Origin of the sequence: Streptomyces sp. NPDC005263, assembly GCF_042872365.1 — a bacterium.
Taxonomy (GTDB): domain Bacteria; phylum Actinomycetota; class Actinomycetes; order Streptomycetales; family Streptomycetaceae; genus Streptomyces.
The window spans coordinates 801,629-857,979 of the sequence record NZ_JBIAKJ010000002.1; the positions used below are offsets into that span (position 1 = coordinate 801,629).

Annotated in this window: 50 protein-coding genes and 1 tRNA gene (1 of these 51 cut by a window edge); 26 read left to right on the forward strand and 25 right to left on the reverse strand. The window is 71.1% G+C overall.

Annotation, left to right across the window (positions count from 1 at the left end; translation table 11 throughout):
- Both ACFYRY_RS10870 and ACFYRY_RS10875 read right to left on the reverse strand, forming a co-directional pair.
- Window positions 1-610, reverse strand: partial view of a serine hydrolase domain-containing protein gene (locus tag ACFYRY_RS10870; protein ID WP_389142384.1) — the 5' portion only. The gene continues 224 nt to the left of window position 1, outside the view; the window shows 610 of its 834 coding nt (coding positions 1-610); its start codon is at window positions 608-610; the stop codon falls past the left edge of the window.
- Window positions 611-629: 19 nt separating this feature from the next.
- Entirely contained in the window at window positions 630-1,103 is a 474-nt protein-coding gene (locus tag ACFYRY_RS10875; RefSeq protein ID WP_389142386.1) for a GNAT family N-acetyltransferase, read from the reverse strand.
- Between the two features lie 97 nt (window positions 1,104-1,200).
- Here ACFYRY_RS10875 and ACFYRY_RS10880 point away from each other — a divergent pair, with 97 nt between their 5' ends.
- The gene (locus ACFYRY_RS10880) at window positions 1,201-1,662 is read left to right on the forward strand and encodes a MerR family transcriptional regulator (protein WP_389142388.1); all 462 of its coding nucleotides are present in this window, start codon (window positions 1,201-1,203) and stop codon (window positions 1,660-1,662) included.
- Window positions 1,662-2,678 carry an aldo/keto reductase gene (locus tag ACFYRY_RS10885; protein WP_389142390.1) on the forward strand — a complete coding sequence of 339 codons (1,017 nt, stop codon included), beginning with the start codon at window positions 1,662-1,664 and terminating at the stop codon, window positions 2,676-2,678. Before ACFYRY_RS10880 ends, ACFYRY_RS10885 begins: the two co-directional genes overlap by 1 nt.
- Window positions 2,679-2,756: 78 nt before the next feature.
- Here ACFYRY_RS10885 and ACFYRY_RS10890 read toward each other — a convergent pair whose 3' ends face one another.
- The 3 genes from ACFYRY_RS10890 to ACFYRY_RS10900 form a co-directional block, all read right to left on the reverse strand.
- Window positions 2,757-3,608 (reverse strand): DUF4429 domain-containing protein, encoded by an 852-nt coding sequence (locus ACFYRY_RS10890; RefSeq protein ID WP_389142392.1) that lies wholly within the window; start codon window positions 3,606-3,608, stop codon window positions 2,757-2,759.
- Between the two features lie 66 nt (window positions 3,609-3,674).
- A complete protein-coding gene (locus ACFYRY_RS10895) occupies window positions 3,675-4,892 on the reverse strand; it encodes an alpha/beta hydrolase (RefSeq protein WP_389142394.1) in 1,218 nt (405 codons plus the stop codon).
- An 89-nt stretch (window positions 4,893-4,981) separates the two neighbouring features.
- Window positions 4,982-5,623: a TetR family transcriptional regulator gene (locus tag ACFYRY_RS10900; RefSeq protein ID WP_389142396.1), complete on the reverse strand. Its 642-nt coding sequence runs from the start codon at window positions 5,621-5,623 to the stop codon at window positions 4,982-4,984.
- Window positions 5,624-5,760: 137 nt separating this feature from the next.
- Here ACFYRY_RS10900 and ACFYRY_RS10905 point away from each other — a divergent pair, with 137 nt between their 5' ends.
- The gene (locus ACFYRY_RS10905; RefSeq protein WP_389142398.1) at window positions 5,761-7,380 is read left to right on the forward strand and encodes an MFS transporter; all 1,620 of its coding nucleotides are present in this window, start codon (window positions 5,761-5,763) and stop codon (window positions 7,378-7,380) included.
- A gap of 318 nt (window positions 7,381-7,698) precedes the next feature.
- Window positions 7,699-8,004 (forward strand): small hydrophobic protein, encoded by a 306-nt coding sequence (locus ACFYRY_RS10910; protein ID WP_389142400.1) that lies wholly within the window; start codon window positions 7,699-7,701, stop codon window positions 8,002-8,004.
- 70 nt (window positions 8,005-8,074) lie between these two features.
- Here ACFYRY_RS10910 and ACFYRY_RS10915 read toward each other — a convergent pair whose 3' ends face one another.
- Window positions 8,075-8,881: an ion channel gene (locus ACFYRY_RS10915; RefSeq protein WP_389142402.1), complete on the reverse strand. Its 807-nt coding sequence runs from the start codon at window positions 8,879-8,881 to the stop codon at window positions 8,075-8,077.
- Between the two features lie 107 nt (window positions 8,882-8,988).
- Window positions 8,989-11,736 carry a pyruvate dehydrogenase (acetyl-transferring), homodimeric type gene (gene aceE, locus ACFYRY_RS10920; RefSeq protein ID WP_389142404.1) on the reverse strand — a complete coding sequence of 916 codons (2,748 nt, stop codon included), beginning with the start codon at window positions 11,734-11,736 and terminating at the stop codon, window positions 8,989-8,991.
- A 432-nt stretch (window positions 11,737-12,168) separates the two neighbouring features.
- Here aceE and ACFYRY_RS10925 point away from each other — a divergent pair, with 432 nt between their 5' ends.
- From ACFYRY_RS10925 to ACFYRY_RS10950, 6 genes are all read left to right on the forward strand, one after another.
- A complete protein-coding gene (locus tag ACFYRY_RS10925; protein WP_356766479.1) occupies window positions 12,169-12,606 on the forward strand; it encodes a DUF3052 domain-containing protein in 438 nt (145 codons plus the stop codon).
- Window positions 12,607-12,812: 206 nt separating this feature from the next.
- Entirely contained in the window at window positions 12,813-13,271 is a 459-nt protein-coding gene (locus tag ACFYRY_RS10930) for a peroxiredoxin (RefSeq protein ID WP_389142406.1), read from the forward strand.
- Window positions 13,272-13,384: 113 nt separating this feature from the next.
- A complete protein-coding gene (locus tag ACFYRY_RS10935; protein ID WP_389142408.1) occupies window positions 13,385-13,960 on the forward strand; it encodes a calcium homeostasis/redox stress adaptation protein in 576 nt (191 codons plus the stop codon).
- A 99-nt stretch (window positions 13,961-14,059) separates the two neighbouring features.
- Window positions 14,060-14,635: a TerD family protein gene (locus ACFYRY_RS10940; RefSeq protein ID WP_356766485.1), complete on the forward strand. Its 576-nt coding sequence runs from the start codon at window positions 14,060-14,062 to the stop codon at window positions 14,633-14,635.
- A gap of 49 nt (window positions 14,636-14,684) precedes the next feature.
- The gene (locus tag ACFYRY_RS10945) at window positions 14,685-15,833 is read left to right on the forward strand and encodes a DUF475 domain-containing protein (protein WP_389142410.1); all 1,149 of its coding nucleotides are present in this window, start codon (window positions 14,685-14,687) and stop codon (window positions 15,831-15,833) included.
- 132 nt (window positions 15,834-15,965) lie between these two features.
- Window positions 15,966-16,703, forward strand: coding sequence for a Tellurium resistance (locus ACFYRY_RS10950; RefSeq protein WP_389142412.1), 738 nt, complete (start codon window positions 15,966-15,968; stop codon window positions 16,701-16,703).
- Window positions 16,704-16,778: 75 nt separating this feature from the next.
- On the opposite strand, the gene ACFYRY_RS10955 is transcribed toward ACFYRY_RS10950, so the two are convergent.
- The gene (locus tag ACFYRY_RS10955; protein WP_389142414.1) at window positions 16,779-17,636 is read right to left on the reverse strand and encodes a TerD family protein; all 858 of its coding nucleotides are present in this window, start codon (window positions 17,634-17,636) and stop codon (window positions 16,779-16,781) included.
- A 208-nt stretch (window positions 17,637-17,844) separates the two neighbouring features.
- Here ACFYRY_RS10955 and ACFYRY_RS10960 point away from each other — a divergent pair, with 208 nt between their 5' ends.
- From ACFYRY_RS10960 to ACFYRY_RS10970, 3 genes are all read left to right on the forward strand, one after another.
- Window positions 17,845-19,011: an HpcH/HpaI aldolase/citrate lyase family protein gene (locus ACFYRY_RS10960; RefSeq protein ID WP_389142416.1), complete on the forward strand. Its 1,167-nt coding sequence runs from the start codon at window positions 17,845-17,847 to the stop codon at window positions 19,009-19,011.
- Window positions 19,012-19,100: 89 nt separating this feature from the next.
- Window positions 19,101-21,647 carry a phosphoribosyltransferase gene (locus ACFYRY_RS10965; RefSeq protein ID WP_389142418.1) on the forward strand — a complete coding sequence of 849 codons (2,547 nt, stop codon included), beginning with the start codon at window positions 19,101-19,103 and terminating at the stop codon, window positions 21,645-21,647.
- On the forward strand, window positions 21,647-22,462 hold the full coding sequence (locus ACFYRY_RS10970; protein WP_389142420.1) for an HAD family hydrolase: 816 nt from the start codon (window positions 21,647-21,649) through the stop codon (window positions 22,460-22,462). The genes ACFYRY_RS10965 and ACFYRY_RS10970 overlap by 1 nt, the downstream gene beginning before the upstream one ends.
- Before the next feature lie 82 nt (window positions 22,463-22,544).
- Here ACFYRY_RS10970 and ACFYRY_RS10975 read toward each other — a convergent pair whose 3' ends face one another.
- Entirely contained in the window at window positions 22,545-23,219 is a 675-nt protein-coding gene (locus ACFYRY_RS10975; RefSeq protein ID WP_389142422.1) for a DedA family protein, read from the reverse strand.
- 60 nt (window positions 23,220-23,279) lie between these two features.
- A complete protein-coding gene (locus tag ACFYRY_RS10980; RefSeq protein ID WP_389142424.1) occupies window positions 23,280-23,501 on the reverse strand; it encodes a zinc ribbon domain-containing protein in 222 nt (73 codons plus the stop codon).
- 339 nt (window positions 23,502-23,840) lie between these two features.
- Here ACFYRY_RS10980 and ACFYRY_RS10985 point away from each other — a divergent pair, with 339 nt between their 5' ends.
- From ACFYRY_RS10985 to ACFYRY_RS10995, 3 genes are read left to right on the forward strand one after another with little or no spacing between them, the layout of a single operon-like run.
- Window positions 23,841-25,661 (forward strand): transglycosylase domain-containing protein, encoded by a 1,821-nt coding sequence (locus ACFYRY_RS10985; RefSeq protein ID WP_389142426.1) that lies wholly within the window; start codon window positions 23,841-23,843, stop codon window positions 25,659-25,661.
- 60 nt (window positions 25,662-25,721) lie between these two features.
- Window positions 25,722-27,002 carry a hypothetical protein gene (locus ACFYRY_RS10990; RefSeq protein ID WP_389143721.1) on the forward strand — a complete coding sequence of 427 codons (1,281 nt, stop codon included), beginning with the start codon at window positions 25,722-25,724 and terminating at the stop codon, window positions 27,000-27,002.
- Window positions 27,003-27,030: 28 nt separating this feature from the next.
- On the forward strand, window positions 27,031-28,179 hold the full coding sequence (locus ACFYRY_RS10995; RefSeq protein WP_389142428.1) for an amidase domain-containing protein: 1,149 nt from the start codon (window positions 27,031-27,033) through the stop codon (window positions 28,177-28,179).
- Between the two features lie 206 nt (window positions 28,180-28,385).
- Here the strand turns inward: ACFYRY_RS10995 and ACFYRY_RS11000 are convergent, their stop codons facing one another.
- On the reverse strand, window positions 28,386-29,771 hold the full coding sequence (locus tag ACFYRY_RS11000; protein WP_389142430.1) for a hypothetical protein: 1,386 nt from the start codon (window positions 29,769-29,771) through the stop codon (window positions 28,386-28,388).
- A 74-nt stretch (window positions 29,772-29,845) separates the two neighbouring features.
- Window positions 29,846-30,616: a DUF4097 family beta strand repeat-containing protein gene (locus ACFYRY_RS11005; RefSeq protein WP_389142432.1), complete on the reverse strand. Its 771-nt coding sequence runs from the start codon at window positions 30,614-30,616 to the stop codon at window positions 29,846-29,848.
- Between the two features lie 224 nt (window positions 30,617-30,840).
- Here ACFYRY_RS11005 and ACFYRY_RS11010 point away from each other — a divergent pair.
- Window positions 30,841-30,912: transfer RNA gene (locus tag ACFYRY_RS11010), tRNA-Val, on the forward strand.
- A 45-nt stretch (window positions 30,913-30,957) separates the two neighbouring features.
- Here the strand turns inward: ACFYRY_RS11010 and ACFYRY_RS11015 are convergent.
- The 3 genes from ACFYRY_RS11015 to ACFYRY_RS11025 all read right to left on the reverse strand — a co-directional run bounded on the left by ACFYRY_RS11015 (window position 30,958) and on the right by ACFYRY_RS11025 (window position 33,515).
- Entirely contained in the window at window positions 30,958-31,311 is a 354-nt protein-coding gene (locus ACFYRY_RS11015) for a hypothetical protein (protein WP_389142434.1), read from the reverse strand.
- Between the two features lie 114 nt (window positions 31,312-31,425).
- Window positions 31,426-32,415 (reverse strand): alpha/beta fold hydrolase, encoded by a 990-nt coding sequence (locus ACFYRY_RS11020; protein WP_389142436.1) that lies wholly within the window; start codon window positions 32,413-32,415, stop codon window positions 31,426-31,428.
- A gap of 152 nt (window positions 32,416-32,567) precedes the next feature.
- The gene (locus ACFYRY_RS11025) at window positions 32,568-33,515 is read right to left on the reverse strand and encodes a ketopantoate reductase family protein (protein ID WP_389143724.1); all 948 of its coding nucleotides are present in this window, start codon (window positions 33,513-33,515) and stop codon (window positions 32,568-32,570) included.
- 134 nt (window positions 33,516-33,649) lie between these two features.
- On the opposite strand from ACFYRY_RS11025, the gene ACFYRY_RS11030 reads away from it, so the two are divergent.
- Window positions 33,650-33,880, forward strand: a complete 231-nt coding sequence (locus tag ACFYRY_RS11030; protein WP_030678302.1) for a DUF2277 domain-containing protein — start codon at window positions 33,650-33,652, stop codon at window positions 33,878-33,880.
- 122 nt (window positions 33,881-34,002) lie between these two features.
- Here the strand turns inward: ACFYRY_RS11030 and ACFYRY_RS11035 are convergent, their stop codons facing one another.
- From ACFYRY_RS11035 to ACFYRY_RS11055, 5 genes are all read right to left on the reverse strand, one after another.
- Window positions 34,003-34,629, reverse strand: a complete 627-nt coding sequence (locus ACFYRY_RS11035; protein ID WP_389142438.1) for a DedA family protein — start codon at window positions 34,627-34,629, stop codon at window positions 34,003-34,005.
- A 271-nt stretch (window positions 34,630-34,900) separates the two neighbouring features.
- Window positions 34,901-35,353: a DoxX family protein gene (locus ACFYRY_RS11040; protein WP_389142440.1), complete on the reverse strand. Its 453-nt coding sequence runs from the start codon at window positions 35,351-35,353 to the stop codon at window positions 34,901-34,903.
- Window positions 35,354-35,439: 86 nt separating this feature from the next.
- Window positions 35,440-37,374, reverse strand: a complete 1,935-nt coding sequence (locus ACFYRY_RS11045; protein ID WP_389142442.1) for an FAD/NAD(P)-binding protein — start codon at window positions 37,372-37,374, stop codon at window positions 35,440-35,442.
- Between the two features lie 260 nt (window positions 37,375-37,634).
- Window positions 37,635-39,296, reverse strand: coding sequence for an alkaline phosphatase D family protein (locus ACFYRY_RS11050; protein WP_389142444.1), 1,662 nt, complete (start codon window positions 39,294-39,296; stop codon window positions 37,635-37,637).
- A gap of 168 nt (window positions 39,297-39,464) precedes the next feature.
- On the reverse strand, window positions 39,465-40,109 hold the full coding sequence (locus tag ACFYRY_RS11055) for an HNH endonuclease family protein (RefSeq protein ID WP_389142446.1): 645 nt from the start codon (window positions 40,107-40,109) through the stop codon (window positions 39,465-39,467).
- 430 nt (window positions 40,110-40,539) lie between these two features.
- On the opposite strand from ACFYRY_RS11055, the gene ACFYRY_RS11060 reads away from it, so the two are divergent.
- Window positions 40,540-41,127: a TMEM165/GDT1 family protein gene (locus ACFYRY_RS11060; RefSeq protein WP_389142448.1), complete on the forward strand. Its 588-nt coding sequence runs from the start codon at window positions 40,540-40,542 to the stop codon at window positions 41,125-41,127.
- Window positions 41,128-41,329: 202 nt separating this feature from the next.
- Window positions 41,330-41,998, forward strand: coding sequence for an HAD family hydrolase (locus ACFYRY_RS11065; RefSeq protein ID WP_389142450.1), 669 nt, complete (start codon window positions 41,330-41,332; stop codon window positions 41,996-41,998).
- 53 nt (window positions 41,999-42,051) lie between these two features.
- Here the strand turns inward: ACFYRY_RS11065 and ACFYRY_RS11070 are convergent, their stop codons facing one another.
- The gene (locus ACFYRY_RS11070) at window positions 42,052-43,677 is read right to left on the reverse strand and encodes a peptidoglycan-binding protein (protein ID WP_389142452.1); all 1,626 of its coding nucleotides are present in this window, start codon (window positions 43,675-43,677) and stop codon (window positions 42,052-42,054) included.
- A 159-nt stretch (window positions 43,678-43,836) separates the two neighbouring features.
- Here ACFYRY_RS11070 and ACFYRY_RS11075 point away from each other — a divergent pair, with 159 nt between their 5' ends.
- From ACFYRY_RS11075 to ACFYRY_RS11085, 3 genes are all read left to right on the forward strand, one after another.
- On the forward strand, window positions 43,837-45,966 hold the full coding sequence (locus ACFYRY_RS11075; RefSeq protein WP_389142454.1) for a DHA2 family efflux MFS transporter permease subunit: 2,130 nt from the start codon (window positions 43,837-43,839) through the stop codon (window positions 45,964-45,966).
- Between the two features lie 248 nt (window positions 45,967-46,214).
- Window positions 46,215-46,922 carry a hypothetical protein gene (locus tag ACFYRY_RS11080; protein ID WP_389142456.1) on the forward strand — a complete coding sequence of 236 codons (708 nt, stop codon included), beginning with the start codon at window positions 46,215-46,217 and terminating at the stop codon, window positions 46,920-46,922.
- Between the two features lie 5 nt (window positions 46,923-46,927).
- A complete protein-coding gene (locus tag ACFYRY_RS11085; protein ID WP_389142458.1) occupies window positions 46,928-47,734 on the forward strand; it encodes a hypothetical protein in 807 nt (268 codons plus the stop codon).
- An 89-nt stretch (window positions 47,735-47,823) separates the two neighbouring features.
- Here ACFYRY_RS11085 and ACFYRY_RS11090 read toward each other — a convergent pair whose 3' ends face one another.
- Window positions 47,824-48,234 carry a DUF1992 domain-containing protein gene (locus ACFYRY_RS11090; RefSeq protein WP_389142460.1) on the reverse strand — a complete coding sequence of 137 codons (411 nt, stop codon included), beginning with the start codon at window positions 48,232-48,234 and terminating at the stop codon, window positions 47,824-47,826.
- Between the two features lie 89 nt (window positions 48,235-48,323).
- Between ACFYRY_RS11090 and ACFYRY_RS11095 the strand changes: the two genes are divergently transcribed.
- Entirely contained in the window at window positions 48,324-48,716 is a 393-nt protein-coding gene (locus ACFYRY_RS11095; protein WP_389142462.1) for a hypothetical protein, read from the forward strand.
- 15 nt (window positions 48,717-48,731) lie between these two features.
- On the opposite strand, the gene ACFYRY_RS11100 is transcribed toward ACFYRY_RS11095, so the two are convergent.
- Both ACFYRY_RS11100 and proP read right to left on the reverse strand, forming a co-directional pair.
- Window positions 48,732-49,403, reverse strand: coding sequence for an O-methyltransferase (locus tag ACFYRY_RS11100; RefSeq protein WP_389142464.1), 672 nt, complete (start codon window positions 49,401-49,403; stop codon window positions 48,732-48,734).
- 129 nt (window positions 49,404-49,532) lie between these two features.
- Window positions 49,533-50,906 (reverse strand): glycine betaine/L-proline transporter ProP, encoded by a 1,374-nt coding sequence (gene proP, locus ACFYRY_RS11105; protein ID WP_389142466.1) that lies wholly within the window; start codon window positions 50,904-50,906, stop codon window positions 49,533-49,535.
- Between the two features lie 327 nt (window positions 50,907-51,233).
- On the opposite strand from proP, the gene ACFYRY_RS11110 reads away from it, so the two are divergent.
- Both ACFYRY_RS11110 and ACFYRY_RS11115 read left to right on the forward strand, forming a co-directional pair.
- Window positions 51,234-53,291 carry a bifunctional glycosyltransferase 87/phosphatase PAP2 family protein gene (locus ACFYRY_RS11110; protein ID WP_389142468.1) on the forward strand — a complete coding sequence of 686 codons (2,058 nt, stop codon included), beginning with the start codon at window positions 51,234-51,236 and terminating at the stop codon, window positions 53,289-53,291.
- Window positions 53,292-53,312: 21 nt separating this feature from the next.
- Entirely contained in the window at window positions 53,313-54,902 is a 1,590-nt protein-coding gene (locus ACFYRY_RS11115) for a glycosyltransferase family 39 protein (protein ID WP_389142470.1), read from the forward strand.
- Window positions 54,903-54,956: 54 nt separating this feature from the next.
- Here ACFYRY_RS11115 and ACFYRY_RS11120 read toward each other — a convergent pair whose 3' ends face one another.
- Complete coding sequence (locus ACFYRY_RS11120) at window positions 54,957-56,192, reverse strand: cytochrome P450 (RefSeq protein WP_389142472.1); 1,236 nt, start codon at window positions 56,190-56,192, stop codon at window positions 54,957-54,959.
- Window positions 56,193-56,351: the final 159 nt, after the last annotated feature.

The following is a 56,351-nucleotide window of genomic DNA, read 5'->3' on the forward strand; positions in this document are numbered from 1 at the left end:
AGCCGAGCCCCCAGTCGTTCGGGTTCTGGTGTCCGTACCCCGGCAGTACACCCTTCGTGCCCGCGTACTGGACGGTCATCGCCTCGGCGACGGTGCGCGGGTCGAGCAGGCGGGGGGCCTGGATCTCGGCCGCGAACCGTACGAGGTCGTCCACCGTGGACACGCCGTCCTTCGCGGGAGAGCCCTGCAGGGCCGTGGACGTCATCCCGAGCGGCTCCAGCACCGCCTGGCGCAGATACTCGGCGAAGGGGATGTCGGTGGCCTTCGCGAGGTGCTCCCCGAGTTGCTCGAACCCGGCGTTGGAGTACAGCCGTCGCTCCCCGGGCGGGGCCGTCACCCGGTGCTCGTCGAAGGCCAGCCCCGAGGTGTGCGCGAGCAGATGCCGCACCGTGGCCCCGGGCGGCCCGGCCGGCTCGTCGAGTTCGACGGCACCCTCCTCGTACGCGACGAGGGCGGCGTAGGCAGCGAGCGGCTTGGTGACCGAGGCCAGCGGGAAGCGGTGCCCGGCCGGGCCGTGGGAGCCCAGCAGCGTCCCGTCGGCACGTACGACGGCCGCCGCGGCGGTGGGAACCGGCCACTTCTCGATCAACGCGAGGCTCTGCAAGGACATGCGGACGAGCCTAGGCGGCTCAGAGCCGCAGGCCCATCGCGGGGTCCGGCTTGCGCACGAAGCCGAGGGCGGCGTACAACGGCTCGGCCTCCTTGGACGCGGTCAGCAGCACCTGCCCGGCGCCGCGCTCGCGGAACCAGGCGAGCAGCTCCTCCATGCACGCGCGCGCGTACCCGCGACGGCGCGCGTCCGGGTCGGTGGCGACGCTGAACACGTACCCGCCGACCCCGCGCGGGTTGCCCGCCTTTCCGATCCGGTAGTCGAGCGTCCCGGCGACCAGCGCAGCCAGCGCCCCCGGCCGCTCCGGGTGGTCGACGACGAAGGCGGCGAAGTCCCCCTCCGGCTCCGCCAGTCGCGCGCGCAGGGCAGGCAGGCCCTCCGCGTGCCACTCGGTGTCCCCGGCATCCGGACCGGACATCGAATCGATCATCACCTGACGCAGGCGGAGCACTTCCCCCGCGTCCTCCACCGTGGCACGACGTACGAGACTCATGCCCCGCACGCTAGTCACCGTGCCCCTGTCGCGTCCTGCCGATTTCTTACCGGTTCCGCTTGCTTCGAGTGCACTCCAAGGCCATAGCGTTGAGGCCATGACGGTGATGGAAACCAGGGGTACCACGACCGACAGCTGCGCCGCTCCGCCACATGCCCGCAGGCGTCCGGCAGGCCAGGACAGCTACACGATCAGCGAGGTCGTCGCGATCACCGGCCTGACCGCGCACACCCTGCGCTGGTACGAGCGGATCGGCCTGATGCCGCACATCGACCGTTCGCACACCGGTCAGCGCCGCTACAGCAACCGCGACCTCGACTGGCTCGACCTCGTCGGCAAGCTGCGCCTGACCGGCATGCCGGTGGCGGACATGGTGCGGTACGCGGAACTGGTGCGGGAGGGCGACCACACCTATGGGGACCGCTTCGAGCTGCTGAAGGCGACCCGCGAGGACGTCCTCGCCCGGATCGCGGAACTTCAGGACACGCTCGCGGTCCTCGACCGGAAGATCGGTTTCTACGCGGACGCCGGGCGAGCCCTGGCGTCGGAGAGGTCCTGATGACCAACGGCAAGATCCCCGCGGCACGGCTCGGCGACGACGGCCCCGAGGTGGGCGTGCAGGGCCTGGGCTGCATGGGCATGAGTTTCGGGTACGGCCCCACCGACGCGGGGGAGGCCCGGGCCACCCTGGAGCGGGCCCTGGAACTCGGCGTGACCCTGTACGACACGGCGGACGCCTACGGCGCGGGCGAGAACGAACGATTCCTCTCCCCGTTCTTCAAGGCGCACCGCGACGAGGTCGTGATAGCCACCAAGTTCGCCCTGGCGATCCCCCCGGACGACCCGACCCGCCGCATCATCCGCAACGACGCGCCCTACATCCGCGAGGCAGTCGAGGCGAGCCTCCAGCGCCTGGACGTCGATGTCATCGACCTCTACTACATGCACCGGCGCGATGTGAACGTGCCCATCGAGGAGACCGTCGGTGTCATGGCGGAGCTGGTGCGCGAGGGCAAGGTCAAGCACCTGGGCCTGAGCGAGGTCACGGCCGCGGAGCTGCGGACCGCGCACGCCGTCCACCCGATCGCCGCGGTCCAGTCGGAGTGGTCGCTGTTCAGCCGGGACATCGAGGCGCAGGTCGTGCCGGCCACCCGGGAGCTGGGCGTGGCCCTGGTGCCGTACTCGCCGCTGGGCCGGGGTTTCCTCACGGGGTCCTTCGGCAACGCCGACCAGGACCTCACCACCGGCGACTTCCGCCGCCAGCAGCCACGCTTCACCGGTGAGAACGCGGCCGCCAACCAGGCCCTCCTGGAGCCGCTGCGCGCCGTGGCCGAGGCCCGGGGCGCCTCCCTGGGCCAGATCGCCCTGGCCTGGGTCCAGCAGCAGGCGGCGGTGCACGACCTGCCGGTGATCCCGATCCCGGGCACCCGCAAGGTCAGCCGGATCGAGGAGAACGTGACGGCGGTGGACATCAGGCTCACCGAGGAGGAGCTGGCGCTCCTCGAGCCGATCGCGGCCAAGGTGGCGGGCAACCGCTACGCGGACATGTCGTTCACTTCCGCGGGCCGGGAGTAGCCATCCCCTGAAGGGGGCGGAGCCGCGCCGTGGGCGCCCGGGTGGTCCGAACGGCAGGCGGGACTTTCGCAACACGCCCTAAAGCTCCGCCAGCAGTTCCGCCTTCTTCACGGAGAACTCCTCGTCCGTCACCAGACCCGCCTGGTGCAGTTCCCCGAGGTGACGAATCCGCTCGGCGATGTCGGCGGGGTCCTTGCGCGGCGCGGCCACGGCCGGGACCGCCACCCCCGCCGAGCGGCTGCGCACGGCCGCCAGCACCGCCGCGGCGAACGGCAACGACTCGTGCACCGGCCCGTATCCGAGCCCGAAGACGACGGCCGCCGGGTCCTGGTCGGCCTGCGCCGGCGAGGCCTCACCGCGCAGCAGCCGAAGGTGCCCCTCGAACACCTCGGGGGAGCGCCACTCGACGTCCGTCAGCTCGGCGACCGGGAAACTCTGGTCCCCGGCCTTCCACTTGGCCGACGACGCGCCCGTCCAGAACCAGCGGAAACGCACGGTCCGGCCGTCGAAGGACGCCTTCGCGTCGTACGCCTTGAACTGCAACGGCGCCTCGGGCGCCGGCACCAGGAACCGCTCGGTCGGCCCGTCGTCCGCTCCGGTCAGCCGCGCCCGCAACTCGTCGGCGTAGTACTCGGCGAGTGTCTCGCGCTGGACCGGGAGCACCAGCCGGTACGGATCGCAGCCCTCCTTGAGCTGTCCCGCGGCCGCCTCCATCAACGGGTCGGCGCCGGGGCGTGGTTCGGCCCGCAGGACGACCGTGCCGCGTCTGCCGGGGGTGAGCGTCACCCCGGCGAGCGCCGCCAGCGGGATCCGCCGTTCCCCCAACGCCTGGAACAGCTTGGGTGTGCGTATCCCCCGTTCGTAGCGGATGAGCACGGAGTCGGACTCGAACTCCCAGGCGGCATGAAATCCGGCCAGTACGTCACCCATGCGGCTCATCGTATGCGGCACGAGCTCTTCCGTCCTCTCTCCGCGCAGACCGCGATTCCTGCGCCGCTACGCGCGTCCGGCCGTCGTGGTACCGGACAAATGCGTGCGGCATGCTTCCGTATCGCCCGCGCAGTGCACCGTGCGGTACGCGCCAATGCCGATCTCGGCGAAGTTCGCGAGGCTCTCCGTGCCGGGCACGAAGTACCCGCTGTGTCCGTCGGCGCCACGTGCCGACAGCACCCGGGCGCCGAACGCGGAGGACATCGGGTCGGCCCCGTGACCGAACCCGCCGACCTCCATGTACGGCACGTCCTGGACCCAGTCGTCGGCGTCCCGCATCGCCCACACCTGTGCGGAGGTGCGCAGGTTGGAGGCGTTCGCGACGCGCATCCCGGGGCTGCCCGCCACCGCGATGTCGGCCACCCGGTCCGGCAGGGTGCGTGCGGCCAGACCGCACACCACCGAGCCGTAGCTGTGGCAGAACAGGGAGACGGGGGAGCTGCCGGGCAGTCCTCGCACCAGCGCGTTCAGCCGGACCGCCCCGTCCGCCGCGCGCATCGCGGTGGCGGAGTCGATGCCGAGCCCGGCGGGTGCGGTGTAGTCGGCCCAGGCGATGACCGCCGTGCGCGCCGACGGGCTCGCCGTGCGCTCGGCCTTGTAGAGGGCCTTGGCCATGCCGACGGGCGCGGAGTACTGGCGGTTGGTGCGCTGGAAGGTCAGCAGGTCGGTGTCGACGCCGGGGACGACGACGGAGACCCGCTCGGCCCTGGTCAGGTTTCCGAACACCTCGGCGACCCGGCCCGAGCCGCCGGGGTCGAAGGCCAGGATGTGGCGGTCGGGGGTCATCAACGACTCGTAGCGGTGCATGCGCCGGCCGGCGTCCTGCTGCCCGTTCGGGGTCAGCCGGGGGTCGTGCATGCGTGTGCGCTCGACCTTGCGGGCCTGACCGAGCGCGATCCGGTTGGCGCGGTAGCGCAGCTCGACCGGCGCGCCGTTCATGTTGCCGACCGCGAGCGGGTAGCGGCCGGCGAGGGTGCTGCGCTCCTGGGCGGTCAGGGAGGTGAAGAAGCGGGCGAGGCGTCCGGGGGCGGTGTCCGGGTCGGGCAGCGGGTGTCCGCGCAGGCGGCCGTGCTCCCACTCGGAGAGTGAGGCCTGGAGGGCGGTGCTGCCCCGCTGGGTGCGCAGAGCGGTCCAGCCGGTGGTCGCCAGCATCACGAACACCACGGCCAACGCGAGCAGTGCGCGCCAGACGTTCAGTTGCGGGGAGGTGTCGAAGGAAGTCACTGAAAGGACACACTAGGAGAACGAGACGGTATCGCGTTAACCAAGTGGCGTGAATCACGTTTGTGCAAAAGGGGTGTTATCGGTACAGGTCACCCTGTCCGCCAGTTTCCTGCCAGCGCCGGCCCCACGTGTTCGAGGTAACGCACCGTCAGTTCCCTGATCGCCTCCAGGCTGAAGTCCTCGCCGGTGCTCCACTGTCGTCCCGTGACGCGCATCACGCCGCTGAACACGGCCACCGCGAGGCGCGGGCGTGGATCCGCCTCGACATCGAGGCCCTCCCGCGCGGCGAGCACCCGCGCGATCTCCTCCTCGGCCTCGTCGGAGCGGCGCAGGTGGGCGGCGAGCAGGACGGGAGTCGACTCGATCACCCGGTACATCCGAAGGTAGAGCTCGACGGGGACGACCTCGGCCACGATGTCGTTGAGGGTGTCCCACCCCTCCAGGACGGCCTGGCGCAGCGCCTCCACCGGGGCCTCGTGCGGCGGGCGCGCGCGCACCGACTCGATCAACTGCGCCACCGTCATCTCGGTCAGGGCGAGAGCGGCCTCCTCCTTGCCGGCGAAGTAGCGGAAGAAGGTGCGCTGCGAGACCTCGACGGCGTCGGCGATGTCGTCGACGGTGGTGCCGTCGTACCCCCGGGTCGTGAACAGCTCCAGGGCGGCCCGCATCAGCGCGTCCCTGGTGCGCTGCTTCTTGCGCTCGCGCAAGCCCGGCCGTGACGCCGTCTCCATGAGCCTCTCCTTCCAACCGTCCGCCGCAGCGTCCGTCGAACTGTCTGCCCAGTTCAGACTATGTGCGGGTGTCCTGACAGTTACCGACTTATGAATCAGTTTGTCAATTGTCAGTGGCTGTCATTAATCTCGAACGCATGACTAGTCAGACCACCATCGACAAGACGGGGCCGGGGGACGAGTCATCGACGTCCCCGTCGGGCGGGGCCCCCGCCACCGGGTTGCGTGGCCATCCCTGGTTCACCCTCATAACCGTCGCGGTCGGGGTCATGATGGTGGCCCTCGACGGCACCATCGTCGCCATCGCCAACCCGGCCATCCAGAGCGACCTCAAGGCGAGCTTCGCCGACGTCCAGTGGATCACCAACGGCTACTTCCTCGCCCTCGCGGTCTCCCTGATCACCGCGGGCAAGCTCGGTGACCGTTTCGGCCACCGGCAGACCTTCCTGATCGGCGTGGTGGGCTTCGCGGCCGCCTCCGGTGCCATCGGACTGTCCAGCAGCATCGCGCTGGTCGTCACCTTCCGCGTCCTGCAGGGCCTGTTCGGCGCGCTGCTGATGCCGGCCGCGCTCGGTCTGCTGCGGGCGACCTTCCCGGCCGAGAAGCTCAACATGGCCATCGGCATCTGGGGCATGGTCATCGGCGCCTCCACCGCCGGCGGCCCGATCCTCGGCGGTGTGCTGGTCGAGCACGTCAACTGGCAGTCGGTGTTCTTCATCAACGTGCCGGTCGGCCTCATCGCCGTCGTCCTCGGCGTGCTGATCCTGCTCGACCACCGCGCGGAGAACGCGCCCCGCTCCTTCGACCTGCTCGGCATCGGGCTCCTGTCCGGCGCGATGTTCTGCCTCGTCTGGGCCCTCATCAAGGCCCCGGCCTGGGGCTGGGGGGACGGCAAGACCTGGGCCTTCGTCGCGGTGTCCGTGGTCGGCTTCGCCCTGTTCGCCTTCTGGGAGACGAAGGTCAAGGAGCCGCTGATCCCGCTGGCGCTGTTCCGCTCGGTGCCGCTGTCGGCGGGTGTCGTGCTGATGGTGCTGATGGCGATCGCCTTCATGGGCGGCCTGTTCTTCGTGACGTTCTACCTGCAGAACGTGCACGGCATGAGCCCCATCGACGCCGGACTCCATCTGCTCCCGCTCACCGGGATGATGATCGTCGGCTCCCCGCTGGCCGGCGCGATGATCACCAAGCTGGGCCCGCGGGTCCCGCTGGCCGGCGGCATGGCGGCCACCGCCATCGCCATGTACGGCATGTCCACGCTGGAGACGGGCACCGGCAGCGCCGTGATGTCCCTCTGGTTCGCCCTGCTGGGCCTCGGCCTCGCGCCCGTCATGGTCGGCGCCACCGAGGTCATCGTCGGCAACGCCCCGATGGAGCTGTCCGGCGTCGCCGGTGGTCTCCAGCAGGCCGCGATGCAGATCGGCGGCAGCCTCGGTACGGCCGTCCTCGGCGCCGTGATGGCCTCCAAGGTCGACAGCGACCTCGCGGGCAACTGGAAGGACGCGGGCCTGCCGCCGCTCGCCCCGGCCCAGTTGGACCAGGCCAAGGAGGCGGTCCAGGTCGGTGTGGCACCCATCGCCCCGAACACGCCGGAGGCCGTCGCCGCGAAGATCGCCGACGTCGCGCACGACACCTTCATCTCCGGCATGAGCCTGGCGTCCCTGGTCGCTGCCGGGGTCGCGGCGGTCGCCATCCTGGTCGCGCTGCTGACCAAGCGCGGCGTGAACGCGGAGGCGGGCGCGGGCGTCGGGCACATCTGACGCGGGGCGCCGTCCCGCCGAACCGGGGACGCGAACCGGGGGAGGAACAGGCGGAGTTCCCCTATCAGGGTGACAACGCTAAAGATTCCTCCCACCCGATACGCACCACACGTCACAGTGGTCAAGCCCTCGCCGACGGCAAGTACCCCAGGCACATCCGGGGAGTTCGTACGGCGAGGAGGGGGAACCGGTGCTGCGGCGCGCTGCCGGAGGGGGGCGGCGCGCCGCAAGACCGGAGGATTGGGAAGCACAGCGTGGGTACTCGAGTCCCGGAACCCGGAACGACCCGAATCAACCAAGAGGTTCAGGGAGTTGACGATGGCGGGCTTCGGACAAGGAACGCGCAGGTACCCCCGCTCACATGGCCGCATCAGGTCACGGACCGGGCCGGATCGCGCGACGCTCGGAATCATCGGAGTCATCTGCGCCGTCGCCGGTTTCTTCGCGCTGGGGATCATCCTCGGCCCTGTGGCGCTGGTCTGCGGTTGGCTCGCGATGGGACGTACCTGGACGGGTACGCACTCATTGCCGGCCCTGACAGCCGTGGTCCTGGGCGCCATTGACACGCTCCTGGCCGTCATCTGGCTCGCCGGAGTGGCCACCCCCGGCACAGGCCTGTTATGACCCAGGGGCGGTGAGGGCAGGGCTCCCGGTGGGACGACCGGGGGCCCGCCTTCATGTCGTACGCCGCCGCTCACCCGCCGTCAGTCCGCCGTTCCGTCAGAAGCGGGGCGCCGCTCTGCCGGGCTCCAGGCGACGCGGTGTCAGGTCTCACCGGGGACTGACGTAGCGCCGCGACCTCGGCGCGCAGGGCCCGTACCTCGGCCGTCAGGGCGTGGATCGCCTCCGTCTGGCGCTGTTCCTCCACGTCGTCCTTCTCGAACCGCTCGATGAACCACGCGGCGATGTTCGCGGTCACCACACCCAGCAGCGCGATCCCGGACAGCATCAGCCCGACGGCGATGATCCGGCCCAGTCCCGTGGTCGGCGCGTGGTCGCCGTACCCGACGGTCGTCATCGTGGTGAAGGACCACCACACGGCGTCACCCAGCGTGCGGATGTTCCCGTTCGGTGAATTGCGTTCCACCGACAGCACGGCCAGCGACCCGAACATCAGCAACCCGACGACGGCTCCCGCGACATACGTCGTCACCCGGATCTGCGACGCCATCCGCGCCCGCCGCCCCACCAGCATCAGCGTCGAGACGAGCCGCAGCAGCCGCAGCGGCTGGAGCAACGGCAGCACCACCGCGCCCAGGTCCAGCCAGTGCGTACGGACGAACTCGCGCCGGCGCGGGGTGAGCGCCAGCCGCACCAGGTAGTCCGCCGCGAACGCCCCCCACACCACCCACTCGACCACCGTGCAGGCCATGGTCAGGGACCGCCCGGCCGAGGTGTCCACGATCGGCACGGCGTAGGCCACGGCGAACAGCACGGCGAAGGCCAGCAGCGGCCGCTGCGTCAGGTGCTCCCACCGGGCCTGCGCCGACAGTTCCTTCATGTCCGCATCGTAAAGAACGAGTAAGGGGAGCGGAGCCGCCAGGCCCCGCCCCCCTCACCCGAGCTTCACCGCTCGGGCCGCACCCGCTCGAGCGAGCGAGCGTGACGCTACGCGTCGCCGCCCGCTGCGCCCGGATCGGCAGCCGACACGTCGAGCAGCTGGTACCGGTCGATGGCCTGCTTCAGCACCGAACGGTCGACCTTGCCCTCCCTGGCCAGCTCGGTCAGCACGCCCACCACGATCGACTGGGCGTCGATGTGGAAGAACCGCCGGGCAGCGCCACGGGTGTCCGCGAACCCGAAACCGTCGGCGCCCAGCGACTGGTACGTCCCCGGCACCCACCGCGCGATCTGGTCCGGAACCGACCGCATCCAGTCGGAGACGGCCACGAACGGACCCTGGGCGCCGGTCAGCTTCCGCGTCACATACGGCACCCGCTGCTCCTCCTCGGGGTGCAGCATGTTGTGCTGCTCGCACGCCACGGCCTCGCGCCGCAGTTCGTTCCAGGAGGTCGCCGACCAGACGTCCGCCTTGACGTCCCACTCCTCGGCGAGGATCTTCTGTGCCTCGATCGCCCACGGAACCGCCACGCCCGACGCCATGATCTGCGCCGGAATCGATCCCGAGGTGCCCTCGCTGAAGCGGTGGATGCCCTTGACGATGCCCTCGACGTCCACGTTCGCGGGCTCGGCCGGGTGCTGGATCGGCTCGTTGTAGACGGTGAGGTAGTAGAAGACGTCCTCGCCGTGCGGGTGCTCCTCGGAGCCGCCGTACATCCGGCGCAGACCGTCCTGCACGATGTGCGCGATCTCGAAACCGTAGGCCGGGTCGTACGCGACACAGCCCGGGTTGGTCGAGGCGAGCAGCTGCGAGTGGCCGTCCGCGTGCTGGAGGCCCTCTCCGGTCAGAGTCGTACGACCGGCGGTCGCGCCCAGCACGAAACCGCGCGCCAGCTGGTCCGACATCTGCCAGAACTGGTCGCCGGTGCGCTGGAAACCGAACATCGAGTAGAAGACGTACACCGGGATGAGCGGTTCGCCGTGCGTGGCGTACGCCGAGCCCGCCGCGATCAGCGAGGCCGTGCAGCCCGCCTCCGAGATGCCGTCGTGCAGCATCTGCCCCTGCGGGGACTCCTTGTAGGCGAGCAGCAGGTCCCGGTCCACGGCCTCGTACTGCTGGCCGAGCGGGTTGTAGATCTTCGCACTCGGGAAGAAGGAGTCCATGCCGAACGTGCGGTACTCGTCCGGCGCGATCAGCACGAACCGCTTGCCGATCTCCTTGTCCCGCATGAGGTCCTTGAGCAGTCGTACGAACGCCATGGTGGTGGCGATGGACTGCTGTCCGGACCCCTTCTTCACGGTCGCGTACGCCTTGTCGTCCGGCAGCGCGAGGGGCTTCGAGCGCACCACACGCGTCGGGACGTATCCGCCGCAGCCCTGGCGGCGGTCGTGCATGTACTGGATCTCCTCCGAGTCCCGGCCCGGGTGGTAGTACGGCGGCGCGCCGGACTCCAGCTCCTTGTCGGAGATCGGCAGGTGCAGGCGGTCGCGGAAGCGCTTGAGGTCGTCGACCGTCAGCTTCTTCATCTGGTGCGTGGCGTTGCGGCCCTCGAAGTTCGGGCCCAGCGTCCAGCCCTTGATGGTCTTCGCGAGGATGACCGTCGGCTGGCCCTTGTGCTCCACGGCCGCCTTGTACGCCGCGAAGATCTTCCGGTGGTCGTGACCGCCGCGGCCCAGGTGCAGGATCTGGTCGTCGGTCATGTTCTCGACCATCGCGCGCAGCCGGTGGTCGTCGCCGAAGAAGTGGTCGCGGATGTACGAGCCGGTCTCGGTGGCGTACGTCTGGAACTGGCCGTCCGGCGTGGTGTTCATCTTGTTGACCAGCACGCCGTCGCGGTCCTGCGCCAGCAGCGGGTCCCAGGTGCGGTCCCAGACCAGCTTGATCACGTTCCAGCCGGCGCCCCGGAAGATCGACTCCAGCTCCTGGATGATCTTGCCGTTGCCGCGCACCGGACCGTCGAGCCGCTGCAGGTTGCAGTTGACGACGAAGGTGAGGTTGTCCAGGCCCTCACGGGCGGCGATGGAGAGCTGGCCGAGCGACTCGGGCTCGTCCATCTCGCCGTCCCCGAGGAACGCCCAGACGTGCGACTTCGAGGTGTCGGCGATCTCGCGCGCGTGCATGTAGCGGTTCATCCGCGCCTGGAAGATCGCGCCGATCGGGCCGAGGCCCATCGAGACCGTCGGGAACTCCCAGAAGTCCGGCATCAGCCGCGGGTGCGGATAGCTGGACAGCCCGTGCGGGGCCTTCGACTTCTCCTGCCGGAACGCGTCGAGGTTGCCCTCGCTGAGGCGGTCGAGCAGGAACGCGCGGGCGTAGATGCCCGGCGAGGCGTGGCCCTGGAAGAAGACCTGGTCGCCGCCGTCGCCCTCGTCCTTGCCGCGGAAGAAGTGGTTGAAGCCGACGTCGTAGAGCGACGCGGAGGAGGCGAAGGTGGCGATGTGGCCGCCGACGCCGATGCCGGGCCGCTGGGCGCGCGAGACCATCACCGCGGCGTTCCAGCGGGTGGCGTTGAGGATCTTGCGCTCGATCTCCTCGTTGCCGGGGAAGAACGGCTCGCTCTTGGTCGGGATCGTGTTGACGTAGTCCGTGCTGCGCATCTCGGGCACGGCCACGCGCTTCTCGCGGGCTCGCTCGATCAGCCGCAGCATCAGATAGCGGGCGCGCTCCCGGCCCCGCTCGTCGACGGCGGCATCGAGGGAGTCGAGCCACTCCTGGGTTTCCTCGGGGTCGAAGTCAGGAACCTGACTCGGAAGGCCGCCAATGATGATCGGATTGCGATCGGATCCGGAAGCCACGCTGATCCTTACCTGTCAGAGGGCTGCATTTCCCTGTTGTTCGCTGCGTTTTCGGTATGCCTGCACCGTTCCCCATCGTGTACCTCGGGGCGGCAAACGTCACCTCTACTGTGGGGTAACCCGACCCTGGTCCAGTACGCGGTCCAGGACTTTGTCTCCGGCATGGTCCCCATGGAGGGTTCCCAAACGCCCAAACAGGGCAGAAAGGTGTGTGCTGTGTCACCCCAGGGTCGGGATGGTGTGCCGTAAGTTGCGGCGACACCGCCCGGAAAGTCACCGTTTCGGCGGTCTCGGCGGCCGGGTACTTGCGCGATCCGCCCCGCCCGTGTGGACTACGGCCAACGCTTCGCGCACGCGCGAGGCCGAGACTCCCCCAAGCCCGGAGCGGGCCCGGGGGGATCCCCATTCCAAAACATGATCAGGAGGCAACCCGTGAGCGCGACCGCGGACCACGCGGAGGAGCGGACGAACCCTGCCGTCAGGCTGGGGTTCCAGCCCGAGCAGGTGGTCCAGGAGATCGGCTACGACGACGACGTAGACCAGGAACTCCGCGAGGCCATTGAGGAAGTCATCGGCAGCGACCTGGTGGATGAGGACTACGACGATGTAGCCGATGCCGTGGTGCTGTGGTTCCGCGACGAGGACGGCGACCTGACGGATGTGCTGGTGGACGCCATCACGTACATCGAGGAGGGCGGCTCGATCCTGCTGCTGACGCCGAAGACCGGCCGGGACGGCTACGTGGAGCCGAGCGACATCTCCGAAGCCGCGACGACCGCCGGGCTCTCCGCGTCGAAGAGCGTCAGCGTCGGCAAGGACTGGAGCGGCAGCCGGCTGGTGACGCCGAAGGCCGCGAAGACGAAGAAGTAACCCCGACCGCCGCACGCCCCGGACGGGCCGACCTCGTCGGCCCGTCCGGTGGCGTGCCGTGACCGGAGCGCGGGTCGTGTCTTTCGGATCGGCCTCCTCGCGGCCGCGGCGTCCGTCGGCGCCACGGCCCCGGGGGTGATCCGGAAGGCGCGGCCTAAGGTGGGTGCCACCCGAACAGCCCCACCCATCGAAGGGACATCCAGGAGATGGCGATCCAGGTAGGCGACAAGGCCCCTGACTTCGAGCTCAAGGACAACCACGGTGCCACCGTGAAGCTGTCCGACTTCCGCGGCGCCAAGAATGTCGTACTGCTGTTCTATCCCTTCGCCTTCACCGGTGTGTGCACCGGCGAGCTGTGCGAGCTGCGCGACAACCTTCCGCAGTTCTCCGACCGTGACACCCAGCTGCTCGCGGTGTCGAACGACTCCATCCACACCCTGCGGGTCTTCGCCGAGCAGGAGGGCCTGGAATACCCGCTGCTCAGCGACTTCTGGCCGCACGGCGAGGTCTCCCGGACCTACGGCGTCTTCGCCGAGGACAAGGGCTGCGCGGTGCGCGGCACCTTCGTCATCGACAAGGAGGGCGTCGTCCGCTGGACCGTCGTCAACGCCCTGCCGGACGCGCGTGACCTGAACGAGTACGTCAAGGCGCTCGACACCCTGTGATTGTTGCGGTGCAGGGACTGCGGCGTGCGGGAACCCGTCACTAGGATCGACTCGTTGATCCGACATCAGACGCACTTCGGGGCTCCCCGCCCCCGGACACCAATGGAGGACTCGTGGGAGTCAGCCTCAGCAAGGGCGGCAACGTATCGCTGACCAAGGAGGCCCCGGGCCTGACCGCGGTCATCGTCGGTCTGGGGTGGGACGTCCGCACCACGACCGGCACCGACTTCGACCTGGACGCCAGCGCCCTGCTGGTGAACTCGGCCGGCAAGGTCGCCAGCGACGCGAACTTCGTCTTCTTCAACAACCTCAAGAGCCCGGACGGCTCGGTCGAGCACACCGGCGACAACATCACCGGTGAGGGCGAGGGCGACGACGAGCAGATCAAGGTCAACCTCGCCACGGTCCCGGCCGACGTCGACAAGATCGTGTTCCCGGTCTCGATCTACGACGCCGAGAACCGCCAGCAGTCCTTCGGCCAGGTCCGCAACGCGTTCATCCGCGTCGTGAACCAGGCCGGCGAGGCGGAGATCGCGCGCTACGACCTCTCCGAGGACGCCTCCACCGAGACCGCCATGGTCTTCGGCGAGCTGTACCGCAACGGCGCGGAGTGGAAGTTCCGCGCCATCGGCCAGGGCTACGCCTCGGGTCTGCGCGGCATCGCGCAGGACTTCGGCGTGAACGTCTGACCTGCTGAAGGTCTCATTGTCCGGCGTCGCCCTGTTTGGGGGCGGCGCCGGACGTGCAGGACAAGCAGAGAAGTACCGTCTCGGGGAGGGACCAGCAACATGGGCGTCACGCTCGCCAAGGGAGGCAATGTCTCCCTGTCCAAGGCCGCACCCAACCTCACCCAGGTGATGGTCGGGCTCGGCTGGGACGCACGCTCCACCACCGGAGCCGATTTCGACCTCGACGCCAGCGCCCTGATGTGCAACAGCGGCCGGGTGCTCGGCGACGAGTGGTTCGTCTTCTACAACCAGCTCAAGAGCCCGGACGGCTCGGTCGAGCACACCGGCGACAACCTCACCGGTGAGGGCGAGGGCGACGACGAGTCGATCCTGATCGACCTCTCCATGGTGCCGCCCCAGTGCGACAAGATCGTCTTCCCGGTCTCCATCCACCAGGCCGACGAGCGGGGCCAGACCTTCGGGCAGGTCCAGAACGCCTTCATCCGTGTGGTCAACCAGGCCGACGGCCAGGAGCTCGCGCGCTACGACCTCAGCGAGGACGCCTCCACCGAAACCGCGATGATCTTCGGTGAGGTCTATCGCCACCAGGGCGAATGGAAGTTCCGGGCGGTGGGGCAGGGGTACGCGTCGGGGCTTCGGGGCATCGCTCTAGACTTCGGAGTCAATGTTTCGTAAAGCCGAGTACGGCGCGGGGGAGACCCGTACACACACGATTGGGTAGCCAGTGCTTCTGAAAACCTTCGGCTGGTCGTTCGCGGTCACCGCGCTCGGACTGGTCGCGGCGGTCTTCTACGGGGGGTGGACCGCCTTCGGAATCGTGGCGATCCTCACCGTCCTCGAGATCTCCCTGTCCTTCGACAACGCGGTGGTCAACGCCGGGATCCTGAAGAAGATGAATGCCTTCTGGCAGAAGATCTTCCTCACGGTCGGCGTCCTCATCGCCGTCTTCGGCATGCGACTGGTGTTCCCCGTCGTCATCGTCGCCATCAGCGCCAAGATCGGCCCCATAGACGCGGTCGACCTCGCGCTCAACGACAAGGACCATTACCAGCAACTGGTCACCGACGCCCACCCGTCGATCGCCGCCTTCGGCGGTATGTTCCTGCTGATGATCTTCCTCGACTTCATCTTCGAGGACCGCGACATCAAGTGGCTCGCCTGGCTGGAGCGGCCCCTGGCCAAGCTCGGCAAGGTCGACATGCTGTCGGTCTGCATCGCCCTGATCGTGCTGCTCATCACCTCGATGACCTTCGCGGCCCACGCCCACCAGCACGGCGGCGCGCACGCCGACAAGGCGCAGACGGTCCTCATCTCCGGTATCGCGGGCCTGATCACCTACATGATCGTGGGCGGTCTCTCCGGCTACTTCGAGGACAAACTCGAAGAGGAGGAGGAACGCGAGCACGAGGAGGAGGAAGAGGCCGAGCGCAGCGGCAAGAAGAAGCCGGCCGTCGTTCTGGCCGGCCAGGCCGCGTTCTTCATGTTCCTCTACCTGGAGGTCCTGGACGCGTCCTTCTCCTTCGACGGCGTGATCGGCGCCTTCGCCATCACCAACGACATCGTGCTGATGGCCCTCGGCCTCGGTATCGGCGCCATGTACGTCCGCTCGCTCACGGTCTACCTGGTCCGCCAGGGCACCCTCGACGACTACGTCTACCTGGAGCACGGCGCGCACTACGCGATCGGCGCCCTCGCCGTGCTCCTGCTGGTCACCATCCAGTACCAGATCAACGAGATCATCACCGGCCTGGTCGGCGTCGTCCTGATCGGCTGGTCCTTCTGGTCCTCGGTGCGGCGCAACAAGGCCCTGGCAGCGGCCGAGGGAAAAGCGGCGGGCTCGGACGAGAAGACTGAGGTCTCGTCCGGGGTGTGATCACCTTCTGAGTGAGGAACGCTCTGTGCGGGGCGGTGTCGGGGACGACTCCCCGGTGCCGCCCCGTCGGTCGTCAAGGACGGCGGGTGCACGACGGCCTGCGGTTCCTTCCAATGGAACGTGGGGGCGGGAATGGGCTTCTTCGACGGACTGCGGCGCGGGCGGGAGACCGACTTCGACTCCGGCAACGCCGCGACCAACTCGATCGAACTGACCAAACGGCACAGCCAGGTCTCCCTCACCAAGCAGGGCGCGGCCAACGGCCATCTGCGCGTCAACCTGGCCTGGCGGATGCGGACCTCCGACATGGGCGGCGCCCCGCGGGAGAGCCTGCTGAGGCATCCCTTCCAGGCGCTCAAACCGCCGGAGGTCCTCGGGCACAGCCAGAGCATGGTCAACGTCGACCTGGACCTGGGCTGCCTCTACGAACTCCAGGACGGCACCAAGGGCGTCGTGCAGCCCCTGGGCGGCTACCTCGGCGACGTCAACGCGGCGCCGTACGTGAAACTCAGCGGCGACGACCGGTTCGGATCGGCGTCCGGCGAGACGATGTACGTCAATCTCGACCACCGCGACGCCATCAAGCGGCTGCTGGTCTTCGTCTACATCTACGACCAGACGCCCGCCTTCGACCGTACCCACGCCATCGTCACGCTGTACCCGAGCAACGGGCCGCGGATCGAGATACATCTCGACGAGCGGCACCCCCAGGCCCGGTCCTGCGCGGTGGTGATGATCGAGAACGTCAAGGGCGAGCTGGTGGTCCGGCGCGAGGTGAAGTTCGTGTACGGCTTCCAGGCGGAACTGGACCGGCTGTACGGGTGGGGACTGCAGTGGGGCAGGGGCTACAAGACGAAGGTCGAGAAGTGAGTTCCGCGCCCGCCTCCGCGCCTGCCTCCGTGTCCGCCTCCGCGGGGACGGACGGCGCCCCCGCGGACGGGTTCCTCACCGTCCGATGAACTGCGGCCCCTGCGGCGGCAGGCGGAATTCCGGGTCCGGCGCGGTGGCCGTCGGCTGCGGGTAGCCGTAGGCGGGTTGGCCGGCCGGATGCGGGTACCCATAGGCCGGCTGGACCGTGGCCGCGGCGGCGGGCTGCTGGGGGTAGCCGTAGGCCGGCTGGGTGGGAACGCCGGTCGGCTGTTCCGGGGGCAGCGGCTGGGAGGAGAGCTCGGAGGCATGCTGGGTCGGTGCGGGCGAGCCCTGGACGACCGTGGTCGCCGCCATCTCCGGCGCCTCCTCCGGTCCTTCCGCGAGGCCGTCCGACTCGTCCACCGAGATGCCGTAGTCGGTCGCCAGGCCCTGCAGGCCGTTGGAGTAACCCTCGCCCAGCGCGCGGAACTTCCAGCTGTCACCTCGCCGGTACAGCTCACCGCAGATCAGGGCGGTCTCCTCGCCCGTCGTCGGCTGGATGTCGAAGTAGGCCAGCGGTTCACCGTCGGCGACCGTGGCGTCGTACAGCAGAATGCGCAGACTCTGGACGTGGTCGAAGGTGACGTCGTCCGCCGAAGCGACCAGGAAGATCTGACTGACGTCGGGCTCGACACCGGCGAGATCTGTCTGGATCGTGTCGGTGAGGCCCTCGGCGACACGCTTCTTGCCCAGGCGCCAGACCTTGCCGGAGGGATGCCGTGGCTGGTTGTAGAAGACGAAGTCCTCGTCCGATCGCACCCGGCCGTCGGCGCCGACGAGCAGCGCCGAGACATCGACGTCCGGAACCCCCTGCCCAGGCGCCCAGCGCAGTACTGCGCGTACCGTGGTGGTGGCGAGCGGGACGTTCGACCCCTTCAGCATCGCGTGCGTCATGCGGTCATCCTGCCCTCTCGGTCCTGGTCACGACAACGCGGGGGTCCGGGACCGCCGGAAACTCCCTCTGCCCCTCAACCTGGCTGTGTTCGCCCGCGTTACCAGAAATTCACGCCTGGCGGGAACCCTTGACTTAGATCTCTACGTACTATTACCGGCCACCTGTGAAGCGCTCACAGGGGTCGCTCGACCACCACGGGGGAGTTCCATGCGTCATTTCGGGCACATCGCCCCTGAGGTGCGGCAGCGCCTCTTCCACCAGGAGCCCGGCGCGTTCACCGCCGACTCCCCGGCCCGGCTGCTCTCGGCGGCCCTGGGCGCCACCCTCTACAGCCCCGCCACCCGGCCGCGGCTCGCCGACGACGTCGTCAAGCAGATCGACCGCGGCGTGGTCTCGATGGTGCTGTGCCTGGAGGACTCCATCGGCGACGAGGATGTCGCGGACGCCGAGGAGAACCTGGTACGGCAGTTCGCGGACCTCGCCGAACGCGGCCCGGCTGACCTCCCGCTGCTGTTCATCCGGGTGCGGACCCCCGAGCAGATCCCCGATCTGGTGCGACGGCTCGGCCCGGCCGCGCGGCTGCTGTCCGGTTTCGTGATGCCGAAGTTCACCGAGGAAAGCGGCATCCCCTTCCTGGAGGCCCTGCAGAGCGCCGAGGCCGAGAGCGGACGGCGACTGTTCGCCATGCCAGTGCTGGAGTCGCCGGAGCTGCTGTACCGCGAGTCGCGGGTGCAGACCCTGGAGGGCATCTCCCGCACGGTCGACAAGTACCGCGAGCGGGTGCTGGCGCTGCGCCTGGGCGTGACCGACTTCTGCTCCTCGTACGGTCTGCGCAGGGCCCCCGACATGACCGCGTGGGACGTGCAGATCGTCGCCTCCGTGATCTCCGACGTGGTGAACATGCTGGGGCGGGCCGACGGGACCGGATTCACGGTGACCGGACCGGTGTGGGAGTACTTCCGCGTGCAGGAACGTATGTTCAAGCCGCAGCTGCGCCGCAGTCCCTTCCTGGAGGGCCAGGCCGAGGAGCTGCGCGAGGCGCTCATCGAGCACTCCATGGACGGGCTGCTGCGCGAGATCACCCTCGACCAGGCCAACGGACTGCTCGGCAAGACCTGTATCCACCCCTCCCATGTGCTGCCCGTGCACGCACTGTCGGTGGTCAGTCACGAGGAGTTCAGCGACGCCCAGGACATCCTGCGGCCCGAGCGGGGCGGCGGCGGGGTGCTGAGGTCGGCGTACACGAACAAGATGAACGAAGTGAAGCCGCACCGCGCCTGGGCGGAGCGGACCCTGCTGCGCGCCGAGGTCTTCGGGGTGGCGAACGAGGACGTCGGTTTCGTGGAGCTCCTCGCCGCCGGGATCCCGGCCTGACCGGCTCCTTCTCCACCGGCTTCTACTCCACCGGTTTCCACTCCACCGGTTTCCACTCAAGGGTCCACCGGTTTCTACTCAAGGGACGTATGAACAACGCAGTGAACGACGGGGTGTGGTCCGGCAGTTGGGTCGCCGAGCGGCTCGGCGTCGAACTCGTGGGCGACGACGGGCTGAAGGACCTGCTGGGGCTGGCGCTGCGCCGCAACCCCAAGCGGGCGCACCTGCTGGTCTCCCACGTCCTCGGCAAGCACGTACCGCAGTCGCCGTCCGTGGTGTACGGCTACGGCGTCGACCTCGGCAGGCGGGTGCGTGACCTGCTGGGCGCCGAGGCGGGCCGGGCGGTCGTCCTCGGGTACGCGGAGACCGCCACCGGGCTCGGCCACTCGGTCGCGGACGGCCTCGGTCAGGCCCCCTACCTGCACTCCACCCGCCGCCCCGTTCCGGGTGTGGCCACGGCGGGCGGCTTCGAGGAGTCCCACTCGCACGCCACCTCCCATCTCCTGCTGCCCCAGGACCCGGCCCTGCTGGCGGGCGACGGGCCGCTGGTGCTGGTCGACGACGAGTTCTCCACCGGCAACACGGTGCTGAACACCGTCCGGGACCTGCATGAGCGGTATCCGCGGCGGCGGTACGTGGTGGTCGCCCTGGTCGACATGCGGTCGGCGGCGGACGCGGGCCGACTGGACGACTTCGCGCGGGAGATCGGCGCGAGGGTGGACCTGGTGGCGGCGGCGTCGGGGGCGGTGCGGCTGCCGGAAGGGGTGCTGGAGAAGGGGCAGGAGTTGGTGGCGCGGTACGAGTCCGAGGGTGCCGCGCAGGGTATGCGGTCGTCCGCGGGCGCGTCGTGGCCGGTCGCGCAGTTCCCCGCGCCCCCTGCTTTGGGGGCGCGGGGAACTGCGCGATCAGCCCCCACCCACCCGCAGACGCCCCACGACCACGTCACCCGAGTCGACCTGCGCTGGCCCCAAGGCCTCCCCGACGGCGGTCGGCACGGCTTCACCCCCGCGCACCGCACCCGCCTGGAGCACGCACTCCCCGCGATGGCGGCACGCCTCGCCGAGGCGCTCCCGGACGACGCCCGCCGCGTCCACGTCCTCGGCTTCGAGGAGCTGATGTACGCCCCGCTCAGGCTCGCCCGCGAGCTCGAGCAGGTCACCGACGCCCAGGTGCGCTACTCGACCACCACCCGCTCGCCCGTCCTCGCCGTCGACGACCCGGGCTACGCGATACGCAGCCGCCTGGTCTTCCCGGCACACGACGACCCGGCGGACGGCCCCGGCGAGCGCTACGCCTACAACGTGGCGGGCGCCGGCTTCGACGCCGTCGTCGCGGTCGTGGACTCGGCCGCCGACACCCCCGAACTGCACGAGCCGGGCGGCCTGTTGGACCAGCTCGCGGCACACACGCCCCAGGTCCTGCTCGCGGTGGTCCCCTCGTACGTCCCCGAACCCTGGAACGTCCCCGAAAGGCCCGCCATGCTGCCCGAGCCCCTCCGCGGCCCCGCCTTCTCCTCGTACCCGCCCGACGAGGTCGGCTGGCTGCTCCAGGACCTCTCGGACGTGTCGCTGGAGGCGCCGACCGAGGAGCGCGAGGAGGCCATCCAGAGCGGCGGGGCGCACTACGCCGAGTCGCTGCCGGTGGAGTACCAGCCCAGCGAGCAGTACCAGGAGCTGTTCCACACCGCCCTGGAGGAGTCGGCGGCGCGGCTGGCGCGGGCGGTGGGCGCGGTCACCGAGATCGTGCTCACCGAGAGGTCCTCGCGGCCCGTGCTGGTGTCGCTGGCCCGCGCGGGCACCCCCGTCGGCGTGCTGATGCGCCGTTGGGCCCGGTTCCGGTACGGGCTCGACCTGCCGCACTACGCCGTCTCCATCGTGCGCGGCCGCGGCATCGACGCCAACGCGCTGCGCTGGCTGGCCGCCCACCACGACCCCCGGGACGTCGTCTTCGTCGACGGCTGGACCGGCAAGGGCGCCATCACCCGTGAACTCGCCGACGCGCTCGAGGAGTTCGAGGCCTCCGACGGCGTCACCGGCTTCGACCCGGAGATCGCGGTGCTGGCCGACCCCGGCTCCTGCGTCCGGACGTACGGCACCCGGGAGGACTTCCTGATCCCCTCCGCCTGCCTCAACTCCACGGTGTCCGGCCTCATATCCCGTACCGTGCTGCGCGCCGACCTGGTCGGACCGGACGACTTCCACGGCGCGAAGTTCTACCGCGAACTCGCCGGCACCGATGTGTCCGTCGCCTTCCTGGACGCGGTGTCCGCCCGCTTCCCTGAGGTCCTGGACGCGGTGGACACGCAGGCCAAGGAGCTGCTGTCCGGCGACCGCGCCCCGACCTGGGAGGGCTGGGCGGCCGTCGAGCGGATCAGCGAGGAGTACGGCATCCACGACGTGAACCTCGTCAAGCCCGGCGTCGGCGAGACCACCCGGGTGCTGCTGCGCCGGGTGCCCTGGAAGATCCTTGCGCGAGCCGGAGCGGGGGCCGACCTGGACCACGTACGCCTGCTCGCCGAACAGAGAGGTGTCCCGGTGGAAGAGGTCGCCGAACTCCCGTACACCTGTGTGGGGTTGATCCACCCGAAGTACACGCGGGGCGCGACCGGCGCCGACGGCCGGGCGGTGACGGTCTGATGCCGGTGCTGGTGGCGAGTGACCTCGACCGTACGCTCATCTACTCCGCCGCGGCCCTCGCGCTGACCATGCCGGACGCGCGGGCGCCCCGGCTGCTGTGCGTCGAGGTGCACGAGAGCAAGCCGCTGTCGTACATGACGGAGACATCGGCCGGACTGCTCGCCGAACTCGGCGACGCGGCGGTCTTCGTCCCGACGACGACCCGGACCCGCAAGCAGTACCAGCGCATCAACCTGCCCGGCCCGCCGCCCGCGTACGCGATCTGCGCCAACGGCGGGCACCTCCTGGTGGACGGTGTCACCGACACCGACTGGCACACGCGCGTCACGGCCCGGCTGGCCGACGAGTGCGCCCCGCTGGACGAGGTGCGCGAGCATCTCATGCGGACCGCCGACCCGCTGTGGGTGCGCAAGCACCGGATCGCCGAGGACCTCTTCGCCTACCTGGTCGTCGAACGTGAACTCCTCCCCGAGGAGTGGGTGAAGGAACTGGCGGTCTGGGCGGAGAACCGGGGCTGGACGGTCTCCCTCCAGGGCCGCAAGATCTACGCCGTCCCGAAGCCGCTCACCAAGAGCGCCGCACTGCACGAGGTCGCCCGCCGCACCGGGGCCGCGCTCACCCTGGCGGCCGGTGACTCCCTGCTCGACGCCGACCTCCTGCTCGCTGCGGACCGGGGCTGGCGGCCGGGGCACGGCGAACTGGCGGACGCCGACTGGACCGCCCCGGCGGTCACTGCCCTGCCCGAGCGGGGGGTGCTCGCGGGGGAGCGGATCCTGCGGGAGTTCCTGCGGGTGGCGCGGCAGGGGACGGTCTGAGGGTCGCCCCTCGGCGGGGCTCGGCGGGCTTCAGCGGGCCTTCGGTGGGACCTCGGCGGGCGGTGCGGGCTTTCGGGAAGCTTCAGGCCGCCCGCCCGCGCCCCCGCCCGCTCCGGTCCGCCCCCGGCCGCCGCCGCAGCCGTACGCCGACGAACGCCAGGACCGCCACCACGGCCATGGCGAGGACGACCTTCGAGTACGCGGAGACGATCGAGGTGACCTCCGCCCAGTTGTCGCCCAGGGCGTACCCCGCGAGCACGAACGCGGTGTTCCAGATCGCGCTGCCCAGCGTGGTCAGGCCGAGGAACACCGGCACGGGCATGCGCTCGACACCGGCCGGCACCGATATCAGGCTGCGGAAGATCGGGATCATCCGGCCGAAGAACACCGCCTTGGTGCCGTGCCGCAGGAACCACGCCTCGGTCTTCTCGATGTCCGCGACCTTCACCAGCGGCAGCCGGGCCGCGACGGCGACCGTGCGGTCCCGCCCGAGCAGGGCGCCGACCCCGTAGAGCGCGAGCGCGCCGACCACCGAACCCGCCGTCGTCCACAGCAGGACGGCGAGCAGGCCCATCCGTCCGCTGCCGGCCGCGAAACCCGCGAGCGGCAGGATGACCTCGCTGGGCAGCGGAGGGAAGAGGTTCTCCAGCGCGATGGCGATGCCCGCGCCGGGGGCGCCCAGCGTGTCCATGAGGTCGTTGACCCACTGCGGGGCCGGGCCCCCGTCCGGGGCCGTCCCCGCTGCGATGGCTGTCATGCGGTCACGGTAGGGAGTCCCAGCTGAAGGGAGCCTGAGGAAGGCGGGCCGGAACGGCCGTCAGCCGCAGCAGCCCCCGCCGCAGCAGCCTCCGCCCCCACCGCCACTCGCCCGGGGCGCCGCCGGGGCGGCGGCCGAGCCGCCGACCGCCACGGTGGACAGCAGCTTCACGGTGTCGTCGTGGCCGCCGGGGCAGGCCGCGGGGGCGGAGGACTCGGCCATGGGCCGGCTGAGTTCGAAGGTGTCGCCGCAGGTCCGGCAGCGGTACTCGTAGCGAGGCATGCGCTCAGGGTAGCGGGGCACCCTGGGCCGCGAGTGTGATCAACATCTCAAGAACGGCATGATCCTTACTGGTCGGTATGTGGTTGTTCGGGTCAACTTCTTATATGGAGAAACTGCGAAGATCGTTGGTACTTTTCGGTGGTGACCGGGACAGCACCACACGCGGGCCGGCCGACTGACCACCGCCGCCCGCGCCGTCGACGGACGGCATCAAAACGGTCACCGTGGACGACATTCCGCCGCCTCCGCCCCACCTATCCGCAGCCGGGCCGCACCGGGTGGCGCCGTTGGGTCCCTTCCCCGCGCCAGTCGCTCGGCGTCGTCCTGGCCTCCGTCGGCATGACCGGGCTGTTCCTGGGCGTCGCCTACGCGGCCACGGACATACCGGAGAACCTGAACAGCTACGCCACCCAGCAGGACAACGTCTACTTCTGGTCCGACGGCACCCCCATGGCCCGCACCGGCTGGGTGCGGCGGCAGGAGATGCCGCTGAAGGACATACCCGAGGACGTGCGCTGGGCGGTGCTCGCGGCGGAGAACGAGAGCTTCTACTCCGACCCCGGCATCTCCTTGAAGGGCCTGACCCGCGCGCTGTGGCGCAGCGTCGGCGAGGGGGACACCGAGGGCGGCTCGACCATCACCCAGCAGTACGTCAAGAACGTCTACCTGACGCAGAACCGGACGGTCGGCCGCAAGTTGAGCGAGGCGATGATCGCCCTCAAGCTCGACAGCAGGATGAGCAAGGACGAGATCCTGGAGGGCTACCTCAACACCAGCTGGTTCGGCCGCGGCACGTACGGCATCCAACGCGCCTCGCAGGCCTACTACGGCAAGGACGTCACCAGCCTGAACGCCAGCGAGGCCGCCTTCCTCGCCTCCCTGTTGAAGGGCGCAGGGCTGTACGACCCCACGCTCAGCGAGGCCAACCACCGGCGTGCCGTGGATCGTTGGTCCTGGACCCTGGACCGGATGGTCGAGGTCGGCAAGCTGTCGCGCGCCGAGCGGGCCACGTACAAGACGTTCCCGGAGCCGCTCAAGTCGGTCCGTGTCTACGACACCGGCAAACAGAGCGACTACCTGGTGGAGTTGGCGCAGCAGTACGCCAAGAAGTCCGCCCACATCTCGGACAAGCAGTTCGACCTCGGCGGCTACCAGATCTACACGACCTTCGACCGCAAGCGTGAGGCCGCTCTCACCGACGCCGTGTCCAAGGCCCGCGATCAGGCGAAGAAGGCCGACCCGGAAGCGGCGAAGACCGCGCACTACGGTGCCGCCTCCGTCGCCACCGACGGCCGGATCCTCGCCGTCCACGGCGGACCCGACCACCGTACGCAGGGCTACAACGAGTCCAACGCCAGTACCGTGCGGGCCGGTTCGGCGTTCCTGCCGTTCGTCTACGCGGCCGGCCTCGAGCACGGAATCCGCACAACACGAGAGGGTCCTGCCACGCCGGTCACCCCGCAGACGCCCTACGACGGCGACGACAACGTTCCCGTCACCACTCCCGAGGGGCCGTACTGGGACCGCGGCGGCAAGACGGTCGCCGCCCGCAACGACGGCGGGAAGTCGTACGGGCGGATCACCCTCGGCAAGGCGCTCGCCCTGTCCGTGAACACGCCGTTCATGCAGCTCGGCATGGACACCGGCCTGGACAAGGTGAGCGCGACCGCCGAGGCGGCCGGACTGCTCGGCTCCAGCCTGGGTCCGCAGGTTCCGGCGCTGTCCGTGGGCAACTCCACCCCGAGCGCCATCCGGATGGCGAGCGGCTACGCGACCTTCGCCGCGGCGGGCAAGCACACCGAGCCGTACTCGGTGCGCCGTATCACCCGCAACGGCTCCGAGGTCCGGCTGGACACTCCCGCCGCGCGCCGGGCGGTCGGCGCCCAGGTGGCCGCGGAGGTCTCCCAGGCGCTGACCGACTCCCTGCGGGCCGCCCATCCCACCGTCCCCGCCCTGGACGCCGGCGGGAAGTCCGGCACCACCGAGGACGACACCGCCGCCTGGTACGCCGGTACCTCCGGGTCCGTGTCGACCGCGGTCGTCGTCTACCGCATGGACCTGGCCAAGTCCCTCGAGCCGCTGCCGCTCAAGGGGCTGGCCGGCGGCTCGTCCGACAGCGTCCCGTACGCCGTGTGGTCGGGCGCCATGGGCCTCGGCTGATCTCCGAGCCCCGCACCACTCCTCACCCCCCCCGCGCAGAATGAGCACCGCATGCCTCGCATGAAGACCTCCACCGGCAGGCGCCGCAAAGAGCGCCCCCGCCGCCGGGCCAGTCCGGAGTTCCTGACCGTCGCCGCCTTCCTCGTCGTGGCCACCCTGGTCGGGGGCTCCCTGGCCCTGACCCACCAGGACCACACCGCGCCCACCGCCTCCACCGAGACCGGCAAGACCCCCGAAGCCGCCCCCAAGAAGACCGCCGAACCGAAGTGGGACGGGAAGGTCAAGGTCCTCGGGGACGGCTCCACCTCCTACACCGGCCCGCAGAAAGGGCAGTTGAAGGCGAAGCCGCTCAAGCCCGGTGAGAAGCCGCCCCAGTTCGTCGTCTTCTCCTGGGACGGCGCGCTGGAGGGCAGCGACCGCCTCTTCTCGCACTACCGGGAGTTGGCGAAGACCTACGACGCCCACATGACGTTCTTCCTCACCGGTATCTACCTGCTCCCGAAGGACAAGGCGAAGCTCTACCGCCCGCCGCAGCACCCGGCGGGCTCAGCGGCCATCGACTTCGCCACCGGCGAGCACATCCGCACCACGCTGGAACAGCTTCGCAAGTCCTACGAGGACGGGAACGAGATCGGCACCCACTTCAACGGGCACTTCTGCGAGCAGAAGGGCGGCAAGGACTGGAGCGTCGCCGAGTGGAAGAGCGAGATCGACCAGTTCTACTCGATCGTCGAGAACTGGAAGACCAACACTGGCTACCGCGACATCGACCCGCTGCCCTTCGACTTCAAGAAGGCGGTCACCGGCGGCCGCGCCCCCTGCCTGGAGGGACAGAAGAACCTGCTGAAGGCCGCCGAGAGCTACGGCTGGCGCTACGACGCCAGCTCCGCCGGTGACTTCCAGATATGGCCGACCAAGAAGGACGACATCTGGAACTTCCCGCTCCAGATGCTTCCCTACGAGGGCGGCAAGTACCAGGGCCTCTCGATGGACTTCAACTACCTCTACAACCAGTCCGACGGTGAGACCGATGGCGACCCCGCCGAGTACCCGAAGTGGCAGCAGGAGACCGTCGAGTCCTACATGTCCGGCTTCAACCGCGTGTACTACGGCAGCCGGGCCCCGCTCTTCGTCGGCAACCACTTCGAGGACTGGAACGGCGGCATCTACATGAAGGCCGTCGACCAGGTCATCGAGAACGTCTGCACGAAGAAGGACGTCAAGTGCGTGTCCTTCAAGGAGCTGGCCGACTGGCTGGACGTGCAGAAGCCCGAGACCTTGGCGAACCTGCGCGGACTGGACCCCGCGCAGGCCCCCGACTGGTCGACGGTCGTGCACTGAATCACCCCCCGCGTCAAGGAGACACCCAGTGAGATCAAGCAAGTCCGGTACGAGCAGGGCCCGTCGCGCCACCGTGATCGCGTCGGCCCTCTCCGCCACCCTGCTCCCCGTGGGAGCCGCCCACGCGGACGGCTCCCCGTCCCCCGTCGTGACCGCGGCGACCACCGACACGTTCGGCCGTGTCGCGGACGCCCTGCTCACCGAGCGCACGGCGGCCCTCCTGCAAGGGGCCCCGGCCGCTCGTACGACCCTGAAGGCCACCTCCGGCGTCCAGCTCGCCGCCGCGCAGGCCACGACGGAGAAGACCGCCCTGACGTCCCTGCGGGACACCCGCTCCCGGCTCGCCGCGCTCGGTGAGGCCTACACCGACGCCGACACCAAGGTCACCGTCGACAGCACCCGCCTCAGCGGCGACACGGCCACCGTCCAGGTCACCGAGGCCTCCACGCTGACGTACGCGAAGATACGCGGCGACGAACCCGCCACCACGGGCTTCACCGCGCACCACGAACTCACCTTCGCCGCCCGCCCGGACGGCACCTGGCAGCTCACCGGCGAACGGCTCACCGACCGCGGCCCCCGCCCCGTCAACCAGCCCGCCCCGGCCGCCACGTCGGGCCTGGTCCGCACGATGGCCGTCATCGACGCGCCCAAGTCGGCCATCACCTACCCCGCCCCGGCCAAGCCCAAGAACCTCGCCACCACGACCCCGTACAACTACGGAGCGATGGCGACGTACGCCGAGAAGTACTGGAAGGACTACAACGCCGCCTACCGCCGCTACAACAGCGTCGGCGGCGACTGCACCAACTTCCTCAGCCAGTCCCTGTTCGCCGGCGGCTGGAAGCAGGTCACCAGCTCCACGGAGGACTACAGCACCTGGTTCTCCAACACGAGCGAGTCCGACACCTGGATCGGCGTCAACGAGTGGTCCTGGTTCACGCAGACCGCCAAGCGGACGACCGCGCTGCCGAACGCCTACCAGATGGACCTCGGTGACGTGCTGCAGGTGGACTTCGACAAGGACGGGTCGAAGGACCACTCCATGATGACCACGTACCGCAGCTCCAGCGGTGTCCCGTACCTGACGTACCACGACACCGACACCTACCGTCGGTCGCTGTCGAGCCTGATCGCGTCGTACCCGAACTCGGCGTACTACGGCTACCGCAGCTAGGCGCTCCGCTGGGGGGTGCCGAATTTCGACTGCGGCGGCGTGGGGGCTGGTCGCGCCCACGCGGCGGAGCCGCATATCGATACAGCCCCGCGCCCCTGGGGGGTGCTGAGCCGCGTTTCTCCAGTGCGGCGGCGTGGGGGCTGGTCGCGCAGTTCCCCGCGCCCCTAGGGGGGCGGAGCCGCATATCGATACAGCGCCGCGCCCCCCTAGGGCGTTGCGGAACCCCGGTCCTCTCGGATCTGTGCGACCACTCGGGCCACCGACTGGCGTACCGCCTCCGTCTCCGTGAGGAAGTGCCAGTAGTCGGGGTGGCGGCCCTCCAGGCTCGCGATCGCCCGGTCCAGGCGGCCCACGGAGTCGTCGAGCGGCCGGGCGTGTCGCGGTTCGGGTGTCGTCCGGCCGGTCATCGCCAGCCGCTGGGCGTCCCGGATCGCGAAGCGCGTCCGGTCGATCTCCTGCTGCGGGTCCTTCTGCACGGCGTTGAGCCGATCCAGCCGGTCGCGCGCGGCTGACACCGACTCGTCGGTCGTGTTCAGCAGCGCGCGCACGGTCGACAGCAGGGCGGTGGCGTCCGGCCAGCGCTGTTCCTCACGGGCGGCGCGGGCCTCCCGCAGTTTCCGCTCGGCCTGCGCCACGTTCTGGGCGGCCTGCTCCGGAACGTGCTGGAGGTCCTGCCAGCAGGCCGCGGTGAAACGCCGCCGCAGCTCGCTGAGGACCGGCTCGACCTGCCCGGCGCGGGTGGTGAGGGCCTGGGCGCGGGTGCGCAGGGAGACCAGCCGGTGGTCGATCTCGGCGGCCCGCTCGGGCAGCCGCTCGGCCTCCACCCGGACCGCCTCGGCCTCCCGCGCCACCCGTTCGGCGCGCTCCAGGGTCTCCGGCACGCCGTGCTGTCCGGCACCCTGGTTGAGTTTGGTCAGCTCGGGGGCGAGGGCGGCGAGCCGTGCCGCCAGATCGTCCGCCGTCAGCCCCGACCCGCGTACGCCGTCGAGGGCGTTCGACGCGGCGAGCAGTCCCTGCCGGGCCCGTTCGACCGCCGGGGCCAGCCGGGCCAGCTGCGTCTCCGCCTTGCCGAGCAGCGGACCGAGGCTGTCGCCGAAACGGTCCAGCTCCCGCTTGACGTCGGTCAGGCCGTCCTTGGCCTTGGTGAGCTCGGTACGCGCGTGGGCCGCGACCGACGCCTCCAGGTCGTCCCGGTCCAGGTCGTGGGCGTCCACGGCCTCGATGTAACGCCCGCTGGCCTCGTCGATGCGCCGGCCCAGCGCGTCGAAGTCCGAGACCGCGCGCCGGGCGGCCGGGGAGTCGTCGACCGCCCTGATCGTCTCGATGGAGATCCGCAGGTCGCGCTGGGCGGTGTCCAGCTCGTAGAACGCGGCCGCCGCGGCGTCCTTCGCCGCCTGCGCGTCGGCCCGCTGGCTCTCCGCGCGCCCGCCGAACCAGCGCCGGGTACCTCCGCCGGCGAAGGCGACGGGCAGCGCGAGCGCGGCGACCAGGGGCAGGCAGACCAGGGTGAGGGTGTCACGGAGCGCGAGCCGCACGGGATGGTGTGCGCCCGGAACCAACGGCGAGTCCGACTGCGGTGGTGTCGCCGTCACATCCCTCTCCCGTGCTGTCATCCGTCCTGCCCAGTGTCATTCTCCCACCGGTTGAAGACGAACACACGGGCCGGTCAGTTCACGGTTCGGACCGTGATTTTGCCGTCGCCGGTCTGCGCGGACACCCGGTGCGAGCTGGAGTCGCTGCGCGGCACGGACACGTCCTCGCCGCCGTCGCCGGTCCGGGTCGTGACGCGGTACGTGGCGCGGGGCAGTTCCAGCGTGACGGAGCCGTCTCCGGAGCGGGACTCCACCAGATCCGGTACCGAGCCGAGCGCGAGGTGCACCGAGCCGTCGCCGCTCCGGGTGCTGACCTTCCGCGAGGAGACCTCGGCGCGGATCGACCCGTCGCCGGTACGCAGGTCCAGCGGGCCGGTGGTGTCGGTGACGCGCACCGAGCCGTCTCCGGTACTGATGCTCAGCGGGTCCTCGAAGCCCCGGGCCCGGACGCTGCCGTCGCCGTCCTCCACCCGCACGGTGATTCCGCGCGGCACCTCGATGCGGTGGCGGGCGGCGCAGTCGGCGACCACGCCGGTGCACTTCATCCGCAGCTTCAGCCGGTCCTCCCGCATGGACCAGGTGACCTTGGGATCCTTGCCGACGGCGACCCTGCCCTTGAACCAGCGGGTCACCTCGATCTTGCCCGACGGGTTGCCGTCGGCGGCGACGATCTCCAGCGCCGAGTCGTCGGAGTCGATGGTGAGCGTGCGTCCCTGCAACGCGAAGGAGCGGTGATCGGGGTCCTTGTCGTCCCCGGCGGAGGCACCGCAGGCGGCGGTCCCCGCGACGAGGAGCGTGACGAGACCGGCGGCGGCGACGGTTCGGGCGGCGACGGAACGGGCCATGACTGATTCCCCCTGGGACGGCTGACGAAGGCTCGGCAGGCGCTCCGCGCGCCCGCTCTGGTCCGCTCTTCGTCCTTCGACCGTACGGATCCGTGACCTGCCGCGGGATCCAGCGCACTCCCGCATCTCGACGGGGGTTAACCCCCGTACGGGGCCGTCGCCGTCCGGTCCCCTACGGGTTTGCGGGACAGCGCCCCGAGCAGGGTAGGCTGTCGACTCGTCTCGGGTGCGTAGCTCAGGGGTAGAGCGCCTGCCTTACAAGCAGGATGTCGGCGGTTCGAAACCGTCCGCGCCCACACCAGGAGAAGACCCCGGCCGATCGCGGCCGGGGTCTTCTCGGTTCAGTCCCGTTCCTCCTCGGAGGCCACCGGGGCCCCGTGCGCGTGCTTCAGCCTCGTACGGGCGTCCACGCGCTCCGCCGCGGCGACCTCCGCCCAGAAGCGGTGACAGGTCACGAAGACCGCGAGTTCGTGCTCGCGTTGCCGGAGCTTCTCCACCTCGGCCTGTTCGTCGGCCGTCCAGCCGGGGGAGGCGGGGCGCTCCACCTTGCGCCAGCCGCCCGCGTCACTGAAGCCGTCCAGCGGCTCGACCGACCAGGGCAGCCGTTTCAGCAGGGCCGCCAGCTCGGCCCGGACCTGATGCAGCTCCTCCTGACCGGCGAGGAGGTCACTCGGAAAGTCATAGGTCGTAGCCACGGCACAATGCTACGCCTGTTCGATTTTAGGTGGCGAGTCATCTCGGGTGGTTCCTGTGAACGGGTGTGGCGTCCAAGGCGTCCAACGGGAGTGCCGTACGTAGCCCGGATCGGTCTAGGCGGGCAGGGCGCTCAGCCAGTCGAGCAGGTGGCCGTTGACCTCCTCGGGGCGTTCCTGCTGGATCCAGTGGCCGCAGCCGGCGAGGAGGTGGGAGGCGTGCAGGCCGGGCAGGGTGGTGGGGAAGGCCTCGATCGCGTCGGACAACCAGGTCGTCGAGGCGTCCTGGGAGCCGCCGAGGAACAGGGACGGCTGGGTGATCGGCGCGCCCGCCCGGTCGGCGAGGTCCTTCCAGTCGAGGTCCATCGCGCGGTACCGGTTCAGGGCGCCGGTCAGGCCCGTACGCTCGAACTCGGCGGCGTAGAAGTCGAGTTCGTCCTCCCCGAGCCAGGCAGGCGCGCGGTCGGGGAAGCGGTCGCGCAAGGTGCCGCCCGGGCTCACGAAGTGCGGGTCGGGGGCGCCGGGCGCGGGCATGGTGTCGGCGGACAGGGCGGCGTAGAAACCGGCGAGCCAGCCGCGTACGTCCGGCTCGATCTCCGCCTCGGCCCGGCCCGGCTCCTGGAAGTAGGAGACGTAGAACTCCTCCTTCCCGCCGCCCAGTTGGGCGAAGATCTCGGTGGGGCGCGGGCCGCCGGGCGGGGTGTACGGGACGCTCAGCAGGCCGACCGCACGGAACACGTCGGGCCGCGACAGGGCGGAGTGCGCGGCGATCGTCGCGCCCCAGTCGTGCCCGACGACCACCGCGGGCCGCCCGTCCAGCGCCTCGACCACGGCGACGTTGTCCGCCACCAGGTCCAGCATCCGGTACGCGTCCACGGCGTCCGGCCGCGAGGAACGCCCGTATCCGCGCACGTCCACCGCGACCGCGCGGTACCCGGCGGCGGCCAGTACCGGCAGCTGGTGCCGCCACGAGTACCAGGACTCCGGGAATCCGTGCAGCAGCAGGACCAGCGGCCCCGTCCCCTGCTCCACCAGGTGGATCCGCCCGGCCGGGCCGGGAATCACGCGGTGAGTGGCGTCCGTGAGTGGGGAACCGGGCTGCGGCATACGTCGTCCTCCGTAGGTCTGGAGCACCGGCCGGTGACAACGCGCCCGGTCCACGGCTGCTCGTAGGACGATCCTGCGACGGAGCCGGAGATGCCGCGAACCTTCTTGCCGTTCCGGCAAATCGGCTCGGTTCGGCTGGGTGAGGAGTCCGCTCAGTGGCCGGCTTTCCTCAACTCCTCGACCACACGGGCCGTCACCGGCGCCGGCACCCCGTGCCGCTCCGCCGCGCGCAGCAACGACCCGCCGATCGCGTCGAGTTCGAGCGGACGGTCCGCCTCGGCGTCCCGCTGCATCGACGACTTCATGGCGGGCGGGAAGGCGTCGTAGCGGGCCAGCGCCTGCTCCGGGTCCGCGGGACCGCCGCACGCGGAACTGATCGCGGCGGTCTCCTCCACCAGGGCGGTCAGTTCCTCGCGGTGGCGGGTGCGGACGTCGCCGAGGGGGAGGCCGTAACGGGTCGTCAGCAGGGCGAACGGCGCCAGGAACGACATCTTCGCCCACAGGGCCGCCGTCTCGTCGGCCAGGACCCGGGTGGCCGGGCCGGCGGCGGTGAGCGCCTCGGCCAGGGCGTCGAGACGCTCGCGGGGCACCCCGTCGCCCGCCAGGTCCACCTCGGCGAACGGGCTGGTGTGCTCGATCACTCCCGGGGCCACGCGGGTCGACTCGACCCGGATGACGGCCGGGGCGACGCGGTCCGGACGGTAGCGGGCGCGCAGGGCCACCGGGTGTTCGACGCCGTTCAGGAGCGGTACGAGCAGGCCGTCGCCGAGTGCCGTGGGCGGGACGCGGTCGAGAGCGGCGGCCAGCGAGGTGTGCTTGACCGCGACGACACACGCGTCGACCGGTTCGCGGAGGGTGGTGTCCGCCTCCACCCGGGCCGTGAAGTCGCCGTACCGCGCGCTGCGGACCTGGATTCCGGCCGAACGCAGGGTGCCGACGGTCTCCGCACCGGCCAGGCAGATCACGCGGTGACCGGCCCTGGCCAGGAGCGCGGCGAGCAGGCCACCGGTACCGCCGGGGCCCAGGACGGCGACGGTGAGTTCCCGTGCCGCGCCGGTCGCGGTACCGCTCGCCGTGTCATGCGTCGTGCCGTGCGTCATTTCGTCCTCGGTGCCGTGCGCCGTCATACGGGTCCCTTCGCCGGTCGGCCCCTTCGTGGTGGCCGCCTCGGGGTGATCATCGCAGGGGCGGGGTTTCGCGGACAGATGTCGGTCGGAGGGGTGAGACTGGAGGTATGTGCCGCAGCATCAAGACACTCCGTCCGCCCGTCCTGCCCGAGGAGGCGACGGAGGAGGACATTCGGGCCGCTGCCCTGCAGTACGTGCGGAAGGTGTCCGGCTTCCGGGCGCCGGCCGCGCACAACCAGGAGGTGTTCGACCGGGCCGTCGATGTGATCGCCGAGGCCACGGCCGAGTTGCTGGCCGGGCTCGAGGTACGGGGAGCTCCCGCTCGGCGGGCGGGGTAGCGCGGGTCGATCCCGGGTGCGCTGGGCTCGATCCGGGTCCGGCTCTGTGGGCTGGATCCGGGACGCCGCCCGCATCGAGCGCGAGCTGCCCCCGGCCCGCCGCGCGCCATACTCGCCGCGCGCTACGGCACCTCCACCGTCGCCGGCCGCCGTCGCATCACATACGCGGCCCCCGCGCCCGCGCCGAACAGCGCGAGGACCGACACGCCCGTCGCCATCCAGGTCGTGCCCAGCCAGTGGGCGCCGAAGTAGCCGAGGGCGACGCTGTAGGCGGCCCAGGAGAAGCCGGCCAGCGCGGACCAGGGGAGGAAGTCGCGGGCGCGACGGTGGGCGGCGCCTGCGCCCAGGGAGACGACCGAGCGGCCGGCCGGGGCGAAGCGGGCGAGGACGACCAGGGCGCCGCCACCGCGGGCCAGGGCAGTGCCGAGACGTTCCTGCGCGCTGCTGAGCCGACGTGAGCGGGCGATCGCGCGGTCGAGACGTTCACCGCCGCGCCAGGCCAGGCGGTACGCCACCAGGTCGCCCAGGACGGACGCGATGGTCGCGCAGAGGACCAGCGCCAGGATGTCGGGCGCCTCGTGCGGCACCTCGCCGGTCGCCGCGCCGGAGCCCGCGGCCGCCGCCGTGGCGGCCGTGATGACCAGGACGCCGCTCGGCAGGATCGGCAGGAACACGTCCAGCAGGACCGACGACGCGACCATGGCGTAGATCCATGGACCGCCGATCAACGCCCCCACACTCTCGAACACCGCGACTCCCCGTGATCCCCCGTGGTCGGCCGTGCTGCGGCGCCGCGGGTGTCGCGGGGGTGCGGCAGGGGCGGCCATAACAGCCATACAGCGTACGCGTGGGGTGTGACGGCCCCTTCACCGGGGCCACGGGTGATCGGCACGGCGTGTTCACCGCTGCCGTCCGGTGGGAGCAGGCCAGGGAGGGAGTTCCGAAGCGCGCGGCACAACGGCGCCCGTCCCGCGCGGGTCGCGCGGGACGGACGCCGTGGTACGCGGCGGGCCGGCCGGGTCAGGCCGTCACCGGATCCTGCTGCCTGGCGGGCTCCTGCGAGGCCGCCGAGCGCTTGGCGAGCAGCCGGTCCAGGCCGAAGGCGCCGGAGCCGGTGAAGACCAGCAGCAGGAAGGCCCAGCAGAACATCGCCGCACCCTCACCGCTGTTCTCCATCGGCCACAGGCCGTTGGGCTGGTGCACCTTGAAGTACGCGTAGGCCATCGCGCCCGAGGAGATGAACGCGGCGGCCCGCGTGCCCAGGCCGATCAACACGAGGGAGCCGCCGATCAGTTCGATGACGGCCGCGTACCAGTTGGGCCAGGTGCCGGCGTCGACCGTGGCGCCGTTGCCGTCGGCGCCACCCAGGACGCCGAAGAGCGACGAGGCGCCGTGGCAGGCGAAGAGCAGGCCGACGACGATACGGAACAGACCGAGGGCGTACGGCTGGGCGCTGTTGAGGCGTCCGGTCATGGTGGGGGGAACTCCTTCGGTGGGGCCGGTCCGGGGAGGGACCGGTCTGGGGACGGAACCGAGCGGAGATCCCACGTTAGGGGCGCCTAATCAATGCTTGCAAGTTCAACATTTGGCCACGACTTTGTCTCTGTTTCCCCTCCCGTTTCGCCCGCCACTGCACGTAGGACGCCTCTCGCCACCGCATCCGCGTCCGAAAGGGTGACCGAATCCACACCTGGGCGGGCTCCCGCCGCGGTCACCCAGTGCACGCCCTCCGTGGGCACCCCGAAAGCGAACCTCCTTGTGTGGACGCATCCTTGACGGTCAATCAGGTGATAGGGGCGCCGTGTCACGTCCAGCCCCCCGGTCTCGTAGCCGTCCGCCAGATGCGGTCGGCACTGGCCGGTCCGCAGCAGCCGGGCGAGCAACTCGTCGGCGGTCCGGCGCAGATCCGGCTCCGGGAGTCGCGCCTCTATGAGGATGCTCACGCGGACGCCGGAGCCGGGGACCTCGGGGGAGTGCGCCACCCAGGCCCCGTCCTCCTCGCGGACCTCCAGGCGCGGCCCGAGCACCTCCACCACTCCCGCCCGCACCAGCGCGGCCAGCTCCTCGACGCGCCGCCGGGGCGGCCCGATGGACAGGTAGGCGTTGAGCGGGGTGTACCAGCCGTCCAGGTGGTCCCGGCGGGAGCTGCCGGCGAGTCCGCCGTGGTCGACGATCTGCCGCAGTTCGTTGCGCAGGTCGCGCAGGACGTCCAGGGCCGCCTTCAGCGGACCGGCGACATTGCCGAGCGCGGCCTGGGCGGCGTCCTCGCGCAGGTGGTCGAGGAGCCACTCCCGCCAGGCGCCGGGATCGGCGAAGGCGCGTCCCGCGTACGGGCGGCAGATCCGGTCCCAGGACCAGCGGTCGGTCTCCTGCACGGCGAACTCGTCGAGGACGGCCCTCTCCTCGGGGCTGCCGTGCGCGGTGGCGAGGAAACGGTCCCGGAAGGTCGTGGGTCCGAACTTGGTGGCCCACAGCTCCGTGGCGCCGAACTCGCTGTCCCCGACGAGGCCCTCGTAGTAGACCGTCTCCACCTCCTTCGCCACCAGGGGCCATATCTCGGTGCGGAAGTCCGGGGCCTCGCCGGAGTCGGCGCGCTTGCGGAAGCGGGCGATCGTGTCGTCGGTGAGGACCCTCGGAAGGTGTCGGCCGTAGGGGCCCTTCGCGTTGTCGCCGCGTGCCTGGTAGGGGATGCCGCGCCGTGAGCCCGCGTACAGCCGTGGTTCACGGCCCGAGGGTGTGTAGCGCAGCTCCTGGCCGTCGCGGACGAACCGGCCGCCGCGACCGGTCGTCAACAGGGCCAGGTGATCGAAGAAGTTGAGGCCCAGGCCCCGCAACAGCACCGGCTCGCCAGGGCCGACGGGGGACAGGTCCACGTCGGCCGGGTTGGCGGGCGGGATGTGGCGCAGGCCGTGGCGTTCGGCGTACGCGGTGTGCCGCCGGACCGCCGGGTCCGCGACGACCGGCAGGTGGCCCTGGGCGAGGACGACCGCGGACAGGCCGGACAGGACCCGGCCGTCGTCGAGGGTGAGGGACTGGCGGCCGTCGGGTGCGTCCTCCAGCCGTACCGCGCGCGCCGTGTGCGTCTCGACGCGCAGCTCGGACGGCGCCTCCCGCACCGCCCGCGCGAACACCCACTCCAGGTACCGGCCGTACTGGGCGCGGGTGGGGTAGTCGTCCGGGCCCAGCGTGCCGCCCGCCCACTCGTGCAGGCTGGGGCCCGGCCGGATCGGTCCCGAGCAGTCCACGCTGTCGTCGGTGAACAGGGTCACCTGCGAGGCCACGGTGTTCATCAGCAGCTCGGGCGACTGCGCGGTGCGCCAGACGCGGCCGGCGCCGGGTGGCGCGGGATCGATGACGTGGACCGTCAACCGGGCGTCGGCCGGCAGGAGTTCCGGTGCGGAGGCGCAGAGGCGCTCCAGGACGCTGGTGCCGCGCGGCCCGGCGCCGACCAGGGCGACGGAGACGGGCGCGTGGTCCGTGGTCGGTGCGGGCAAGGGGGGCTCCCGGGCGTGTGGGGCGCGTGACGGGCTGGTTCGCGACGGAGGGCGGCGGAAGGTGGCGGGAGGGCGGCGGAAGGTGGCGGGAGGGCGGTGGAAGGCGGGGTGGGGGGAGGGGGACAAGGGTGGCTGAAAGCGGACCGTCCGCCTCATCATGCCGTCGCCTGCCGCGGGAGCCGACCCCCGGGGGTATGGACTGTGTGCCGCGTCACGAGCATCACGGGGCACGGGCGCAACAAACGGGCCCAATACGCCGATTACGGGACGAGATCGGACTCCACGACCGTCTCCAGCCGGGGCTTCGCGCCGCGCGTCTCCTGCGCCTGCTCCAGTCGCAGCCTGGCCGAACGACCGCGCAGGGTCAGGGTCATGAGCTGGTTGCCGAACCAGGGACCGCCCGTCTTCCGCCAGCTGACCGCCGGCCGGCCGCAGCCGCCGTGCCGGGCGAAGCGCCGGCCGAGGGCCCGGGCCACCGCGCTCCAGCCGAAGCGGAAGCCGAGCTTTATCGACAGCGGGACCGAGTTGTGGACGGGAGAGCAGGTCAGTTGGAGGACACGGGCGTCCGGTGCGCCCGAACCGGCCCCCGCGGACGCTCCCGCAGGCCACGCCGCCTCGGCCACGTACGCGTGGTGCACGTCCCCGGACAGCACCAGCACGGTGGCCGGCGCGTCCGGTCCCGAACCGACCTCGGCGATCAACGCCGCCAGCGCGTCGAAGGACGCCGGGAAGGCCGCCCAGTGCTCCAGGTCGGCCTTGCGGCGCAGGTCCTCGCCGAAGCGGGCCCAGCGGGCGCCCTTGTCGCCCCGGCACAGCGAGGCGTTCCACGCCTCGGCGTCGTGCACCAGGTGGGGCAGCAGCCAGGGCAGCGAGGTGCCGATGAGGAGGTGGTCGTACGACTCCCGTGTGTCCAGCGCCTGCTCGCGCAGCCACCGCTCCTCGCCGGCGTCGAGCATCGAGCGGTCCTCCTCGGCGAGGACGCGGGCCGCCCTGCTGTCCACCATCAGCAGCCGGACGCGGCCGAAGTCGCGCCGGTAGCTCCAGCGCACCGAGGCGGAATCGGCGTCGGCCCCGGCGGCGAAGGCACGCAGCGCGTCGGTGCCGTCGGGAACCCCGAGCACGGCCGCGTACAGCGGGTCGGCGGCCAGTTCGTCGAGGGACAGGTTGCCCAGGTGCTGGTGCACCCAGTACGACATCAGTCCGCTCATCAGCCGTTCCTGCCACCAACCGGTCTCCCGCATGTCCCGGAGCCAGGCGGCGGAGGTGTTCCAGTCGTCGATGACGTCGTGGTCGTCGAAGATCATGCAGCTCGGGACGGTGGACAGCAGCCAGCGGACCTCGGGGTCCAGCCAGGACTCGTAGTAGAGGTGGGTGTACTCCTCGTAGTCGGCGACCTCGCCGCCCGGCGGGTCGCTCAGGTCGCGGCGGGCGGCGAGCCAGCGACGGGTCGCCGGTGAGGTCTCGTCGGCGTACACCTGGTCGCCCAGCAGCAACAGCACGTCGGGCCGTTCGCCCTCCGGGTCGCCCGCGATCCGGGTGGCCAGGGTGTCCAGGGCGTCCGGGCCGACCGGGTCCTTCTCGCCGGCCGGGGGCGCGGCCCAGCGGCAGGAGCCGAAGGCGACCCGGACCGTGGCGCCCTCGCTCGGGGTGTGGATGACGGAGTCCGGGAAGGGGGAGTCGGGCAGCGGCCACACCCGCTCGCCGTCCAGGAGCACCTCGTAGGACCGCGTGGTGCCCGGAGTGAGGCCGGTCACCGGGACGAGGGCGTAGTGGTGCCCCTCGATCTGGAAGGAGCGGGCCTCGCCGCGGGTGCCGTCCGCGCAGCGCACCTCCGCGGTGCAGGGACGGCTGGTCTCGACCCACACGGTCGCGGACGAGCCGTCGGCATACCTCAGCAGTGGTCCCAGGCGCAGTTCCGCCACGTGATCGCCCTCCTCCGTCGCCCCGTACGGTACGGAACGACGGAGGTGCTCGGGGAGGCTCCGGGCATCACGGTTCGGGAATCCGGGTGTGCGGATCCTGTGTGAGGGACGGACGGGACGGACGTCGGAGCGTCCCGGTGAGGGCGGTCGTCGCCTGGCCTACAGCGGTCAGCAGCTCGCCAGGTAGTTCGTGAGCGCGCTCTTCTCGGCCGAGTCGACCGAGAGGTCGTAGTAGTACTTCACCTGGACCCAGGCGCGGACGTAGGTGCAGCGGTATGCCGTGCGCGACGGCATCCAGGTGGCCGGGTCCTGGTCGCCCTTGGACTGGTTGACGTTGTCGGTGACGGCGATCAGCTGCGGGCGGGTGAGGTCGTTGGCGAAGGCCTGGCGCCGGGCGGTCGTCCAGCCGCTCGCACCGGAGTCCCAGGCCTCGGCGAGCGGGACGAGGTGGTCGATGTCGAGGTCGGAGGCGGCGGTCCAGGTGGCGCCGTCGTACGGGGAGTACCAGCTGCCGCTGGTGGCGGCGCAGGCGGAGTCGGTGACGACGTTCGAGCCGTCGCGCTTGAGGACCGTCTCACGGGTGTTGCAGGTGCCGGACTGGGTGATCCACAGCGGGAACAGGTCGCGGTCGTAGCCGGTGCGGTCCTCGGTGGCCACGGTGAGCGAGGCCAGGTAGGTGCGGGCGGTGGCGGCGCTGACCGGGGTGGGGAGGGCGGCGGAGGCGGTCGGGCCGTTGAACACCGCGACGGAAGCCATGACTCCGGTGAGCGCCGCGAGTATGCTGAGCCGTCGACGCGCGTAGAACTTCGGCATGCGAACTCCCTTGGGGGGCGGGGGCGTTGGAGTGCGAGCGAGGACATGCTCGTCACTCCGCATTGCGGGGAGATGTGCGTACGGTGAGAAGTTAGTGACGTGAGCATGACACGACAAGGCGTGTGACGTGAGGGCTTCGCGTACGATGGACGGCGCAGAAGGGGAGTAGCTCTTCGCCGGACCGTCGACATACTGCTCAGCTCGTCTGAGCCGGCGCCCGGAGGCGGACCTCGATCGTCCTTGGATCCTCGGATCCTTCGGGGCGTGGGGTCGGCCAGCGAGACCTTCGGCAAGCAGTGCGCGCCCGTGCCGTTCCGGTACGGGTGACAAGTGTGCTGCCGTGCCGAGGTGTCGCTTCGAAGACTCGCACTCGAGAATCTTCGAAAGACTCAGCACTCTCGGCGGGGCGGCCCCGACCGATTGAGGAACCTTGATCAGCTTCACCGTGACGGCGCTCGTCTTCGGCATCGTCTTCCTCGCCGAACTGCCGGACAAGACCGCGCTCGCCGGTCTCGTCCTCGGCACCCGCTACCGCGCCTCCTACGTCTTCGCGGGCGTCGCCGCCGCCTTCGCGCTCCATGTCGTGCTCGCCGTCGCGGCCGGCAGTGTGCTGACCCTGCTGCCGCAGCAGATCGTGCACGCGCTGACGGGCGTGCTGTTCCTGGGTGGCGCGGCCGTGCTGCTGAGGACGAAGGACGAGGCCGACGGCGACGCGGAGATCCGCAAGCCGGAGAACCAGTCCTTCTGGAAGGTCGCGGGCGCGGGCTTCATGCTCATCCTGGTCGCCGAGTTCGGCGATCTGACCCAGATCATGACGGCCAACCTCGCCGCCCGCTACGACGACCCCGTCTCCGTCGGTCTGGGTGCGGTGCTCGCGCTGTGGGCGGTGGCCGGACTGGGCATCGTCGGCGGAAAGGCCCTGATGAAGAGGGTGCCGCTGCGGCTCATCACCAAGATCGCGGCGGTCCTGATGCTGGCGCTCGGGGTGTGGAGCCTGTGGGAGGCCGTGGCCGGCTGAGGCCGTCCGGGCCCGTCGACCGAGCTGAACGTCGAGTGAACTGTTTCGGGAGACGGTGGCGGGAGCCGCACTTGTTTTGTACCGTAGAGAAACAAAGTGGTTCCCGCCTGTTCTCCCTGACCGGCGGGCGGGACCACCTTGTCCCTCCGGGGCACAGTGGAGACACCCCAGGCCCCCTGTCACCGTGTCTTTGGAGCTGCCGATGACGGCCACCGTCACGCCCACCGTGCTCACCGCCCGCGCCCTCCTGCTGGACATGGACGGCACGCTCGTCAACTCGGACGCCGTGGTCGAACGGATCTGGCGTCGCTGGGCCGAACAGCACGGGCTGGACGGGGGCGAGGTCATGAAGGTCGTCCACGGTCGGCAGGGCTACGCCTCGATGGCGCTGCTGCTGCCCGACCGCCCGATGGAGCAGAACCACGCCGACAACGCGCGGATGCTCGCCGAGGAGACGGCGGACATGAACGGTGTCGTCGCGATCCCGGGCGCCCCGGAGTTCCTCGCGTCCCTGCGCGGGCTCCCGCACGCCCTGGTGACCTCCGCCGACGTGCCGCTGTCCACCGCGCGCATGGCCGCGGCGGGACTGGACCTGCCCGACGTCCGCGTCACCGCCGAGTCCGTCGGCGCGAGCAAGCCCGACCCCGAGGGGTTCCTCAAGGGCGCCGCGGAACTCGGCGTCGCCCCCGCCGACTGCGTCGTCTTCGAGGACTCCGCCGCCGGCATCCAGGCCGGCCGCGACGCCGGGATGAGGGTCGTCGGGGTCGGCCCGAGGGCCGGCTTCCACCGGCCGGACGCGCTGGTACCGGACCTGACGGGGGTGCGGGTGGAGTCGTCGGGGGACGGGATGATCAGGCTGCACGTCGGGTAAGGGCGGCCGCTTCCTCTCCCTCCCGTTCCGTTCCCGCGCTCAGGCCGACGGGCCTACGGCTCCGAGGTCTCCTTCTCCAGCGCGGCGCGGGTCTCCTGGTCGTAGACGCCGGGGTTGTCGGTGCCGACGCCACGGGAAAACTGGTAGGTGCTCAGCGCGTTCTCGACCTGGGTGCTGAAGTCGCCGTCGACCTCGCCGTTGTACAGGTACCGCTGGTGCAGGCGCTCCTGGAGCTCGGTGACCTCCGGACCGCTGTCGCCGCGGCGCAGGACGGGGGCGCCCTGCTCGTCGTTCCCGGACCCCTCGGTGGGTTCCGTGCCCGCTTCGGCGCCGCCGTCGTCGGTGCTCGTCGGGCTCCCGGCCGGGCTGGAGGCGGGCGCGCTCGGCGCGGCGCTGGACGCGGACGCCGAGGCTGACGAGGAGAGCGAGGGGCTCGCGCTGGGCGGGGGCGGAGCGGCGGATGTCGTCGGCGCCGACGCGCTCTCCGTCTCCGGGGGCGCCGACGCCGCGCTGGTCGAGGTGTCCGGGACGGCCGCCCGGACGTCCTCCGGCGGGGCGCCCTCCCGCGCGGGCGTCTCGTACGAGAACAGCCCGCTGGCCAGCCCGGCCGCCGCCACCACGGCGACCACGGCCCCGCCGGCGGCGAGCAGAGCGGTACGGCGCCGCCGACGCGCAGGCCGATCGCCCTCGACCGGCAGGTACCCGACGGTCCCCGCCTCGTCGCCGGTGCCTCCCTTCGCCCGGTCCCCAGCGAATATCCGCAGGTCGTTGACGCTGGGAGTGGTCGCCGACGGCGCCAAGGGGGGCGGCAGCACGGAGGTCACGTCGGCAGGGGGCGCGGCGGCTGTGCCGAAGGTGGCGTCGGGAGGCGTACGGGACGCGCCCGCGGCGGGCGGGGTCGCCGTCCCGTCGGCCACGGGCAGCGGGGCGGTCGCGTCGGCGGCGGAGACGGCGGGGGCGGAGGGGGCGGCGGGCGCCGTGCCGACGGCGGGCAGCAGGGCGGTGGCATCGGCGGCGCCCGGTGGGTCGGCGGCTGTGCCCGGCGCCTTGGCCGGGTCCGTGGCGGGCGGGGCCGTCGCGGCGTCGGTGGGGAGCAGGGCGGTCGCGTCGGTCGCGCGGGCGGCGTGGGGCGCGGCGGTGGCGTCCATGGTGGGCAACGCGGCGGTCGCGTCGCCCGTGGGTCGCGCGGAGACCGCGTCGATGCCGGGACGAGCGGACGTCGGCTCCACGGCGGGCAGCGCGACGGTGGCATCCGGGTCGGGCCGGTCGGGGCCCGGTGCGGTGGGCGTGTGGTGGCCTCGGACGGTGGGCCAGGGCTCACGCCTCGCGGAATCCGTGTCCACCCGGGGAATCGCCGTGGTCGCGTCCGGGTCGGTCGTCACGTCCGGGTCATTCGGCATGGTCGGGTCGGTCGAGGCGGGGGACGAGGCGTCAGGCCGCACGGGCCGCCCGCCAGGCACCGTGCCGTCCGGTTCCGCCGACGTACCCCCGTCGTTCGGCTTCAGCTCCACATATGGGCGTATCCGCAGCGGATCGAAGTCCTCCGCGGCTGCCGCCTCCGCCGTACGCGCGTCGCGCAGGGCGTCGGACGCTCGTCGGGTGCAGCCGCATGACGGGGTGTTGTCGGCAGCCCTGGGCGTTCCGCACTCCGGGCACAGGTGCCCCTTCGGGTCGTTCACGTGTTCGTCCCTCCCCTCGCGAACTTCAGAGATTATGCAGATCTCCTTCACACCGTCGCCCCGAGCCCCCGGAACGTCAGCTTCCAAAAGGACTCAACAGGCCATAACCGGTCACACCGATCACGATGGAACTCGAAACTGGACGCTCAGGAGGACTTCATGGCCGGGGACGCGCACGCTGTGACCGGAAAGGTGGGAGACGGCGAAGAAGGGCAAGACGAGCGGGACGGGCAAGACGGCCGATACGGGCAGGAAGGGCAGGGCGCGCCGGGCGCGCCGGGCGCGCCGGAGGAGCACGTGCCCGGCAACGTCCTCGTCTCCATCGGCGCCCTGCTCCTCGGGATGCTGCTCGCCGCCCTCGACTCGACCATCGTGTCGACGGCGCTGCCCACCATCGTCAGTGAGCTCGGCGGCCTGGACCACCTGTCCTGGGTGGTGACCGCGTACCTGCTCGCCTCGACCGCCGCGACCCCGCTGTGGGGCAAGCTCGGCGACCAGTACGGGCGCAAGAGGCTGTTCCAGATCGCGATCGTGATCTTCCTGGTCGGCTCGGTTCTGTGCGGCGCCGCGCAGGACATGCCCCAGCTGATCGCGTTCCGGGCCCTTCAGGGGCTCGGTGGCGGTGGGCTGATGGTGCTGTCGATGGCCATCGTGGGCGACCTCGTCCCGCCCCGCGAACGCGGCCGCTACCAGGGGATGTTCGGTGCCGTCTTCGGGACGACCAGCGTGCTCGGTCCGCTCCTCGGCGGGTTGTTCACCGAGCATCTGAGCTGGCGCTGGGTCTTCTACGTCAACCTGCCCGTCGGCGTCGTCGCGCTGGCCGTCATCGCCACCGTCCTGCGCATCCCCCGTAAATCCACCCGGCACGTCATCGACTACCTCGGCACGTTCCTGATCGCGTCCGTCGCCACCTGCCTGGTGCTGGTGGCGTCCCTGGGCGGTACGACCTGGGGCTGGGGATCGCCGCAGATCGTGGGTCTGGCGGTGCTGGGCGTCGTACTCGCCGTGGCGTTCGTGGCCGTGGAGCGGCGGGCCGCCGAACCGGTCCTGCCGCTCAAACTGTTCCGGATCCGCACCTTCGCCCTGTCCGCCGTCATCAGCTTCGTCGTCGGCTTCGCGATGTTCGGCGCGATGACCTATCTGCCGACGTTCCTCCAGGTCGTCCAGGGTGTCACCCCGACCCTGTCCGGCGTGCACATGCTGCCGATGGTGCTGGGACTGCTGGTGGCGTCGACGTTCTCCGGACAGGTCGTCAGCCGCACCGGCCGCTGGAAGGTGTTCCCGGTCGTCGGCACCGGCGTGACCACCCTCGGCCTGCTCCTGCTGCACCGGCTCGACGAGCACAGCTCCACCGCCGCCATGAGCGGCACCTTCCTCGTGTTCGGGCTGGGCCTCGGCCTGGTCATGCAGGTCCTCGTCCTGATCGTGCAGAACTCCGTCTCGTACGAGGATCTCGGCGTCGCCACCTCCGGCGCGACCTTCTTCCGGTCCATCGGCGCCTCCTTCGGCGTCGCCGTCTTCGGCACCCTCTTCGCCAACCGTCTCGGCCAGCAGCTGACCGACGCCTTCAGCGGCACCCGGCTCCCGCCCGGCGTCTCGGTGGCCGCGCTGGAGTCCGACCCGCGAGGAATCGCCGCCCTGCCGGCCGCCCTGCGCCCGCCCGCCCTGCACGCCTACGCCTCATCCATCACCGACGTGTTCCTGTATGCCGCTCCCGTCGCCGTCCTCGGTTTCGTGCTGGCCTGGTTCCTCAAGGAGGACAGGCTGCGCGGCTCGGTCACGGCCCCGGACGTCACGGAGACGCTCGCCAGCAACCCGGTGGAGCGGTCGTCGTACGACGAGGTCTGCCGCGCGCTGTCCGTGCTCGCCACCCGCGAGGGCAGACGCGAGGTCTACCGGAAGATCACCGCGGCCGCCGGGTACGACCTCCTGCCCGGGGCGAGCTGGATGCTGCTGCGGATCAAGAGGTACGGCAGGGTCGAACCGGCGGTGCTCGCCGAGCGCAGCACCGTCCCGCTGACCGTCGTCATCGAGGCCGCCCGCCAGGTCGAGGAGCGGCGACTGGCCGAACGGCGGGGCCCCGACCTGCTGCTGACGGAGCGGGGCAGCGAGGTCGCCGACCGGCTCGCCGAGGCCCGCGCCGAGTCGCTGGCCGAACTCCTCGGCGACTGGTGGGGCCCGGACCGGCCGACGGACCTGGCGCAGCTGGTGGAGGAGCTCAACAGAGAGCTGTGCGGGTCGGAGGCGGAACGTCCGCACGACGGGCGCCCCGTGCCCCGGTTCAGCTGAGAACCCGGTTACCGTGCCCGCTCGGGCCCTCGGTGCCCTCGGTGACGAAGCTCCTCGACCCAAGGGCCCCAGGCGTTTTCACCAGTACCTTCCCCATGCCCGCGCCCTTGCGCCGTTCGGGCAGGTGCCGAATCGACACGCCACCGACACCAACGCGGAGACCGTTTGAAGGCCGCCGTCCGGGCTACCCGCTCGGGGAACCGGCCCACAGGGAGAGCCGGTTGGGTCGAGAACCCAGGAAGGCATTCATGTCAACAGGCGTGATCATCGCTCTGATCGTGGCCGCCGTCGTCATCGTCGCGGCCGTCCTGGCTCTGCGGGCCCGGCGCGGGCCCGGCGGCCAGAACCTGAAGCGGCGCTTCGGCCCCGAGTACGACCGGGCCGTGGCCCGGCACGACGGGGACACCAAGGCCGCCGAACGCGAACTCACCGAGCGCGTGGAACGGCACGGGTCGCTGCGTCAGCGGCCGCTGGAGTCGGGCCGACGCGAGCAGTACGAGGCGCGTTGGACGGCGGCCCGGGAGCGCTTCGTCGACTCGCCGCGGGAGGCCGTGGCCGAGGCGGACCGGTTGCTCGCCGAGCTGGCCGGTGAGCGGGGCTTCCCGGACGGAGCCCAGTACGAGGAACAACTCGCCGCGCTGTCCGTGCACCACGCGCACCATGTGCAGGGCTACCGGCGGGTGCACCGCGTCGCCCGCGCGGACGCGGTCGCCGGGCAGGACGGTGACGGCCGCGCCGGTACCGAGGAGATGCGCGAGGCCATGGTCGAGGCGCGGGCCCTGTTCGAGGACCTGGTGAGCCCGGCCCGGCACGAGGACCACCGCGACCACGCGGACCACGGGGCCCGGCCCCGGGAGTTCGCCGAACGGTCCGACGGCGGTACGGCGCCCGCCCGTAATGGCGCACGCGCACACCTGCCGAACGGACTCACCAGGCGTCACGCGAAGGGGAGTTGATCGACATGACGGACGCAACGACCGGCCCGGGCGCCGAGGGCGCCCCGCGCGACGGCAAGCAGAGGGGCCGGGCGACCCGCCCCGCGACACCCCCCGGACACGACCCGGCGACGGACGCGCCCACCGCGACCCCGAACGCCGAACGGCCCGAGGGCCCGACGACGACGATCCGTGACAAGGCCCGCGATACGGCCCCGGCGGCCCCGGACGTCCGGACGCCCCGGGCCGGCGACACGGCACACCGCGGCGACACGGCGCGAGGTGGCATGGGGCCCGGTACCGACACCACAGCGGGCCAGACCGATGGGGTCGGCCGCACCGACGGGGTGGGCCGCACCGGCGGGCTCGGTGGGTCCGGCGGGCTCGGTGGCGAGACCACCGCGGGCCGCGACAGCGCCTTCGACCGGGCGGGCAGCCCGGGCCCGGCGGTCACCCGCGACCGGACCGGCGACCCCGGCGACCGCATCGGCACGCGCGGCGAGCCCGGCGGCTCCCACGCCGGGGCGGCCGGTCACGGCAGTTCGCTGCTCCCGCGGGACGAGTGCGAGAAGCTCTCCCAGCAACTCCAGCACGCCGTCGCCGGGTTCGTGGACGAGCCGCGGGACTCCGTGGCGGAGGCCGACCACGTACTGGAGGAGGCGGCCGCCCGCTTCACCGAGGCCGTGACCCAGCGTCGCCGTACGCTCCGCGGGGCCTGGCAGTCCACGGACGGCGACGACGGGGGCAAGCCCGCGACGAGCACCGACACCGAGCAACTCCGACTGGCCCTGCGGGACTACCGCGAGCTGGCAGACCGGCTGCTGCGTCTCTGACGCCACCCCGCCGGTCCCGGCCCCGCCGGTCCCGCCCGTTCTGATCACATCCGCCGCACGGAGCCGTACGACTCCCTACGACGGACGACCTACTCAGCCGCCTCCCGGAGCTCCCGCCACCGCCGTACGACCTCTTCGACGTCATACGGCTTCAGTCCCAGCGGGGGCCCGGGGGGCGGCTTGAACATGACGTCCCGGATCTTGACGTTGATGTCCTCGACCAGCTTGCGGACCAGACGCTCGGTGGGTGCCCGCAGGGCCGCCGCGAGGGTGTCCTCGGCCTCCTTGCGCAGGGCGAGGGTGGGCGGCAGGAAGGAGAGACCCTCGCGGGCCATCTTCCGCTTGACCCACCACAACTCGTCGTAGGTCGTGTCGGTGCCATCCGGCAACGGCTTTCCCGCGCCGGGGAGTTCGGCGAACTCGCCCCGTCTCTCCGCTTCGCGGATCTGTTTGTCCACCCAGGACTCGAACGGAACACCGGGTGGCTTTCGCTCGGTCATGAGTTCATTGTGCCGGACGTGTCATGGCCGGGCGATTTATCATGCGGCGGCTGTGTAAGAACACTTCAGGCACCTCAGGAGGAGCGCACGTGCTCGAACTCACCATGGCCGCCGTCTCCGCGGCGGACGCGGGCGCCACGGCCGGCATGCTCATGGCCGACGCGCCCAGTGACCCGGGCGCCGTGCTGCGGCTGGGCCGGGACAAGTCGGTGTGCAGGCTCTCGACGCCGGACGACTGGCTGTTCATCTCCCGGGTCCACCTGGAGTTCCTGTGCGGCCCCGAGGGCACCTGGCAGGTGACCTGGCTGCAGGGCTCCCAGCCCGACCCGTCCTCGGAGGTCCGGCTGACCGTCGGCGAGTACGCGCAGCCCCTGACCTACGGCGGCACGGCCCCGTTGCCCAGGGGCGGCAGCGGCGAGATCATCATCCAGGACCGCACCGCCCCGCGCAGCGTCAACGTCGGCTTCTACCACGAGGTCTGAGAAGGGCGGCGCGTCCTAGGCGAGCACCCGGACCAGCGCGAAGCCGTCGTAGCCCTTGCCGCCGACCGTCTGGATCGCGGTGCCGTCCAACCGGGGGTGCTTGCCGATCAGTTCGAGGGCGGTCCGGGTGCCCTGGACGTCCGGCGCGGTGCTGTCCGCGTCGGCCACCCGGCCGCCGCGCACCACGTTGTCGACGATGATCAGGCTGCCCTCGCGGGTGAGCCTGAGCGCCCACTCCACGTAGTGCGGGTTGTTGCCCTTGTCGGCGTCGATGAAGACCAGGTCGAAGGGCGCCGGGTTCTCGTCGGCCAGCCGGGGCAGCGACTCCAGCGCCGCGCCCACCCGTACGTCGACCAGCTTGTCGAGGCCCGCGCGGGCGATGTTGCGGGAGGCCACCTCGGCGTGCCGGGGGCTGTACTCCAGGGTGACCAGGCGGCCGTCGGCGGGCAGCGCGCGGGCCAGCCAGATGGTGCTGTAGCCGCCGAGGGTGCCGATCTCCAGGATGGTGCGGGCGCCGTGGATCTGCGCGAGGAGCTGGAGCAGCTTCCCCTGGGGCGCGGTGACGGCGATCTGCGGCAGCTCGGCGGCCTCGCTGTCGCGGAGCGCCGCGTCCAGGACCTCGTCGTCGGGCGCGAGGTGGGTGGTGAAGTAGTCGTCGACGACGTCCCAGAGCTGCGACTCGCTCATGCACCTGTGCCTTTCGGGTATCTAGTTAGATCCGCTAACGAATATAGTCCCGCGCCGGTGCGCTGTCAGCGGGCACGCGCCGACGGGTTTCAGCCGATCTGCCCAGGCGCGCTCGATCCGCCCGCCCGACTACCGTTCCGTCGAAGGCGCCGACCCCGGCAGGGGCCTGCCCGCCGACTCGGTCATGAACCACACCGCCACCCCGCCGACGACAGCCGCCGCCATCATGTAGTACGCGGGCATCATCATGTTCCCCGTTGCCCCGATCAGCGCCGTCACCACCAGCGGGGTCGTCCCGCCGAAGAGCGACACCGACACGTTGAACCCGATCGAGAGGGAGCCGTAACGGACCCGCGTCGGGAACAGGGCGGGCAGGGCCGACGGCATGGCCGCCGTGAAGCACACCAGCAGCAGCCCCAGCGCACCCATGCCGAGCGCGACGGCGGTCAGGCTGCCCTGGCGGATCAGGAGCAGGGCCGGCACGGACAGGAGCAGGAAGCCCACGCAGCCCGCCGCGATGACCGGGCGGCGGCCCACCCGGTCGGTGAGCGCGCCCGCGAAGGGCTGGGCGACCATCATCAGGGCCATCACGACCAGCACGACCAGCAGGCCGTGGGTCTCGTCGTACCTGAGCTCACTGGTCAGGTAGCTCGGCATGTACGACAGCAGCATGTAGTCGGTGACGTTGAAGACCAGCACCAGGCCCACGCACAGCAGCAGCGCCCGCCACTGGCCGACGATCATCTCGCGCAGCGGCACCTTCGGGCGACGGGACTCGGCCTTCTCGACCTCGGCCGCGAACGCCGGGGTCTCCTCCAGGCGCAGCCGCAGGTAGAGGCCGACGATGCCCATCGGGCCCGCGATCAGGAACGGGACCCGCCAGCCCCAGGACAGCAGATCGTCGGTGGACAGCAGCGCCGTCAGTAGCGTGACCAGGCCCGCGCCGCCGATGTAGCCGGCCAGTGTGCCGAACTCCAGCCAGCTGCCGAGGAAGCCGCGCCGCCGGTCGGGGGCGTACTCGGCGATGAAGGTGGAGGCGCCGGCGTACTCGCCGCCGGTCGAGAAGCCCTGCACCAGGCGGGCGGCCAGCAGCAGCAGCGGCGCGCCGACGCCGATCGAGGCGTACGAGGGGATCAGGCCGATGGCGAACGTGCCCGCCGCCATCATGATCATGGTGACGGCCAGCACCTTCTGGCGGCCGACACGGTCACCGAGGGGGCCGAAGACGATGCCGCCGAGCGGGCGGACCAGGAAGGCGGCGGCGAAGGCGCCGAAGGTGGAGAGCAGCTGGGCGGTCGGGTTGCCGGACGGGAAGAAGACCTTGCCCAGGGTGACCGCGATGTAGCTGTAGACACCGAAGTCGAACCATTCCATCGCGTTGCCCAGCGCGGCGGCCCGCACGGCACGCCTGACGAGCGCGGGGTCGGTGGCTGGGCCGGTGGCGGGGCCGGTCTTCGGGTCGACGTCCGGGGACGGGGGAGGGGCGACTGTGGCAGTCGGCAAAACTTCGCTCGCCACCTTTCGACGGGGACAGGGGGACGGGCCTGGGCGACGACGCCGGCGGACAGGCCGAAAGAGTGACCATAGGGGCACATGCCCTGATCACGGTCCGCGCACAAGTCGATGCATGGGGCACGTAAATACGCCGCGAACAGGCCCGCGGGCCTGTTTTCGCGCGGTTCCCGCCAGGACTTTCTGTGATCCTTCTCGCGTCCCGCGGAGGCAACCGCCCCGTTCGCGCACTATCGTCAAGCGGACAAAAGGGAAAAATCCGTCAGGTGGGCGGAGTGGGCGATCCGATACGTGGACGGGGCGGGAGGCCGACCAGGCGTGGCGAACGCGGAGCACGGCGGACCAGCGGCGGGAGCTTTCGGAGCTACCGCCGTCGGCCCGGCCATGGCCGCTCAGGCCCGCCTGCGGGCGGCGCGGCTGGCCCTGTGGCTCGTCGCCGCCGTCCTCGCCGCACGCCAGGTGGCCATCGTCCTCAGGACACCCCGGGGCGACCGGCTGACGGACCTGGAGACCTGGGTCGGCCCCCACGGCGTCCTGCATGTGAACGGCTCGTTGTACGACTCGACGACCTTCACCGGCACCCCCTTCGCCGGACTGGTGCTCAAGCCGCTCACCAGAACCGCCGAGCAGGCCCTCGGCTGGGGCTGGACCTTCGGCACCCTGCTGCTGGTCGTCGCCCTCGGCCTGATCGCCGCGCGCGCCCTGCCCCAGCCGGTCAGCAGACGCACCTCCCTGCTCGCCGCGCCGGTCGCGATCAGCCTGCTGATGCTGTCGCTGCCGATACGCAACGCCCTCCACCTCGGCCAGACCAGCGTCATCCCGGTCCTGCTCGTGCTGCTCGGCTGCTTCGCCGTACCCGGCCAGCGGGCCTGCGGCCTGCTCATCGGCTTCGCGGCGGCCCTGCAGCCCACCGTGCTGCTCTTCGCCCCGCTGCTGTGGTTCACCGGCCGCCGCCAGGCGGCGCTCTCCACCGGCCTGACGTTCCTCGGATGCACCACCGTCGCCTGGGCGGCGATGGGACACGACTCGTACACCTACTGGGTGCACCACCTGGCCGGTACCGGCCTGGGCGGCAACGCCGACGACCTCGCCAACCAGTCCCTGCACGGCTCCCTGCTGCGGACGGGCCTGTCCGGTCCCCTGGAGGTCAGCCTCTTCCTCCTGCTCGGCGCGGGCGTCGCCGTCCTCGGCCTGCGCCGCGCGGTGCGCTACGCCCGCGACGGACAACTGCTGCTCGCCGTCGCGATCACCGGCTGCGCCGCGATCGCCGTCTCGCCGACCGCCTGGCAGCACCAGCTGCTGTGGGTGCTGCTCGCGGTCGTCGGCCGGGTCGGCAAACGGGCCGGCGACCGGTACGTGTGGCCGGTCGCCGTCGTGCTGGTGATGACGCTGCCCGCGAAGATGATGCTGCCGAACATGCACTGGCTGTACGGCCTCCGGGACAACATGGTGCTGCTGGCCGCGGTCCTCGCCGCCACCGTCGTGCCGTTCCTGTCCCGGACCTCGCCGCACTACCGGTCACCGCTCCCGACCGCGTACGCGCCACCCGTGCCCGCCCGCTTCCGGCGCGTCCAGCTGCCGCCCTTCCTGCGCCGGGCCCTCAGCCGCCCGAACCTCCTGCTGGAACTGCTGCTCCTGCGCGTGACCTACGCCGCCTACGCCCAGGTCCGGGCCGGGGTGGCCACCGACCGGTCCACCGCCGAGCACCACGCCCGCCAGATCCACTCGCTGGAGAAATGGCTGTCCATCGACATCGAGCGCTGGGCCAACCACTCCGTGGTGCGGGTGGACTGGCTGCGCGGCTTCCTCGACTTCACCTACGTGTCCTTCCACTTCGTCGTCCCGCTCACCATCCTCGCCGTGCTCTACCTCCGCCGCCCCGCCGACTACCGCTGGGCGCGCTCCGCGCTGGGCCTAGCCACCCTGCTCGGCCTGCTCGGTTTCTGGCTCTACCCACTGGCCCCGCCGCGCCTGATGCCGGGCGCCGGCTTCATCGACACCGTGCACGGCGTCCAGGACTTCTCCAAGCCGGACTACGGCGCGATGACCAAGGTCGCCAACCAGTACGCGGCGATGCCGTCACTGCACTTCGGCTGGGCCCTGTGGTGCGGCATCGTGATCGCGGTCCTGGCTCCCAGGTGGTGGATGAAGGTCCTGGGCCTGCTGCACCCGCTGCTCACCGGGTCCGCGATCGTGGCGACCGCCAACCACTGGGTGCTCGACGCCGTCGGCGGTGCGGCCGTGGCCGGCGCGGGCTTCGGCCTGACGTACCTGTTGGCGGGGCCGCGCGCGGGTGTCGTGACGGTCGCCGCCGACCGGCCGGTCCCCGGGGGCCGTGGCGTACCGGCGGGGAAGCGGTCACCCACCGGAGACTGATCCGGATCGCCGATCAGTCGCGTGGGTGGTGACCAGCCCGCCGCTTCCCTGGAGGACGTCATCACCCAGCACCTGGACCCCGCGGGAGCCCCCGCGGGCGGCGGCGCCACGTCCGTGATCCCCGGCGCGCCCCCGCGGTCCGCCCCCCGCCGGCGGCGATCGCTGCCGGTCGTGCTCCCCGCGGCCGCCGCCCTCGCCCTCGGCCTCCTGGGCATCGACCGTCACGACAGCATGTGGCGCGACGAGTCGGTCACCTACCAGGTGGCCCACCGCTCGCTCGGCGACCTGTGGGGCCTGCTGGACCACGTCGACGCCGTCCACGGCCTGTACTACCTCCTCATGCACGCCGTGTTCGCCGTCTGGGGCGACGGCGGCCTGACGGCTCTCAGACTCCCCTCGGCCCTGGCGACGGCGGTCGCGGCGGCGGGGGTCGGCGCGACCGGCGCGCGACTGGCGGGCCGCCGCGCCGGCACCCTGGCGGGCCTGGTCTTCGCGGTGCTCCCCAGCACCCAGCAGTACGCCCAGGAGGGCCGCTCGTACGCCCTGGTCACCGCAGGTGTGACCTGGGCGACGTACTGCTTCGTCCGGGCCGTGCCGCACTCCCGCGCCCGCTGGTGGACGGCGTACGCCCTCACCCTCGCTCTCGCCTGCTGGCTGCACGCGTTCGCGGTGCTGGCACTGGTGGCCCACGCGCTGACGCTGTGCTGGTCGCGGGCGCCCCGCCAGGTGTGGCGGCGGTGGGGGGTCGCGGCGGCCTGCGCCACGGTGAGCCTGCTGCCGCTGGCGGTGGTCGGCGCCGGACAGGCCGAGCAGCAGCTGGGCCGGCTCGGCCGCCCGAGCCCGAGCGCGTGGCTGCTGTTCCTGGGGCTCTCGGCGGCGGGCGGGCTGCTGTGCCTGCTCCTGGTGCGCGCGGGCTCCGGCGGGGCACTCGTCCGCCTCGCCCTCCCGCTGCTCATCGCGCCGAGTGGCCTGCTGATGGTGCTCTCGCTCGTCGAGCCCTGGTACGTCGACCGGTATGTGCTGTACGGCACGACCGGGCTGGCGTGGCCGGCCGGGGCCGCGCTGGCCTGGGCGGTCGGGCAGCGGCACCGGCTCGCCCCGGTGCCCCGCGCGCTGGTCGCGGGCCTGCTGGCGGGCGTGGCGGTCGCCGTCCTGCTGCCGTGGTCGTCGCTGGTGCGTTCGCCGCAGAGCCGTAAGGACGACGTGATCGCGGTCGCCCGAGCCGTGCAGCGGACCGCGCGCGAGGGCGACGGCGTCCTGTTCCTGCCCGCCCGCCGCCGCGAGTGGCTGCTGTCCCAGCCCAGGGTCTACGACCGGCTCGACGACCTCGCCCTCGCCGAGTCGCCCGAGTCCTCGCGCACCCTCCAGGGCACCGAACTCCCCGCCACCGAGATCCGCCGCCGCGTCCTGGAGGCGGACCGGGTCATCGCCCTCACCGACCCGCCGGGGCAACCGCTCGACCCCTTCCCCGCGGAGCAGCTCAAACGGCGAGTCCTGAGGGAGCACTTCGAGGTCTGCGAGCGCGTCCCGCTCCTCGGCGCGCAGCTCCTCGTCTACGCCCGCCCCGGGCACTGCCGCCCCACGCCGGCGCCGGCCGCGGGCCGTTCCTGACCCGGACGGGCCGACGGTGCCGGGAAACCGTCGGCCCGAGTACCGGGGTGTGCGTCAGCCCGTGCTGACCTGGAGTTCCTTCACCCCGTTGATCCACGCCGACCGCAGCCGACGGGGATCGCCCGTCGGTTTCAGAGTCGGCATGGCGTCGGCGATCGCGTTGAAGATGAGGTTGATCTCCAGCACCGCCAGGGACTTGCCGAGGCAGAAGTGCGGGCCACCGCCCCCGAACCCGAGGTGCGGATTGGGATCGCGGGTGATGTCGAAGGCGTCCGGGTTCTCGAAGACCTCGGGGTCGTGGTTGGCGGAGGCGTAGAACAGCCCCACCCGGTCACCCCTCTTGATCTGTTGGCCGCCCAGTTCGGTGTCCTGGGTGGCGGTGCGCTGGAAGGAGTTGACCGGAGCCGCCCACCGCACGATCTCCTCGGCCGTCGTCGCGGGCCGCTCCCTCTTGTACAGCTCCCACTGCTCGGGATGGGTGAGGAAGGCGTGCATGCCGTGGGTGATGGCGTTGCGGGTGGTCTCGTTCCCCGCCACCGCCAGCATCAGCACGAAGAACCCGAACTCGTCCGAGCTGAGGCTGCCCTCGTCCTCGGCCGCCACCAGCGTCGTCACGATGTCCTTCGCCGGGCACTGCTTGCGATCCGCGGCCATGTTCATGGCGTACGCGATGAGTTCGGTGGCCGACTCCGCGCCGACCTCCTCGGTGATCGCGTACTCCGGATCGTCGTACGAGATCATCTTGTTGGACCAGTCGAAGATCTTGGCCCGGTCGTCCTGCGGGATGCCGATGAGCTCCGCGATGGCCTGGAGGGGCAGCTCGCAGGCGACCTCCGTGACGAAGTCGAAGGAGCCGGAGCGGGCGCGGGCGCTCGCCGCGATCGCGTGGGCGCGGGAACGCAGGTTGTCCTCCAGCGCGCGGATCGCCCTCGGCGTGAACACCCGCTGCACGATCTGCCGGACCCGGGTGTGCTCGGGTGGATCCATGTTCAGCAGGATCAGCCGCTGCGCGTCGATCGCGTCCCGCTCGATGTGCTCGTTGAAACGGATGATCGCCGTGTTCAGGTACGAGGAGAAGAGCTCCGGATGCGTGGAGACGTACTTGACGTCCGCGTGCCGCGTCACGGCCCAGTATCCCTCGTCCTGGAACCCGGCGAGGTTGCTCGGCTGGGGGATCCAGCGGACCGGTTCGGCCCGGCGCAGCTCGGCGAACTCCGGCAGGGGGACGCGGTGTTGCAGCAGGTCGGGATCGGTGAAGTCGAACCCGTCGGGGACAGCTGGACAGGGCATGGGCGACTCCGGCTGGGGTTCTTGGCCGCATTGTTTCTGACGGTCCATCAGGAGTGAGGTCGCCGTGAAGGTAGTAACGGGTTCCATAAGTAGCAAGGGGTGTGGCGCCCCGAATTGCCTGCACACCCCTTGCGGTTGCGGGCGGCAGGTCAGCAGACT

Coding starts and splice junctions, on each gene's coding strand:
- ACFYRY_RS10990 (WP_389143721.1), top strand. CDS start 25,722: ATGAAGACCTCCACCGGCAGGCGCCGCAAAGAGCGCCCCCGCCGCCGG.
- ACFYRY_RS10970 (WP_389142420.1), top strand. CDS start 21,647: ATGCCGGTGCTGGTGGCGAGTGACCTCGACCGTACGCTCATCTACTCC.
- ACFYRY_RS10965 (WP_389142418.1), top strand. CDS start 19,101: ATGAACAACGCAGTGAACGACGGGGTGTGGTCCGGCAGTTGGGTCGCC.
- ACFYRY_RS10875 (WP_389142386.1), bottom strand. CDS start 1,103: ATGAGTCTCGTACGTCGTGCCACGGTGGAGGACGCGGGGGAAGTGCTC.
- ACFYRY_RS11100 (WP_389142464.1), bottom strand. CDS start 49,403: ATGAGCGAGTCGCAGCTCTGGGACGTCGTCGACGACTACTTCACCACC.
- ACFYRY_RS10930 (WP_389142406.1), top strand. CDS start 12,813: ATGGCGATCCAGGTAGGCGACAAGGCCCCTGACTTCGAGCTCAAGGAC.
- ACFYRY_RS10900 (WP_389142396.1), bottom strand. CDS start 5,623: ATGGAGACGGCGTCACGGCCGGGCTTGCGCGAGCGCAAGAAGCAGCGC.
- ACFYRY_RS11025 (WP_389143724.1), bottom strand. CDS start 33,515: ATGACGCACGGCACGACGCATGACACGGCGAGCGGTACCGCGACCGGC.
- ACFYRY_RS10960 (WP_389142416.1), top strand. CDS start 17,845: ATGCGTCATTTCGGGCACATCGCCCCTGAGGTGCGGCAGCGCCTCTTC.
- ACFYRY_RS10890 (WP_389142392.1), bottom strand. CDS start 3,608: ATGGGTGACGTACTGGCCGGATTTCATGCCGCCTGGGAGTTCGAGTCC.
- ACFYRY_RS11020 (WP_389142436.1), bottom strand. CDS start 32,415: ATGCCGCAGCCCGGTTCCCCACTCACGGACGCCACTCACCGCGTGATT.
- ACFYRY_RS11090 (WP_389142460.1), bottom strand. CDS start 48,234: ATGACCGAGCGAAAGCCACCCGGTGTTCCGTTCGAGTCCTGGGTGGAC.
- ACFYRY_RS11055 (WP_389142446.1), bottom strand. CDS start 40,109: ATGCCGAAGTTCTACGCGCGTCGACGGCTCAGCATACTCGCGGCGCTC.
- ACFYRY_RS11005 (WP_389142432.1), bottom strand. CDS start 30,616: ATGGCCCGTTCCGTCGCCGCCCGAACCGTCGCCGCCGCCGGTCTCGTC.
- ACFYRY_RS10915 (WP_389142402.1), bottom strand. CDS start 8,881: ATGAAGGAACTGTCGGCGCAGGCCCGGTGGGAGCACCTGACGCAGCGG.
- ACFYRY_RS10975 (WP_389142422.1), bottom strand. CDS start 23,219: ATGACAGCCATCGCAGCGGGGACGGCCCCGGACGGGGGCCCGGCCCCG.
- ACFYRY_RS10955 (WP_389142414.1), bottom strand. CDS start 17,636: ATGACGCACGCGATGCTGAAGGGGTCGAACGTCCCGCTCGCCACCACC.
- ACFYRY_RS10980 (WP_389142424.1), bottom strand. CDS start 23,501: ATGCCTCGCTACGAGTACCGCTGCCGGACCTGCGGCGACACCTTCGAA.
- ACFYRY_RS10905 (WP_389142398.1), top strand. CDS start 5,761: ATGACTAGTCAGACCACCATCGACAAGACGGGGCCGGGGGACGAGTCA.
- ACFYRY_RS10910 (WP_389142400.1), top strand. CDS start 7,699: ATGGCGGGCTTCGGACAAGGAACGCGCAGGTACCCCCGCTCACATGGC.
- ACFYRY_RS10950 (WP_389142412.1), top strand. CDS start 15,966: ATGGGCTTCTTCGACGGACTGCGGCGCGGGCGGGAGACCGACTTCGAC.
- ACFYRY_RS10940 (WP_356766485.1), top strand. CDS start 14,060: ATGGGCGTCACGCTCGCCAAGGGAGGCAATGTCTCCCTGTCCAAGGCC.
- ACFYRY_RS11065 (WP_389142450.1), top strand. CDS start 41,330: ATGACGGCCACCGTCACGCCCACCGTGCTCACCGCCCGCGCCCTCCTG.
- ACFYRY_RS11030 (WP_030678302.1), top strand. CDS start 33,650: ATGTGCCGCAGCATCAAGACACTCCGTCCGCCCGTCCTGCCCGAGGAG.
- ACFYRY_RS11040 (WP_389142440.1), bottom strand. CDS start 35,353: ATGACCGGACGCCTCAACAGCGCCCAGCCGTACGCCCTCGGTCTGTTC.
- ACFYRY_RS11085 (WP_389142458.1), top strand. CDS start 46,928: ATGACGGACGCAACGACCGGCCCGGGCGCCGAGGGCGCCCCGCGCGAC.
- ACFYRY_RS10885 (WP_389142390.1), top strand. CDS start 1,662: ATGACCAACGGCAAGATCCCCGCGGCACGGCTCGGCGACGACGGCCCC.
- ACFYRY_RS11080 (WP_389142456.1), top strand. CDS start 46,215: ATGTCAACAGGCGTGATCATCGCTCTGATCGTGGCCGCCGTCGTCATC.
- ACFYRY_RS10880 (WP_389142388.1), top strand. CDS start 1,201: ATGACGGTGATGGAAACCAGGGGTACCACGACCGACAGCTGCGCCGCT.
- ACFYRY_RS10985 (WP_389142426.1), top strand. CDS start 23,841: ATGACCGGGCTGTTCCTGGGCGTCGCCTACGCGGCCACGGACATACCG.
- ACFYRY_RS11075 (WP_389142454.1), top strand. CDS start 43,837: ATGGCCGGGGACGCGCACGCTGTGACCGGAAAGGTGGGAGACGGCGAA.
- ACFYRY_RS11120 (WP_389142472.1), bottom strand. CDS start 56,192: ATGCCCTGTCCAGCTGTCCCCGACGGGTTCGACTTCACCGATCCCGAC.